The organism is Anabaena sp. UHCC 0399, from assembly GCF_034931465.1.
In the GTDB taxonomy this organism is placed as follows: domain Bacteria; phylum Cyanobacteriota; class Cyanobacteriia; order Cyanobacteriales; family Nostocaceae; genus Trichormus; species Trichormus minutissimus.
Genome location: NZ_JAYGGZ010000038.1, coordinates 1 through 57,671 on the forward strand (window position 1 = coordinate 1; position 57,671 = coordinate 57,671).

The 57,671-nt window shown below is 39.1% G+C and carries 49 protein-coding genes and 2 CRISPR repeat arrays (1 of these 51 running past the window's edge); of the genes, 31 read left to right on the plus strand and 18 right to left on the minus strand.

Annotated features, from left to right (window positions below):
• The first annotated feature begins 75 nt into the window (after positions 1–75).
• The 4 genes from VB693_RS19370 to VB693_RS19385 all read left to right on the plus strand — a co-directional run bounded on the left by VB693_RS19370 (position 76) and on the right by VB693_RS19385 (position 2,653).
• On the plus strand, positions 76–678 hold the full coding sequence (locus VB693_RS19370) for a hypothetical protein (RefSeq protein ID WP_323267665.1): 603 nt from the start codon (positions 76–78) through the stop codon (positions 676–678).
• Between the two features lie 7 nt (positions 679–685).
• Complete coding sequence (locus tag VB693_RS19375) at positions 686–1,036, plus strand: EVE domain-containing protein (RefSeq protein ID WP_323267666.1); 351 nt, start codon at positions 686–688, stop codon at positions 1,034–1,036.
• Positions 1,037–1,083: 47 nt separating this feature from the next.
• Positions 1,084–1,788, plus strand: a complete 705-nt coding sequence (locus VB693_RS19380; RefSeq protein ID WP_323267667.1) for a hypothetical protein — start codon at positions 1,084–1,086, stop codon at positions 1,786–1,788.
• A 91-nt stretch (positions 1,789–1,879) separates the two neighbouring features.
• A complete protein-coding gene (locus VB693_RS19385; protein WP_323267668.1) occupies positions 1,880–2,653 on the plus strand; it encodes a DUF559 domain-containing protein in 774 nt (257 codons plus the stop codon).
• 91 nt (positions 2,654–2,744) lie between these two features.
• Here the strand turns inward: VB693_RS19385 and VB693_RS19390 are convergent, their stop codons facing one another.
• The 3 genes from VB693_RS19390 to VB693_RS19400 form a co-directional block, all read right to left on the minus strand.
• Positions 2,745–3,107: a VOC family protein gene (locus VB693_RS19390; RefSeq protein WP_323267669.1), complete on the minus strand. Its 363-nt coding sequence runs from the start codon at positions 3,105–3,107 to the stop codon at positions 2,745–2,747.
• A 566-nt stretch (positions 3,108–3,673) separates the two neighbouring features.
• Positions 3,674–3,961 carry a hypothetical protein gene (locus tag VB693_RS19395; protein ID WP_323267670.1) on the minus strand — a complete coding sequence of 96 codons (288 nt, stop codon included), beginning with the start codon at positions 3,959–3,961 and terminating at the stop codon, positions 3,674–3,676.
• A gap of 107 nt (positions 3,962–4,068) precedes the next feature.
• Entirely contained in the window at positions 4,069–4,224 is a 156-nt protein-coding gene (locus VB693_RS19400) for a hypothetical protein (protein WP_323267671.1), read from the minus strand.
• Positions 4,225–4,276: 52 nt separating this feature from the next.
• Between VB693_RS19400 and VB693_RS19405 the strand changes: the two genes are divergently transcribed.
• Together VB693_RS19405 and VB693_RS19410 are read left to right on the plus strand one after the other, a co-directional pair.
• Positions 4,277–4,786 (plus strand): NUDIX hydrolase, encoded by a 510-nt coding sequence (locus VB693_RS19405; protein ID WP_323267672.1) that lies wholly within the window; start codon positions 4,277–4,279, stop codon positions 4,784–4,786.
• Between the two features lie 29 nt (positions 4,787–4,815).
• Entirely contained in the window at positions 4,816–5,112 is a 297-nt protein-coding gene (locus VB693_RS19410; RefSeq protein WP_323267673.1) for a hypothetical protein, read from the plus strand.
• 153 nt (positions 5,113–5,265) lie between these two features.
• On the opposite strand, the gene VB693_RS19415 is transcribed toward VB693_RS19410, so the two are convergent.
• Together VB693_RS19415 and VB693_RS19420 are read right to left on the minus strand one after the other, a co-directional pair.
• Positions 5,266–5,661 (minus strand): hypothetical protein, encoded by a 396-nt coding sequence (locus VB693_RS19415; protein WP_323267674.1) that lies wholly within the window; start codon positions 5,659–5,661, stop codon positions 5,266–5,268.
• A gap of 5 nt (positions 5,662–5,666) precedes the next feature.
• The gene (locus VB693_RS19420) at positions 5,667–6,275 is read right to left on the minus strand and encodes a hypothetical protein (RefSeq protein WP_323267675.1); all 609 of its coding nucleotides are present in this window, start codon (positions 6,273–6,275) and stop codon (positions 5,667–5,669) included.
• Positions 6,276–6,467: 192 nt separating this feature from the next.
• Here VB693_RS19420 and VB693_RS19425 point away from each other — a divergent pair, with 192 nt between their 5' ends.
• Both VB693_RS19425 and VB693_RS19430 read left to right on the plus strand, forming a co-directional pair.
• The gene (locus VB693_RS19425) at positions 6,468–7,070 is read left to right on the plus strand and encodes a hypothetical protein (RefSeq protein ID WP_323267676.1); all 603 of its coding nucleotides are present in this window, start codon (positions 6,468–6,470) and stop codon (positions 7,068–7,070) included.
• A gap of 33 nt (positions 7,071–7,103) precedes the next feature.
• Complete coding sequence (locus VB693_RS19430) at positions 7,104–7,316, plus strand: hypothetical protein (protein WP_323267677.1); 213 nt, start codon at positions 7,104–7,106, stop codon at positions 7,314–7,316.
• Between the two features lie 60 nt (positions 7,317–7,376).
• Here the strand turns inward: VB693_RS19430 and VB693_RS19435 are convergent, their stop codons facing one another.
• Positions 7,377–7,580 carry a hypothetical protein gene (locus VB693_RS19435; protein ID WP_323267678.1) on the minus strand — a complete coding sequence of 68 codons (204 nt, stop codon included), beginning with the start codon at positions 7,578–7,580 and terminating at the stop codon, positions 7,377–7,379.
• Between the two features lie 20 nt (positions 7,581–7,600).
• Positions 7,601–8,089 carry a GIY-YIG nuclease family protein gene (locus tag VB693_RS19440; RefSeq protein WP_323267721.1) on the minus strand — a complete coding sequence of 163 codons (489 nt, stop codon included), beginning with the start codon at positions 8,087–8,089 and terminating at the stop codon, positions 7,601–7,603.
• Between the two features lie 344 nt (positions 8,090–8,433).
• Here VB693_RS19440 and VB693_RS19445 point away from each other — a divergent pair, with 344 nt between their 5' ends.
• From VB693_RS19445 to VB693_RS19455, 3 genes are all read left to right on the plus strand, one after another.
• Positions 8,434–8,685: a hypothetical protein gene (locus VB693_RS19445; protein WP_416233405.1), complete on the plus strand. Its 252-nt coding sequence runs from the start codon at positions 8,434–8,436 to the stop codon at positions 8,683–8,685.
• A 227-nt stretch (positions 8,686–8,912) separates the two neighbouring features.
• Positions 8,913–9,146 carry a hypothetical protein gene (locus VB693_RS19450; protein ID WP_323267680.1) on the plus strand — a complete coding sequence of 78 codons (234 nt, stop codon included), beginning with the start codon at positions 8,913–8,915 and terminating at the stop codon, positions 9,144–9,146.
• A gap of 87 nt (positions 9,147–9,233) precedes the next feature.
• The gene (locus tag VB693_RS19455) at positions 9,234–10,028 is read left to right on the plus strand and encodes a peroxiredoxin-like family protein (protein WP_323267681.1); all 795 of its coding nucleotides are present in this window, start codon (positions 9,234–9,236) and stop codon (positions 10,026–10,028) included.
• An 85-nt stretch (positions 10,029–10,113) separates the two neighbouring features.
• Here VB693_RS19455 and VB693_RS19460 read toward each other — a convergent pair whose 3' ends face one another.
• The 7 genes from VB693_RS19460 to VB693_RS19490 form a co-directional block, all read right to left on the minus strand.
• Positions 10,114–10,494 carry a hypothetical protein gene (locus tag VB693_RS19460; protein ID WP_323267682.1) on the minus strand — a complete coding sequence of 127 codons (381 nt, stop codon included), beginning with the start codon at positions 10,492–10,494 and terminating at the stop codon, positions 10,114–10,116.
• A gap of 160 nt (positions 10,495–10,654) precedes the next feature.
• Positions 10,655–11,137, minus strand: a complete 483-nt coding sequence (locus VB693_RS19465; RefSeq protein ID WP_323267683.1) for a thermonuclease family protein — start codon at positions 11,135–11,137, stop codon at positions 10,655–10,657.
• Between the two features lie 43 nt (positions 11,138–11,180).
• Positions 11,181–11,372 (minus strand): hypothetical protein, encoded by a 192-nt coding sequence (locus VB693_RS19470; protein ID WP_323267684.1) that lies wholly within the window; start codon positions 11,370–11,372, stop codon positions 11,181–11,183.
• 194 nt (positions 11,373–11,566) lie between these two features.
• Complete coding sequence (locus VB693_RS19475) at positions 11,567–11,803, minus strand: hypothetical protein (RefSeq protein ID WP_323267685.1); 237 nt, start codon at positions 11,801–11,803, stop codon at positions 11,567–11,569.
• Positions 11,804–12,131: 328 nt separating this feature from the next.
• The gene (locus VB693_RS19480; protein WP_323267686.1) at positions 12,132–13,928 is read right to left on the minus strand and encodes an ankyrin repeat domain-containing protein; all 1,797 of its coding nucleotides are present in this window, start codon (positions 13,926–13,928) and stop codon (positions 12,132–12,134) included.
• 261 nt (positions 13,929–14,189) lie between these two features.
• Positions 14,190–14,372, minus strand: coding sequence for a hypothetical protein (locus tag VB693_RS19485; protein WP_323267687.1), 183 nt, complete (start codon positions 14,370–14,372; stop codon positions 14,190–14,192).
• A 202-nt stretch (positions 14,373–14,574) separates the two neighbouring features.
• On the minus strand, positions 14,575–15,459 hold the full coding sequence (locus tag VB693_RS19490) for a hypothetical protein (protein WP_323267688.1): 885 nt from the start codon (positions 15,457–15,459) through the stop codon (positions 14,575–14,577).
• 442 nt (positions 15,460–15,901) lie between these two features.
• Here VB693_RS19490 and VB693_RS19495 point away from each other — a divergent pair, with 442 nt between their 5' ends.
• From VB693_RS19495 to VB693_RS19515, 5 genes are all read left to right on the plus strand, one after another.
• Positions 15,902–16,165 (plus strand): hypothetical protein, encoded by a 264-nt coding sequence (locus VB693_RS19495; RefSeq protein WP_323267689.1) that lies wholly within the window; start codon positions 15,902–15,904, stop codon positions 16,163–16,165.
• An 80-nt stretch (positions 16,166–16,245) separates the two neighbouring features.
• On the plus strand, positions 16,246–16,503 hold the full coding sequence (locus tag VB693_RS19500) for a hypothetical protein (protein ID WP_323267690.1): 258 nt from the start codon (positions 16,246–16,248) through the stop codon (positions 16,501–16,503).
• 553 nt (positions 16,504–17,056) lie between these two features.
• On the plus strand, positions 17,057–17,518 hold the full coding sequence (locus tag VB693_RS19505) for a GNAT family N-acetyltransferase (RefSeq protein ID WP_323267691.1): 462 nt from the start codon (positions 17,057–17,059) through the stop codon (positions 17,516–17,518).
• 28 nt (positions 17,519–17,546) lie between these two features.
• A complete protein-coding gene (locus VB693_RS19510) occupies positions 17,547–19,991 on the plus strand; it encodes a filamentous hemagglutinin N-terminal domain-containing protein (protein WP_323267692.1) in 2,445 nt (814 codons plus the stop codon).
• Positions 19,991–22,438 (plus strand): CHAT domain-containing protein, encoded by a 2,448-nt coding sequence (locus VB693_RS19515; protein WP_323267693.1) that lies wholly within the window; start codon positions 19,991–19,993, stop codon positions 22,436–22,438. The genes VB693_RS19510 and VB693_RS19515 overlap by 1 nt, the downstream gene beginning before the upstream one ends.
• On the opposite strand, the gene VB693_RS19520 is transcribed toward VB693_RS19515, so the two are convergent.
• Together VB693_RS19520 and VB693_RS19525 are read right to left on the minus strand one after the other, a co-directional pair.
• On the minus strand, positions 22,399–23,394 hold the full coding sequence (locus tag VB693_RS19520; protein WP_323267694.1) for a hypothetical protein: 996 nt from the start codon (positions 23,392–23,394) through the stop codon (positions 22,399–22,401). The genes VB693_RS19515 and VB693_RS19520 overlap by 40 nt on opposite strands.
• Positions 23,395–23,430: 36 nt before the next feature.
• Positions 23,431–25,278 carry a protein kinase domain-containing protein gene (locus tag VB693_RS19525; protein WP_323267695.1) on the minus strand — a complete coding sequence of 616 codons (1,848 nt, stop codon included), beginning with the start codon at positions 25,276–25,278 and terminating at the stop codon, positions 23,431–23,433.
• Between the two features lie 162 nt (positions 25,279–25,440).
• Between VB693_RS19525 and VB693_RS19530 the strand changes: the two genes are divergently transcribed.
• Positions 25,441–26,868 (plus strand): NB-ARC domain-containing protein, encoded by a 1,428-nt coding sequence (locus VB693_RS19530; RefSeq protein WP_323267696.1) that lies wholly within the window; start codon positions 25,441–25,443, stop codon positions 26,866–26,868.
• A gap of 633 nt (positions 26,869–27,501) precedes the next feature.
• Positions 27,502–31,065, plus strand: coding sequence for a plasmid replication protein, CyRepA1 family (locus VB693_RS19535; protein ID WP_323267697.1), 3,564 nt, complete (start codon positions 27,502–27,504; stop codon positions 31,063–31,065).
• A gap of 81 nt (positions 31,066–31,146) precedes the next feature.
• Here VB693_RS19535 and VB693_RS19540 read toward each other — a convergent pair whose 3' ends face one another.
• Entirely contained in the window at positions 31,147–31,794 is a 648-nt protein-coding gene (locus VB693_RS19540) for a site-specific integrase (RefSeq protein ID WP_323267698.1), read from the minus strand.
• Between the two features lie 106 nt (positions 31,795–31,900).
• Here VB693_RS19540 and VB693_RS19545 point away from each other — a divergent pair, with 106 nt between their 5' ends.
• The 13 genes from VB693_RS19545 (at position 31,901) to VB693_RS19605 (ending at position 54,331) form a co-directional block, all read left to right on the plus strand.
• Positions 31,901–32,476, plus strand: coding sequence for a hypothetical protein (locus tag VB693_RS19545; RefSeq protein ID WP_323267699.1), 576 nt, complete (start codon positions 31,901–31,903; stop codon positions 32,474–32,476).
• Positions 32,477–32,550: 74 nt separating this feature from the next.
• Positions 32,551–33,738: an RNA-guided endonuclease TnpB family protein gene (locus VB693_RS19550; protein ID WP_323267700.1), complete on the plus strand. Its 1,188-nt coding sequence runs from the start codon at positions 32,551–32,553 to the stop codon at positions 33,736–33,738.
• Between the two features lie 228 nt (positions 33,739–33,966).
• The gene (cas10, locus tag VB693_RS19555) at positions 33,967–37,191 is read left to right on the plus strand and encodes a type III-B CRISPR-associated protein Cas10/Cmr2 (RefSeq protein WP_323267701.1); all 3,225 of its coding nucleotides are present in this window, start codon (positions 33,967–33,969) and stop codon (positions 37,189–37,191) included.
• A complete protein-coding gene (locus VB693_RS19560) occupies positions 37,169–38,362 on the plus strand; it encodes a type III-B CRISPR module-associated Cmr3 family protein (protein ID WP_323267702.1) in 1,194 nt (397 codons plus the stop codon). The genes cas10 and VB693_RS19560 overlap by 23 nt, the downstream gene beginning before the upstream one ends.
• Positions 38,363–38,364: 2 nt before the next feature.
• Positions 38,365–39,270, plus strand: a complete 906-nt coding sequence (cmr4, locus tag VB693_RS19565) for a type III-B CRISPR module RAMP protein Cmr4 (RefSeq protein ID WP_323267703.1) — start codon at positions 38,365–38,367, stop codon at positions 39,268–39,270.
• 278 nt (positions 39,271–39,548) lie between these two features.
• Complete coding sequence (locus VB693_RS19570; protein WP_323267704.1) at positions 39,549–39,998, plus strand: hypothetical protein; 450 nt, start codon at positions 39,549–39,551, stop codon at positions 39,996–39,998.
• A gap of 327 nt (positions 39,999–40,325) precedes the next feature.
• Positions 40,326–42,194 carry an RAMP superfamily CRISPR-associated protein gene (locus tag VB693_RS19575; protein ID WP_323267705.1) on the plus strand — a complete coding sequence of 623 codons (1,869 nt, stop codon included), beginning with the start codon at positions 40,326–40,328 and terminating at the stop codon, positions 42,192–42,194.
• Between the two features lie 123 nt (positions 42,195–42,317).
• A complete protein-coding gene (locus tag VB693_RS19580; RefSeq protein WP_323267706.1) occupies positions 42,318–43,994 on the plus strand; it encodes a hypothetical protein in 1,677 nt (558 codons plus the stop codon).
• A gap of 270 nt (positions 43,995–44,264) precedes the next feature.
• Positions 44,265–45,765: a CRISPR direct-repeat array (repeat unit 37 nt; unit sequence GTCTCTACTAACAATGTGGAGATGATTTAATGGAAAC).
• A 213-nt stretch (positions 45,766–45,978) separates the two neighbouring features.
• Positions 45,979–48,117, plus strand: a complete 2,139-nt coding sequence (locus VB693_RS19585) for an AAA family ATPase (protein ID WP_323267707.1) — start codon at positions 45,979–45,981, stop codon at positions 48,115–48,117.
• 289 nt (positions 48,118–48,406) lie between these two features.
• A CRISPR array of direct repeats spans positions 48,407–50,457; the repeat unit is 35 nt; unit sequence CTTTAAACTTCTTCGGAAGTTGAATTAATGGAAAC.
• A gap of 242 nt (positions 50,458–50,699) precedes the next feature.
• Positions 50,700–51,089 (plus strand): hypothetical protein, encoded by a 390-nt coding sequence (locus VB693_RS19590; protein ID WP_237996821.1) that lies wholly within the window; start codon positions 50,700–50,702, stop codon positions 51,087–51,089.
• Between the two features lie 344 nt (positions 51,090–51,433).
• Entirely contained in the window at positions 51,434–51,817 is a 384-nt protein-coding gene (locus tag VB693_RS19595; protein WP_323267708.1) for a hypothetical protein, read from the plus strand.
• 210 nt (positions 51,818–52,027) lie between these two features.
• Positions 52,028–53,854 carry a hypothetical protein gene (locus VB693_RS19600; protein ID WP_323267709.1) on the plus strand — a complete coding sequence of 609 codons (1,827 nt, stop codon included), beginning with the start codon at positions 52,028–52,030 and terminating at the stop codon, positions 53,852–53,854.
• A gap of 27 nt (positions 53,855–53,881) precedes the next feature.
• The gene (locus tag VB693_RS19605; RefSeq protein WP_323267710.1) at positions 53,882–54,331 is read left to right on the plus strand and encodes a SitI3 family protein; all 450 of its coding nucleotides are present in this window, start codon (positions 53,882–53,884) and stop codon (positions 54,329–54,331) included.
• 119 nt (positions 54,332–54,450) lie between these two features.
• Here the strand turns inward: VB693_RS19605 and VB693_RS19610 are convergent, their stop codons facing one another.
• A protein-coding gene (locus tag VB693_RS19610) for a CHAT domain-containing tetratricopeptide repeat protein (protein ID WP_323267711.1) crosses the window boundary here: on the minus strand, positions 54,451–57,671 show its 3' portion. It continues 532 nt past the right edge of the window; only the last 3,221 of its 3,753 coding nucleotides appear in the window; its start codon lies off the right edge, out of view; the stop codon is at positions 54,451–54,453.

Genomic DNA, 57,671 nt, shown 5'->3' on the forward strand with positions numbered 1-57,671 from the left:
CTATTCACATACGTTATCAAATGCCATCACCAGAGGGCGGAACGCCATTGCCCCTCTCAATCAAACTAGGAAATTATGAACATAAAACAATTATTCTTAACCGCAGTGATAACAACTGCTTGCATTGTCAGCACAAACATACAAGCCAAAGCTGATACCTACCGTGCTGGGAAATTCACAGTTAACATATTCGACACTGAAAACACCAAAGTCTATGTTGGTTGTGACGATAAAGGTCAGTGCATCAGATTAGAAGATGGTACACAATGGCGTGAGAATGGTCATCGGGGTATCACTTGGGCAAATGGTGATTACTATTACTCGGTTTCTTGGAAGGAAGATTCTAATGAAGGAATGTACCTAAATATTGTCCATAAAAATAAACGAATACTCAGAGAAAAACTGGTAGCAGTTGAGGAAAACTTACCTGTAGTTTCTCTTAAATCGGCTACTTGGTGTGATGTAGTCAATATTCAATCTGGACAGTTAGCACTACGTTTTAGTCCCAATGGTAAATCTAGAGCCGGTTTAAACAATGGTAATCATTTACTACTACATAAACAGCAGGGTATTTGGGCTTATGTCACTGTGATTAGTGGAGCAAACAAAAGAGTTGAGGGTTTGAAGGGTTGGGTTAATTCCAATTATCTTTCTTGCACCAAAGAACCCATTGATTAACAAAAAAATGCCGTGGCTGACAACGCGCTATGCCAAAGACATGGCTCTTGGTGATGGGGTGCTGATTTGGAAATCTGGGGATAAGGCGGGGATATATGCCATAGCAGAGATTATCGAGTCACCCAAGATTATCACTAACCCCCCTGACATTGGCTACTGGATAGATACCAGTCGCATTGGTGTTAAACCTTGTGCCAAAATTCGCTTTACCAGCAAGCTGATAGAAAAGCCACTGCTACGCGAAGACCTCAAGCTTGACCCTGTGTTGAAAACTCTGATGGTGGTTCGTCAGCCAAACGCTACAAACTACAAAATTACACAACAGGAATGGCAACGTGTACATGAATTGAAAGGTTAGCGATCGCTCCCCAGAGAATTAAGTAAACCTTGCAACAAAATAGATATATGAGTGAACCTATTTTAGCAACAGTTTTCGCAGTTTCTAAAGTATCTGTTGAGATTTCCATAAGACTAGCTAAAGCTTTAAAACTAATAGAATCTATTGAAAGTAAACTTGACCTCTTGATGCAGGTAGAGTTTAATGCTGCTTTAAAAACACTTCATCAGGCATTAAATTCTAGTGCTTTGGATGAACAAAAGTTTGCTCTTCTTAACGATGCCAGGAATGGTTTTAATAACGCTACTTGTATTGAAAAGGGTGAGCGACTTTTTTATGCTCACTTAGGACTAGCAATTTGTCATTATTTTCTTAATGATATGAATAATGTTAAAACAGCTTTACTAGAGGCTACTAAAGTTAGTATATATAAGGATATTTATCTACAAGAAAGAAATTCATCTCTTGGTTTTAATAAATATGTTTTTGATTCCTTTATAAATAATTATAATCCTGAGAATATCTTAAACCTCGTAAAAAGTATACTTTCATATCGATTAATCTTAGAACAAAAAAAAGAAATTAATAAATACAATAAATCCAAAAGTAATTTGATAAATGATATTTACAAAAAAATCAATGCCGAAGAAAAAATGATTATTTGGGAAACAGAAGCTAATCAGCCGAGTGATGTATTTAAAACTTTAGAATCAAAATCATTGGAGTTCATAAATTTACAAAAAGAATGTCTAGAAATAATAGATAATATTTAATTTTAGTTAGCAATCACTTCATTCATCATAGACATATCTTCCTTGCATTTTTAAGGTAACAGTACAAAAACAATAGATGATAGCAAACAATATGAATGTTGCAACACAAGACATAAAAACAAAATTTAACCCGTCAGGCGAAGAACACAAGCTTGATGAAACTGCTATTGCACTAAGAAAGTCTCAACTAAAGTATTTTATAGAATTAAGAACATCTTCTTTAATCGCTTATATTCTAAATATTTATTCACATCTTGGCGTTAAATACACAAGAGACAGTATCAATGAGTGGCTGTATAAAAGAACTCAAACTGGATTTTATAAAGAATTATCTCCTAATTTACATTTAGCATACGCCGACCAGCGTGATGGACATGGAACACAACACTGGTGGACATTATATTTTGATGATACTTATAAACAAGATATTTTAAATAATATCAAATTTGAAATTGGTTATGTTAAAAGTAAAGATTTACCAAATGATAGTAATTCAGATTACGAATGGGGAGGTTTAAATTTTAGGTCAAAGGCAGAAGTCAGAATAGCACACGCCTTACATAACCAAAAAATTTTATTTTTTGCTAACAGCCGGGCTTATATGGATTTAGCTAATTTACCTATTTCTAATCTTGAAAATGGATTAAAAGAAAGAGTAGAAATAGACTTTTTAGTTTTTTATAAACAAAAGTGTATGATTTTGGAAGTTGATGGAGAACATCATCAGCAAGCACCACAAAAAACTAGAGACTACAGGAGGGATAGAGTCTTATTACGTGATGGTATTCAGACTGTTAGATTTAATGCAAGTGAGTGTTATCACCATCCTTTAGAAGTTGTTACCGAATTTTTGAATCTTTTTTAAGAGAGCTAATTTTGACACTTACACTTGCGATCGCTCCTCCCAATTCACCCGCCGTCTTGAGAAAGCTTTGTGTAGGGTAAGTTGATTTTCATTAATCACGGGTCAACAGTTCCAAGTTATGGCCATTGGGGTCGTAGAAATAAAAACCACGCCCTCCTTTTCTATGGTTAATTTCTCCTTTGTTCTGGTGCATGGGGTCACTACTATATTCCAGACCAGCTTGTTTGATTCTGACAAAGATAGTATCAAATTCTTCATCGCTGACCTGAAAAGCATAATGATGAGACTCAAATGTTTCTCTATTGTCAAAATCAAGTGTCAGAGTGTCATTAACTCGCACAGCAGCAAAATGACCAGCAACTTCGACTTTTAAACCAAAAATATGAGCAAAAAACTGTGCTGATGCTTGTTTATCATGAGCAGGAACTATAGTGTGATTCAAAGAGATTGTCATAATCTTTTGCCTTCAAAATAGTTTCTAGGTTTAACTCTAGAATGCCTTGTCAAATTTTGTTTTGCCCTCCTCATTTTGATAGTGTTTGTGCATTCTGATTTGAGTGGCAATCGCCTGGGCTGAGAGCGTAGTGTCTCGCTCCTGTTGAATTTACCCGCCGTTTGGAGGCAGTATTACTAATAATTCTTAGAGGAAAAGAGCGATCGCTACAAAGCAGGTGAATACGCAATCGCAGATTTACTATGTATTTTCTAGTATATTACTAGCCAGTTGTAGAGAAGCGATGACCGAGGCTGTAAGTTGCCTGAGAAGTTATTCTACAGCGTTGGGTCAACAACTGGCGATTTGTGACTGTTGCGTTCTGTATCTCATTTAAACGGCAATTCAGAGAGTTGTAATGCCAAATTGCCAAAACCTTTGAACATGGCACTGTAACTTCAACTTTTTCTTAGAGGAAACCCAAGCGATCGCCTAAATCAAGGGAGGAAAAGTTAAAGATGCTATACCTCACTGTGGCAACGAGAAAAAATTCACCACCAATCGTGAAAATTACTCTTGCCAATACCCTATTTCAATTTTTTTCCGAAAGCCCAATGTTCTACATGAGGACGATAAACATACCACGATTCCTGACCGTGGAGTGGTTTTTCAAACTGCACACGCCAATAATCTTTTTTTTCTTCAGATGTCGCTGGATTTTTTTCGTTATTATCGTCAAAATAATCAATGTTTATAACAGAAAATAGATCACCTTTTTTAGCACCTAACTTTTTTTCGTTTACCAAACTACTTCCTTGCACGCTCCAGTCTTGCTTAAATGTAGTTTCATTAATAACTTTTAAAATGCTTGACATTGATGTATCTCCTTTTTTCAATTTATTTCAAATTCAAGCGATCAGCTATGCCATCGCCTGGTCAAGTGGTAAAGCTGTTGGGTAGTCTTACTTACTTACTTACTTACTCACTCTAGCAATTTTTGAGCGATGGGATAACAGCCGTTTAGCGATCGCCTATGACGGGCAGTTACGCCATCGCCTAAATCAAGCGTTCCCTTCGGGATGCTACGCAAACGCGTAGCGTCCGCACCAGAGGAAAAGAGCGAACAAAGAAGGAACACCCCCAGTCCTCTACAACCTGTATATTATTTAATAAGTGTTAATTCTATCTGTATGATGCAAGATTTAGAGATACTTGACATTGTAGATGAAAGTGATTGCGTTATCGGACAAAAGAAACGCTCAGAAATATATAGTCAAGGGCTGTGCAATTTTAGAGTTGTCAATGCTTTTGTCGTTAATTCACTAGGACAACTTTGGATACCTCGCCGTTCTGCACAAAAACGAATTTTTCCCCTTTGTCTTGATGTCAGTATGGGTGGTCATGTTGAAAGCGGAGAAAGTTATGAAGATGCTCTACAACGTGAACTTAAGGAGGAATTGAATTTAAAATTAGACAATGTTGACTTTAGATTATTAGGATATTTAAGGCCACATCAGCATCAGGTTTCTGCTTTTATGAAAGTTTATGAAATTAAATTAGATGATAATCCTAATTACAATCAGAATGATTTTATTGAAAGTTTTTGGTTATCCCCTTCTGAATTAATAGAATGGTTGAATAAAGGTGAACCTGCAAAAAGTGACTTGATTAAACTTGTGCAGATGTTTTATGTAAATTAATCTCGACTATAATTAATAAAATTTTTTGTATGAAGATTCTGAACTTCCTCAAACCTAAACCAGCCCAGCCAACTATCGACAGTTACGGGCAACAAGGCTGCGGCGTTGAGCAACAGCAGATTCAATCACTGATGGAATGGTTGTTTGAAAGTCTCCTGAATGCTAGTTACTTGGGAAAGTCACATATTATTTGGTATGACAGCGACAGCCTAGACCCCAGCTTAGAACAGGTAGTTAAAAAGCTACACACCGAGGTGAGCCAGTTTTTCTGTACCGTTGTGGTGCTAGGGTTTCACCTCTGCCTACTGGGTATTACTGGCGGATGATGAATGAACACCCATCAATGCGGATTTATCAGTTAGAAGTTAAGCAGTAATTACCAAGGCGATCGCCCTATCCCATTCTTAGAGGAAAGATTTTGAGCGATCGCCCATTATTCAAGCGAGGAAAATAGCTCAAGACGTGACCAAAGACTTAGACTATTTAAGACTTATTTCAAATGTAGTACCTTTAAGTTTTGGGTTGGGATATGTTTCAACATAAGATTTAATGATTTGTTGAAAAGCATCTGCATAGGTGAATGCTACTGCTAACTGCTCCCAACTGGGAGTGCGAGAAAATTTAATTCCTCGTTCTTTAGCTGCTTTACGACAAGCACGATAAGAACCATACTGTTTGAGCAACTCGGTTTTATCAATTATTTCTAGTGTAGAAGGTAAAGCTGCAATAGGCGGTTCAGTTATCTGTAAGCTTTGCTGTTGCAGTTCATTAACAGCCACCTGTGCAACTGTGTAGATGGCGGCGGAATTATGCAACTCATGAAGCTGATTTTCCTTTAGCCCCTCTAGTAGTTGAGTAATTCGTTTTTTCCCCATGAGTTTTATTTATCTAAAAGAGAGCGACCTTGCGAAGCTTGATCAGAGTGCATTTGTGGTTTTTCTATGCGCTCTTCATCAGTGGCAACTGTACCAGGAAGGTATGTTTGAGAAATATTTGTAACTGTTAGAGATTTTGAGTCTTCCTCTTGATCATCACGCCACCACATCACAATTGCTTTGATTGCGTTTAAAAACTTCAAAAATCTGCCAGGAAAAGATAACACACCCCAGTAGGCTTTGTCTGGATTATCTACATCTGCGACAGAATCAAATGCGGCTGAAAGTTGATCCAAATATCCAGCCATTGAGCCAATTTCATGCTCTAAGTCTGTCATAATCTGCCGATTACCAGAAGCAAGCTGTTCTTTTTCTAATTTAAGTTGGTTTATTAAAACTTGTAGACGTTCTACATCTGTTTTTATCCGCAAGGCAGACTGTTTATGCTCTTCATTTCTGCGGAGTAGTTGCGAACGGCTACGATTTGTAAAAATTAGACAGTCTCGCATTTCTTTATACAATTTATCTGCATCAGCATTACTTATGCTTTCAATTGTCTTGGGAAACTCTGTAGCGGAGCGAAAACGCGCAGACGATTGATTTTGACCAGTCATAATGTTATTAAACTAATTATGATGTTATTTCACGGCAAAACGTACTTTTAAGCACTGTAGGCTAAAAGTATTGATGAGATGTAAAAGTTGCAATCTTAAAGAACAGCAGTAAATATACGTAAATATATCATTTTTACACCATAAAAGTGTTTACTAGACGGTGGCACTGCAAGACTGTGAATAAAAAACGGCGTGGCTGATTATTGTACTGTAGCAAATTTAACCTTAAAATGTAAGTTATTCGGTAAAAGGCGATCGCCCCTTCACACCCCAAACTCTGCTAAAATCCCTTTATTCAATACAGCAACTACCATGTTTGGCAAAGGATTTGGGCAACCCCAACCCACTAAAATCGATAAGCTAGTTGAATCTGCGGTGAGCTATTGCCAAAAGCGACACCCAGAAGCATTAGACCAAATTTTTGATAATCTGCCTGTAAAGCTCAACAAACAGGTATTAGATGGTACAGTTGCCGCTTTAGAAACAGACATTGATGCCTTAAGTTGGCTGTGTGGTTACTTTGCATCCGAAATTAACCGCAGTGAGGACAACCAGAAGCCTCGCCATTCTATTGCAAAACTTAGTAAATTGCTCATTACATCGGGGATGAAACCTTTCTGTGATTTTGCCCCTTACCCTGGTTGTCGCATTGTCATACTCGATACTGATAAGTTTGAATCGCTACCAGAGGAAGTTCAAACCATAGTGCAGCAAGCTTTTAATGTAACGGAACAGTCTGGTGAAGAAGCACAACGGATAAATGATGCCTTGCTGCAAGAACTAACCGTGACCTAAGAATAGTGAATAGATGCGATCACTTCCCCAACCATGACCAACATCCACAACCTGGGCATAACTGATACTGAATACGCCCAGTTACTAGCCCAAGGCTACGACCCCAACCTAGAATACCAGTTGATAGAGCTTGGCGAAAGCTCAGAGCAAGCCAGGAAACTAGCGCGAGTAGTGGGATTGACACAAGACAAACCACCAGAGACTGACGAGGAATGGGAAGAATTTATGACAGTTTGGGAGGATTAGTTTTGAGGTAAACGATGGTCTACGACCGACCGTAGGTCATCGCACTATTGAATTAACAGATTAATCATCTGGAAACTGCCAAGATGAAATAATTTCTACATCTTTGCTACCACACTTAATACAAGTAGCATCAAATTCTGAATCCATCCATTCATAGCCGCAAGCACGGCAGTGACAGAAAATATTATTGCGGTTGGCATCTTTTATACCTTCATGCCATTGCTGTAGTTGGTCAGGATTTTGAAAAGGTAAATTATCAGACATTGTAATTACCACAAAACATTTTACTTAAACGGTTGTCCCCACCGCTCCCAATTTTCTTTGTTAAAAGGCGATCGCCACTTTTGAATCAGGCTCAACTCCAACTCTTGCCGTGCGCGTCGGGCTGTGGGTGCATCCCACCAAAACGCCGCGTTGACTGCTGTCTTCATCTCATAGCGATGATGCAGGTCTTGGTAACTAGCAATGTAATCCTTGCAGGCGTGAATCCCTTTCCATCGCTTGTTACTTTTGCAAGTTTCCCCCACGTACAAAATCAAGTCAGCCGCCGAGTCAAGGATGAAATACAAACACGCTTCCCCTGGGCTATCAGTGGGCATTCTCCAGAACGAAAGCGATCGCACCTGTAACTGCAATGGATCAATCCTGTCTGGGTCGCAGTGCTTAGGGGCTAAGTCAAACAGTGTTGCTTGCTGTACTGGCTTGGTTTCCCTCACCCGTTGCTGATGTTCTAAAATCTCCGCTTTCCACTTCAGCAGTGCATCAGCACTCATCACCAGTGTTTCTGCTCTAGGTGCTGGTGTCGGTTTAATATCTGAAAATAGGTTTAGCTGATTTACTTCCAAGGTATTACGGCTAGCTTATCAACTTGTAGATTATCCCCTAGAACTGACTTTTTGCGATAGCGCAAGCGATGACTTGTCAGTTCACTATCACCTGTGACCTGGACATCAACGACGAGGAAGGTGAAAGCTAACCCGTAGCCTTTAATAGCCCTCAACTAGCCCTTGGGTGCTTCTGCTTTCTCTTTTAATTCTTAGTTTTAGTTTAGCCTATGTCTAAAATCGTTTTTCCATTTCACTACCTAATTTACAGAAGATCGGGTGTTGACTGGTTTGTGAAAGAAAACGGGAGAGTTTTTTACAACCCCACTGACGAGCCTACGCAGTTAACCAATAGAGCCGAACAATTTGGCACAACGGATCAAAATGTAGCCATCGAATTATTCCGCATTAATGGCGGTAAGCCTGGGTATTATTTAGCAAACCTGCGAGATAAAAAATACTACTACTGCGGTCAAAAATGGGAAGATGTCAAAGCCAAGCTAAGAGAATTAGGTATTGGTAGAGATGAACCAAGTTCCTCTTGACGCAAAGAATTTTTGCTTTGAGCGTAGTTTACCGCCGTAGACATCGCTCTACACCGTCGCTAAGAAATTTACTCGTATTAATTTACTCGTATTAATTTACACAATTTCCATTTATGTTCTAAGATGACGAGGAAACGAGGAAAGCACTGGTTTATCCCCGGCTTGGGAACTCAAGAAGCGTTGACGTAACCGCCCACCATAGGTAATCGCTTGCTCTTAAACTACTTATGAAACATCACATTTGCGACTTGGAAGCGACAAGAGAATGGCTCACCCTTGAATCGATTGATTACATTGTCGAATGTTTGGAAGCTTGCAAATCACTAGAAATGGTGGCTGATTTACGGGCAATCTTCCCCAGGGCTGCGCTACGCTCGGCAAGCATTAAGGTAAGTGAGGCACAACGTCAAATGATTTGCGGCTGGTTACAGGTGTTGAATCAAGAGGAGAAAGCTGCATAGTTTTTTTCTTAGAGGAAAAGCGATCGCTTACAGATTTTTGGTTCATATTTAAGTTATTCAAATCTGAAGACTGTTGCCATCATCTACATGAATACTCAAATAAGCTCTAATTCTCTAGATATTTACTCGGTTTTAAGTCAGACTCAACGCTTGCGAGTTAGTGATGGAGAGATTAAACCCATTTTAGATGGCTGCACCAATACTTCACAGTTGCTCGTACTTATTTGGTCGCAGTTGGGAGATTTTGATAATTTAGAATATGCTTGGTGGCTGCAAAAAGAAAAAGAGAAAATTGAAGCCAGAGGCATCACAATTCGAGCTATTGGCATTGGAAACCGTAATTCAGGAATCAAGTTTTGTGAATATACCGGATTTCCTCAAGAATGGTTGTTTTTGGATGCAAAAGCAGAAATAAACGCTTTGTTAGGTCTTTATCGCGGATTATCTATACAATTTCCCATGCTATCAACTTCACAAACAGCTTGGCTGAATTTAATGCTCATGTGTGCTGGGATTGGTAGCCCAGGAACTTTGAAGGAAGTTTTTCGGGGTTATAAGGGCGACAAGAAAGCACCGCAGTTAATTGCTGATGAGGAAGTTGTGAAAGGTACGCCTTTACCACCAATCAAAGGTTCATTTTTCAAAGCGGCTGGAGGAAAAGGCTTTCAGCGTCCTTTTGAACTAGCAACCCTGCGCTTGCGAAACATGACCGAAGTTTTGAGCAACTGGAATACTTATGTACCAGATTCATCTTATTTGACACAACGGGGAGGAACTTTTCTATTTGATTCTCAAGGTAAATTAATTTACGAACATCGCGATCGCGGTATTCTGGGTTTTGCTGAAAATATGAGCAATCCCTTATCTTTTTTGTATAAATAATTCATTTACCACTGCTGCTAATCTTGCCGCGATCACCTGTGCTTTTTCAAGCGAGGAAATTTGTAGTATGCGATCGCCGATTCTTCTAATTTCCAGCCAAGAACACTTGAAATAGTTCTGATGTTTTCGCCTTGAGTGCTGAAATCGCCTCTTCTAAAGTTTCACAAGGATCTGTATTGACTAGATGAGCGTCCCCCACATCAGCACTTGACCACAGATAGCTGTGTAGTCCTACAGTTAAACATCCTTGCCATTTATCCTCATAATTAGTATCCAGTGTGATAAAAAACCGCCGTGGTATTATTAGTTCTTCGGTCTTAATTTCAAACTTTCCCCACACCGAAAAGCCAAAATACTCACCGTTTTTTTCATTGTTGTATTCCCAGTTGGTGAAGTTGGGAAAAGCAACTTTAACCCGCTCTAAAACTTGTTGGATTTCCAGTTCTTTTAATAACATTGCATTCATCCTAACTCATCCCTGTTTTAGCTCGTAGTGCAATTTTGGACGATTTGCTACTCGAATTACACCTACAAAGGCAGCACTACAGAGCCTTGAAGCTATTTTTCTACAGTTAATTAGAAATAATTCTTGAGGTGCGATCACACGGTAGCAAATTTTCATAAATTCATTTCCATACCCCTGCTTTTGTTGCTATGCCTATCTTCTGTGCTTCTTCAAAAGACAACTGGTTTGGGCATCCTACCCTTGATTTCCGCGTTTTCGCCAATCCACTTTTGAGCAATTCTTCCTGAAAGCTGATATCAGCCTCTCCCGTACCGTAAGCCATCACTTCAGCAACAGTGTATTCATCACTATCTTTTTCCACTGGGATGATCATCACCTGATTTTCAGCCGCCGCTACTAGCGATATAAGTTTTTCTTTGGCTTGGTTGTCTAATGCTGCAACAATACCGCAAAGACAAACATTCATTTGTTGACCATCTGTCTGCCGAACAGTAATAGTTTCTCCATCTAACACTTGTGTAACTATCCAACCCTCGGTCAATGCAACAGATTGCCTGTTAGCTTTGTAGACAATCAAAATAGCAATGATAACGACTCCAGCGATCGCACCCAAGATAATTCCTGTTCTTCCTGGTGAACTCATTAGTGGCAAATTATACAACGAGCTACAATTCTAACCGCATTTCCTACAATTCATCCTTGAGCCACTCCAACCCCGTCCGCAATGCCGCCGCCGGACTGTAGTACAGCTTCTGTTCTCCAAATATGCCCCCTGTGCGGCTGATGATGCGGAACTGCCAACATTGTCCGGGGGTGTAGAAGACAATTAGGACACTTCCATTGATGCAGAGAACTTCAGCAACTCTGATATTGGGCATGGGTTAGCCAGAGGTTGTTGCATCTGCAATTGTCTCTGATTTTTTCCTTACATACTACAAATTCTCAACATTCGTTTGAAACGCCTTGTAAATAACAGCTGCGTATGAACGCAAACACAGGGAAACAAGCCTGCGATGTGCGGACTGTTTGTATGCGATCTCTACATCAACTAACTCAATGCAAAAGTATTCGCTCACTCAATCAAGCCCAAATGTCGGTGAAATGCTTCTACAGCATTTGCCACACCATCTTCATTCCGAATCTTCTCCCCTAACTCTTGTGCTTTCAAGCGCATCAACTCATCACCCAGCACGACCTTAATCGCTGCGGCTAAAGTCTCTTCTGATACTTTCTTATACGGTATTGGTGCAGGACTTATCCCCAGCCTCATAGGTGTCTGCAAGGTCAATAAACCAGTATCCTGTCGCATACATCCAGCTAGGCCAGTCCTTTGGTCTAGGAATTATGTAGACTCGTTGAACCAAGAATCCCCTGCCTTTTCAAGCAAGTGAGCGAAAGCGTTCACGCAGAGTACTGTAGGCAAACTTGGTGATTGCTGGGGAGTCTCAAATGAGAACTAAACCCATACATTGCTTAATTACTTAATGTCAAATTATACAATCTAGCTGCACAACAGCTTATCCCGGCTGTACCCCACTAACGTACATTCATCTAACACCCCCAAGAGACTCCCGCCACATCCGCAAGGGTTAGCGGCGGGAGGATGTCAAGTTCAATTGCTACTTGAACGCGGAAGATTATTTTTTCGGCACAGAAATATTCAATGCCATTTTAACCCGTGCAAAAAGTTGAGGCAGATATTTATAGAATCGCCCATCTCGCAGAAACATTGCATCGATGGTACAGCTACCACAGTGTTCTCCAGGGGGAGAAACTGCAAGCGATAGTACAGATGCGTCTGATACACCAGCCCAGGGTAAGTGTCCGACAGGAGCTTGCAGTGAATAATTGAGTTCGGATTCATTCAGCCAGTCGCTGCTGATAAAATCGTTTTCGGTTCGAGGAAATTTGAGTTTCCAACCGACGCGATCGCGAAAGGTATTGGCGGCAGTTTCGGAATTGTTCGGATGAGATGCTATTACCTTTTGCCAAATCTTTGCTTGGACACTGAGTCCAAACCTTCCATCACTAGCTACTAACCAAGCTCGATCAATCTCTTGAATTAAATCTAGAGGTATGGTGGCAGCGTTAGGTCCAAAGAGGTCTTTTTGAGGTGATAAGAGACGGCGGGTTTCTTGATCGGCAGCACTCCAGTTTTTAGAATTGAGGAACTGCTGGAGTTTTGCTGTTGCTTTGGTTGTGGTTGTTCCACTACCAGCAGAATTTTTAGTTGTGATATGTCGCTCTAACAAATTAATGATTTGGGTTTTATTAAGTTGTCGAGCTAAGTCTAGAGCAGTCTTACCTTGCTTATCTTTGAGGTCAAACCTAGCATTTTTACTGAGAAATAGTGTTACCAATTCCGGACCAAAGAAACTTTGTTCCTCCAATACTGCTTGGTGCAGAGGTGTTCTTCCTAAATTATCTTGAACATTTAAATCTGCATTAGCCGCAACCAGTTGTCGAGCCACTTCCAGGTTGACATCATACAGAGGGGTTTTACCTTCAGCATCTTGCAAATTAACTTTTGCTTTTCGATCCAGCAGCAGTTTAATCAAAGAAGGTTGGAAACGATGCACATGGAGAGGAGTTTGTCCCTGAGCATTGCGGAGATTAACATCAACTCCCCGATCGAGTAGGAGTTGTAGTACTGTGGGGTTAATATCCTGAGAGTGAATTACAGCCCCTTGACGATTTTGGATAGTTAGATCCGCGCCTGCTTCGATTAGTTTCTTGGCGATTTCTAGATGAGATGCTCCGTAGTGCAGTGGTGTCCAGTTTTGATTGCTACGGGCATTTATATCCGCACCACTGCGAATCAATAGCTCGGTAATATCTGCTTTTCCTGAATTGGGAACAAGATGTAGCGGTGTCATTTGCTCCTGATTTCTAGCATTAACCTTAGCACCCCCATCTATCAAAAGTTTGATTACAGCAGCCGTTTTTTCACCAAAAACATTATGGAGTGGGGTAGTACCACTTTGGTTGCGGACATTGACCTTTGCTCCTCTACTCAGAAGTAATCGCGCATTTTTCTCAGATTTTCCTAAATAATGTAGGGGAGTATCTCCTTTCCCATCCTTGGCATTTACATTTACCCCAGTTTGGATTAAACGCTCAGCCAGTGATTCGTCTGTGGATAGTAAAAAGTTGAGCGGTAGCAACTTTTCACCAAAGATATCGCAGGGTTGATTCAGATTACCTCCTTCGGCGATCGCCTTACCTAAAGCTACTGATAAATCGGGAGCAGCACCGAAGGGACTAAATTTTTCCGATAATACTTTGCAAAAAGGAGAGATGGAATTAGAGGTTTTCTTTGGTATCTTAGATTCAACAGCAAATGGTATCATTACCATTGTTCCCAAAGCAGTAAGGGAAATCAGAAAAATTGTCTTGAAGAGATAACGAGATGATTTGTAGTTAATTTTCGTCATTATGATGTGATTTCCTTATTTCCTATAAAAGATTTATAAATTATTAATGCAGCTATTCCCCAAATATTCCCCAAACTCCGATTGTGAGAAAAACAGAGAACGCAAATCGGACATTATCAAAAGATTCGATGCAACTTTCTGTAATCTCTCCATTTTGATAATATCGAAGTAAATATCAACATTGCGATAGAAATTACTTTTATATTTTTACTCATACAAAGTATTAATAGAGCAAAGCGAATTACATAATGGATAAGACTCTTAGTTTAATAATTTAGTTGCTGACTTATAAATATTCGTGTCTGCCATGTGATAAGCCCAGTTTGTTAGCGGGGTGTAGATGATTACATCAGTTCCTTGGCAAGCTTCCCAGCCCGACTCTAATTGTTGATTAAATAGCTCTTCGCTCACCAAAGGAATTAGAGTTTTTAACTGGTATAGCAAAAATCACTCATGTTCAGTCGATGGCAAAAATTTTACCCAAGTCCAAAATTTAGAAATTCCTGAAACTAGTTTAATTGTGTATCTGAAAAAGTTTGGGCAAGTGAAAGTATTTCGGAGAAGTTTCAAAAACGAAGCCTCAAGATATTACATCATGTATATACCTGACAAAGATGCACTACTTTTAATTTGTGGCATTGCTGCATTACTTCTGCGTCCTCCACTCAATCTTGTACTCTCGTTCCACCGCCCCCAGCAGTTTCGCCTGCAACGATGACAGATAAGGCTTCGCTTGCTTCCCCAACCCTTGCAACAGCCAATCTACTGCGGGGTCACGTCCGCCCACTTCATACAACCGCCGCAGCCGCATACATAACTGCTCCATGAATTTGCAATCTTCTTCCAGTAATTCCAGGGACTTCAGATGTTCTACTTTTGCTGTGTAATCACCATCCCCACACTGTATAGTACAACTGTATTCTCCAACGTGAGTCACCACACCCCAACAGCCGCTTTTCCCCCGCAACTCTGGATTATCTTTGGGCTGAAGTATGCAGATTTCTCCCACTCGGTAGGGATTGGGGACTTTAGTTTTCTCTCGGATTCTGTCTACAACATCCTTGACTACCCGACCTGAAGGAACTTTCCCGCCAGCTTGGTCTACTGCCTGCTCCCAAACGCTGGCTTGCTTATTCGGTTCTAACTCGGCTTTAGCTAACGGGCGTAATTGACGTTCATTGGTCGGCATTGGAATTTGCCGACCAATGGTCGGCAAAAATTTCTGAATATTTTCATATACCTCAGTAGCCGAAATCTTCAAGTACGCCGCATCACGACTATATCCAAATCTGTCTTTGCAATATTCCTCAAATGTTCGGTGTGTGGAACGGTACAATCTGCGATCGCGTAACTCCATCAACGCCTTCCCCGCCTCATAGAATGCCCTTTCGACTTTTCGCTCCAAGTGCAGGCGATCGCTTTCTTCTTCGGTGGTCAACTCTGGTACTTCGACCGCCGCCACATCAATAGTGACTGATTGCAGATTATCCTTTGTCGGTTTTGGCTGCTTACGAGATGGAGGTTTGTTCATTGTTCCACCTCTTGCGTAAAGGTGGTTGAACCAGTATTTAGTTGTATGATCATGGCAAGTAATCTTATTTTACCTACTCCCCATCCTTTTACTGAGGTTGGGGTTTTTATTCTGTTTCTATCTTTGCATTTATGAGTGTTTGCAGATTTACTCGACCGAACAAATTATCTTGTTTTCACCACTTGTTAAATTCGCTCCAATCCAACACTATAAATGGGTCATTAAACCAATTCGCAATGGACTAACGTCCCGCTACGCTAACGCAATGGGCTAACGCCCCGCTCCGCTAACGCAATTACGTTTTGTGACGGGGATTTAACTGAGGCATGAAAACGCCCCGCCTATAGAGGCAGAGGGGACTTAAACCCCCAAAGGTCATTAACTTAATTGCAATCCAACGTTTCATTTGCCATTTGTAAAAATTATTAAAATCTCTTTCAATATGAAACCCACCAAAAAACCTGAACTTCTCACTCTCAAAAAAGCCATCCCCCCACAGCCACCACAAGAACTAATTGAGGATATCAATCCTTCACAACCAATCGTTGATCTAGAGCAATCTGTAGATACAGAAGGCCCAGCCACAGAATATCTGCAAAACTATACTCCAGTGCAAGACTACCCCACACTCCCATCTGCGGGTAACTCCGGCTGGCAAGCTTCCGATATTTGGCGCGAGCTTCGTGTTGATAGCTTCTGCGATTAATTGCTTCAAGTTGGATAGTTTTCGATAACCGCAAATCAATGGATGGTTTTTTTTGCAGTGCAATACTTCTGTGGGGAGCAATGTCTGCTGTGCAAGCCCGACTGTTGAGGTATCGCCTGGGTCTTGCTTGGGGCTGGTGGACTGTTGCTAATATGTTGGCTTTTACTGTCGGTTTCTTCTTCGCTGCTTTGGTAACTTTCTCTGTCCTGTTGTCCTTCAGTTGGGATCTTCTCAAAACCAAAGATATCGCTATTCTACTCGGTCTTTTCACCATCATCTTAGCTGGTTTCGCTGTTCTCACTCAATGGTTGTTACTCAAAAGACAAGGTATTAATTGATTGATTAAATAATTCGCTATTTGCTACTTTTCGCAATTGTCTATCAAAAGATTTATCTTCAGCACCTACTTACATCATAAAATTGTCAATCACGCAACTATCTTTTTGTTGATTTTCCTGAATTTTGGGCTGCACCAAATATTTTTGGGCAAAAAGTTTTAACTATCTTTCTGAATCGCTTTCTGATAATATGTCTCACTAGTTTTAGCAAATAGAATTCAGAATTTAGGAGTCAGAATAAATTGCCGAAATATCTTCTTTACATCCAGATGCTTTTCCATAGGCAATATTATCACCGCTAATAGCTCGATAAATCATGTAGCTTTAGTTTATAAAATTCTTTTTGTTTATGTCTTCTGTGCCTATAGGAATCATATTGAATTTCTGAAAAACTAAATTGGCTAAAAGCTCACCATGCAAAGGTTTGTTATTCAGTATCTTTAGTAAAATTCAAGTATGATTCCTATATGTTATTATTCTTATGTAATAAGTTATATGTTAGCTAGAATATTTTTTTTACCAATTGATTAATTATTATTAAATTTTCATCTCTATGACACAGACTAATTTATTATTATCACCTGGGTATACTTTTAGAAAAGCCAAGCCCCGTGATATTTGGTTGATTGTATTTTTAATTTTTAAAGCTCGACTCGACCCAACACAGATGAACTGGCAGCAATTTTTAGTAATTGAATATCATGGTCATTTAGTAGCATTTGGACAACTACGGAATTATCCCCTTGCACAAGAGTTAGGCAGTTTATATGTAGCACCATATTTTAGAAATCAAGGACTAGGAACTTTTTTAATCAAAAAATTAATAACTCAAGCTAATCGACCTCTTTATCTAAAATGCTTAACAAAAGAACTAATGATTTTTTATCTAAAAAGATGTTTTACAATAGTTGATTATGATGATTTACCAGATTCACTTAAATCCAAGTTTTTTTTATCCCAATTAAGGCAAAAAATTTTTAAGAACTTTGTAGTTTTTATGAAATATAAAATTTAACTACACTACACTAAATACAATAACTTCGATGATGAAGTACAGATATTATCGCTTGTTGAAAATTACTGCTATTGTTTTAGCCTACAATATATCTACTATTTTTCCATCTCAATCTCAAATTATTCCAGACACCACATTACCTAATAATACCCAGATAAAATTAGATAATAATTCTATTTTTATAGAAAATGGAACTAAAAGTGGAGGGAATTTATTTCATAGTTTTAAAGAGTTTTCTGTCTCTAATGGGATATCTGCTTATTTTAACAATTCATCAGATGTTCAAAATATTATAAGCCGAGTCACTGGTAATTCCGTTTCTAGTATTGATGGACTGATTCATGCTAACGGTTCAGCAAATCTATTTTTAATCAATCCTAATGGAGTTGTTTTTGGTCAAAATGCCCAGCTAAATATTGGTGGTTCATTCATTGGCAGTACTGCAAACAGCATCAAATTTGCGGATGGCTTTGAGTTCATAGTTAGTAAACCCCAAGTTCCACCGATACTTACTATCAGCACACCTATCGGACTACAATTTAGGAGCAACCCTCAAGCAATCCGTGTCGAAGGAATAGGACACAACTTGATTGGTTCACCATTCTCTCCCGCAATCGGACGGAGTAACTTAATAGGTTTGCGAGTCCTGCCAACCAGGACAATAGCATTGGTTGGGGGGAATATAATTTCAAACGGCGGCATGATAGTAGCTGAAGGTGGACGGGTTGAACTAGGCAGCGTGGGAAATAATAGTTTTGTCAACCTAGTACAAACTTCCTCCGGCTGGAATTTATCTTATGACAATACAACTTCTTTTCAGGACATTCAACTATCAAAACGCTCTCTAGTTGATGCTAGTGGCCTTGATAGCGGTTCCGTACAAGTACAAGGGCGAAATATCAGACTTAATGATGGTTCTGTAATTTTAATTCAAAACCAAGGATTAACAACAGGAGGCAAAATAGGCATAAATGCCTCTAACTCTTTAGACATAAGTGGTACTGATCCAATTGCTAGGATTGCTGGTAGCTTACGGAATGAAACTTTAGGATTTGGTAAAGCTGGAGACATAATAATATCAACTCAAAGGCTAACCCTTCAAGATGGAGGGCAGATAAATTCTTTGACTTTTAGCCCTGCCAAAAGCGGCGACGTAATCGTGAATGCTTCTGATTCCGTGAATGTAGTCGGGTTTTCACCTCGCAATCCTGCTATTTCTAGCCTGATTAGTGCTGGAACATTTAGCTCAGGTGATTCTGGCAGCATTCTGATTTCAACGCCACAACTGATTGCTACAAATGGTGGTTCAATAGGAGTTCCAACATTAGGCTTTGGTAGAGGAGGAAATTTGACAATCAATGCAACTGACTTCGTAATGATAGAAGGGTATGCACCATATACATTTCAGTCAAGCGTTCTATCTGCTACATCCACTAATACAGGTAATGCAGGTGATTTAACAATTAATACATCAAAATTGATAGTACGAGATGGTGCTAAAATTGACTCTTCTACTATTGCAAGCGGTCATGGTGGAAGTATTACTATCAATGCTTCCAATTCCGTAGACATAGAAGGCACAACACCTAATTCTCCAAACTCTACCTCAGTAACTTCTTCTGCTAATATTGAGTCTCAAGTTGTACAAAATTTTTTAAACCTGGCCCCCATTCCTTCAGGAAACTCAGGAGACATTGCTATTAGTACTCCTGTTTTAAACATTACGGGTAATGCTCTAGTCTCCGTCCGAAACCAAGGCACGGGAAACGCTGGAACTATCAACATCACTGCAAACAGAATTAACGTTGCTAATGATGGAAGTATCACCGCAGCCACCAAATCAGGTGAAGGGGGGAATCTTTTTGTTAACACCCAAAATCTACTATTAGATAACAGCACCATCACTACAACCGCCAGTGGCAACGGCAACGGCGGCAACATCAATATCAACGCCAGTGTGATCGCTGCCTCCAACAACAGCAGTATTACAGCTAATGCCTTTGAAGGACGTGGCGGCAATATTCAAATCAACACCAAAGGACTTTTTCTATCCCCTGACAGCCAAATTACAGCCAGTTCAGAGAGAGGAATTAATGGCACAGTGCAAATCAATGCAGATACTTCTTTAAATGACGTTACAGCCAAACCAGAAATAGTCTTACAAACACCTGAGATTACCTCAATTTGTCAGGGAAGGTCGAGTGGAAACAGTGAATTCGTTATCACTGGCACTGGTGGTTTAGCACCCAATCCAGAAAATTTACCAGATACTCAATCAACATGGCAGAGAAACTCTCACGATAAAAGTTCACAATTCACAACATCACCTGATACTACAGAAATTGTAGAAGCCCAAGGATGGGTCAAAAACCCTGATGGCTCAGTCACTCTCACCGCCCAAGCCAATATAGTTAACCCTGATGCAACTCAATCTGCTAACTCTTGTGACTCTGACACAAACAACACAGGCTAATGATTAAAAATCGATATCTACGGAAATATCTGCTCATAGGCATTACTAGTTTTTTGATAGTTATCAGTCAGCCATTCGTCTTACTAGCCCAAGCTAATAATAACCAACTACAACAAGCAGAACTATTAATTCAAAGAGGACAAGAACAATTAAATCAAGGACAAGCATCTGAAGCATTGCAAAGTTGGCAACAAGCGACACAAATTTATCGTCAACTAAAAGATGATGAAGGAATTACAGGCAGTCTCATTAATCAAAGTGTTGCATTACAATCTTTAGGTTTATCTCCTCGTGCCTGCAATATTCTGGTAGAAGCTTTAAAATTAAACTCTGCAATCTGTGATACATCCTCAAGACAAGCTACTGAAGAACCACAACTGCTAGCCATTTTTGAAAAACAAACACCTTCATCTGTAAATCTGTTAGGATTGCAGAATTTAGGGAATATTTTACGTAGATTAGGAAAACTTTCGGAATCAGAAAAAGTTCTACAAACCACTCTACTGCTATCTAAACAAACATCTAACTTTGACAACAGTTCAGTTTTATTAAGTTTAGGTAATACAAAATCTGCTTTTTATAAACAATTGAAAGATAAGTATGTTCAAATAGAAGAACCAGCTTTTCAAAAAACTATATTTAATGTAATTGAACAAAAAGCCTTAGAAGCAACTGACATATATCAGCAAATTATTCATACTGAACATACATCTACTAGCGTAAAATTACAATCTCTACTTCAAAACTTAAATTTACTTTTAGACTTTAGTAAACGGTCAAACAATAATCAATATGAAAATCAAATTAAAGCCATTGTAAGTATTTTATCAAACAACCCTTCATTTTTTGATAAAATATCAGCTAGTGAATCTATTTATGCTCGTCTAAATTTTGCTAATAGCCTGAATAAAATTCCCGACAAGAATTTACATTTATTAGCTATTAAATATGCGTCAAATGCTTTGAAAACAGCTAATTATCTCAAAAATAAGAGATTAATTTCATATAGTTTAGGAACACTAGGCAAATTAAAACCAGAACAAGCCGAGACTTACTTCCTACAAGCACTAAGTTTAGCCCAATCTATTCAAGATGGGAATATTGCTTACCAATGGCAACAACAACTAGGTAATCTATACAAGCAACAAGGAGATTACAGTAAAGCCATTAAATACTACGGTGCAGCAGTCGAAAATTGGAGCAATATTCGAGATAATCTTTTATTAAGTAATGTAGACTTGCAGTTTTCTTTTTATGAAAATATAGAACCTGTGTATCGAGATTATCTTTGGTTGCTCTTGGCTAGTCCTAATCCTAACTTGAAAACGGTAGTTCAAACCTATGAAAAACTGCAATTAGCCGAACTAGAGAACTATCTTGGCTGTGGTAAACTTGACTTTATTTCTGTAAGTAATCTGAAAAACTTACCCAATAAGCCAGCAATCATTAATATTATCGATTTAGGTGATCACATAGAAGTAATTATGCAATCATCTGACGATTCTCTACATCGTCACTCTGTAGATAGCAAAACCATCAGAAATGATGTTCAAAGTTTTTTAGAGAGTTTGCAAGCTCAGAACTTGGCTGCTACAAAAGAGCCTGCTATTCTCTCTTATTCCCAAACTCTCTATCAGCAACTTATTGCACCTATCAAGAAATATCTTCCATCTTCTGGAACACTGCTTTTTACCCTTGATAAATCCTTTCAAAGTATTCCTATGGGTTTGCTGCATGATGGCAAAGATTATTTAATCCAGCATTACAGTATTGCGACAACACCTGGTTCTCAAATCCGTCCCCCTCGACCCTTAACTCAAGAACAATTCAAAGCCTTAATTGCTGGACTATCTAAAACTAGCCCCAGTTTTAATGCGCCTAATGCACCACAAGATTTAAAACCTTTACCTGAAGTTGTCAAAGAAGCATTCGATGTCAAACAACAAACCAGGGAATCCACCAACTTACTCAATGAGGATTTTACAAGTTTTAGATTTCGACAAGAGTTAAAAGCTGCTAAATTTCCCATTGTTCATGTTACTACCCACGGTCAATTTAGTTCTGACCCTGAACGCACGGTACTCTTAGCTTGGGATAGACCTATTAATATTCGAGAATTTGATGGTTGGCTGAAGGTACAAAATAATCAAGACCCTATTGAATTGTTGGTTTTAAGTGCTTGCCAAACTGCTAAAGGTAACAAACGCTCTACCTTGGGTATTGCTGGAGTTGCTGCACAAGCTGGCGCACGTACTACCGTTGCTAGCTTATGGTTAGTTGATGCAGAATCTACATCTATGCTTGTCGAAGAATTCTACAAAGGTCTCAACAACAACCTTACTAAAGCAGAAGCTCTCCGACAAGCACAATTGAGCTTACTATCAAATCCTCAGTACCAACATCCTTATTACTGGGCAGGATTTATTCTTGTTGGTAGTTGGCTTTGAGATAGCGCAAGCAAACGTTCCTGAGCCAGTGTTACTTCTTCCAAGTTCTTTTGAAATCTAGCTAGTTGAAGTGCTTTTATATATGCACTCTTTGCCTTTTCGGGCAACCATGCTTCTATATAGCGATCTCCTAATATTCTATACACACTAGGATTAAAACTACCTGCTGCCACTCGTTCCTCCAACATCTCAATTGTTTTGTTGAGGATGTCTTCAGACATATAAACTGCATCTAAATCAAGATAGGCTGCTTCGTCAGCCGACAATCCTAATTTCTTAATTTGTTCAACTGCCTGATTTATTTGTGTTACTTTTTCTTCACGTAATAAATGCACGACTAAACTATCATAACTGATCGGCTCTTTGCCTTTGTTTGCCATCACCACAATTCTAATCGCCGTACCATATAATAATTCTGGTTGATCTTCAGGGTAGGCTAATGTTAATGTTGTGCCTTCTAACTCTTTCTCCCAACGCATATCTCCATTCTTCACTTGCACTGAGTAGCTAGTCGCTCCTGCCACAGCCGACCACGATATTAAAGGCCTATTCTCTATCAATATATTGCCATAAGGTTGAATGATACTTGGTACGTTATCATCTTCTCCTGGCCCCTTGCGATTTGGGCAGTCTTGTCGGTTTATTGGTGTACATCTTCGCCTCGTGCTAGTTTCTGGCAAAGTACAAATTGATGCTGCTTTGTACAATCCCGACTGAAGGTTGATAAATTTTTGGTTAGAGTAACATATTACTAGTGCATTATCATTAACTTCAATTTCATCTGCTTCGCAAATTTGTCTACTTTTAAGAGATTTGATTACCCGCCCTATTGGTTTGATACAACTACCACTTGCTATTAGTGATTGAGCTTCTAACCCCCATACAATGCTTTCACATAGAAACGGTACTAACAACCCTACTAACATTATTGGGAGACTTACAAGCTTTTTTATCATTGGTACTTAATTTTCAATATTTATAACAAAATCCTATCATTTTCGGGACTTTTGCAGTTTAATTCTTTCTAATACTTCCGTTCTCCACTTAAATACTTCTGGCAGTTCTGATTTGGTCAATAAACAAACCTCCCATCTAACCCAAGCCTGATCAAACTCGCCTAAAGCTTCTTGTGTCTTAGCAAGTAAACAATAAGTATCAGTTCTTTGAAAGTCTAGTTTTTGTGCTTTCTCTAAATATTCTTTGGCTTTCTTATATTTCTTCTGCTCAAACTTAGCCCATCCTATACTCTTATATAAAGCTCCCTTTAACTCAGGCTCTTTGGCTTTTGTCAATCCAAGCCTTGCCGTTTCTATAGCCGCATCATATTCCCCTTGTATATTTTTGATTCTCGCTAAATTGCTGACAGCATCTAGAGCTAATTCACTATTTTGTATAGCTAATCTATATTGCTTTTCTGCTAAATCGTATTTACCTAAATCATCATAAAAGTTTCCTAAGCCATAATGAGCCTCCCAGCTATTAGGTTTTAATTTGAATACTGCTGCATAACTCTTATCAACACACTGGAAGTCTCGTAATCCTTGACATACTAATCCTAAATTATTGTATGCAACATCATTTTGGGGATTATATTTAATAGCTAGTTCATAATATTTTTTGGCATTTTCAAGAGAAATATTCCGTCGATCTGCCTGTTCAAAGTAAAAATCAGATACTAATTTTGCTACATCAGGTTTGATACTAACTGCTTGACGAAATTTCTTTTGGGCATCATCAAATCGATTTTCTTGTTGAGCTTTCTTGCCTTCATTCAGTAGATAATCTATTCTGACGGGAATTAACGCATTATATATACCTAAAATAGTTAAGCAAAATACAGCCGCCGCACTAATTTTAAATAACTGCGAGTTAATTATTCGATTGATTTTAGAACGCAAAGGCAAAGTTTCTAGTCTTTGCAAAATAATTTGAGTAGTTGCTGGACGATTCCCTGGGAAGGAAGCCATCAATTCATCGAGAAAATCAGCAAAGGGTTTGTCAATCTGCGGTGCTGCTTTTCTCCAAATTAAGTGTCCTTTTTTATCGATAGGTAATTGAATTAAAGGTTTCCCTGTAATCAAATATACAAATGTTCTTCCTAAAGCATAAAAATCTGATTGTGGTAATGCCTTGCCATTGATTTGCTCTAATGGAGTATAACCAGGTGAAACAACAGCCGTAATTTCATAATTTTCTATGCTAGTGCTAGTTTCACCACTGACACCCAATTTGGCTAAATAAGTATCAGTAATTCTTCGTGCCGCTCCAAAATCAACCAATGCCATTCGTCCATCTGGTTGAACAATAATATTAGCTGGTTTGATATCTCTATGGAAAAACTCTTTTTGGTGTACTACATCAAGAATTTCCACTAACTGTTTCAGCCACTTAATTGCTAAAGATTGAGAAATACGCCCATTTGACTGTATCCATTTTTGCAAGTTTTCTCCCTCAATTTTATCCATCACCAAGCATCGCAATTTTAGTGGGCTATTATTGGGAATAAAAGTAAAAAAATCATCTATTGTACTTTTTGGGATACACGGGTGATTTATAAGCCTCAAAGTTTGGGACTCTCTCTCGAACAATTCCACATTCTTAGCATTTCCCCATTTAAGAACCTTCATAATTCTTCTTCTGCTCACTGTATCCCACCTAGTCCCAGCATCGTGTACTTCAAAAACTTCAATGCGTACATAGGGATTTTCTGTCAGTTCTCTCAACGGCTGAATTAACCGAATTCGTCCATTGATCAGCAAAGGAGTACCACAAGCCAGACAATTTTCTACATCATCTAGATTTTCTCTAGCTTCACACAGTGGGTTGATACAGTATTTCACATCCAATCTCAAGTTTTTTTGTATAAATAAATACTATTTTATGAATTCGGTTACGATAGCAAAATATTTTCAGTGACTTTACTGTTGTAGTAGCTAAAAGGTCACACATGATGTATTATTATGAGGTCTGAGATACACTCTAGCATCACTAACTGGCAATTTATGGCTTATAGTGCTTCTTTACAATCGGATTCATCTTTTGCTAAAGCACGGTCAGATATCCATGCAGAGAGTAAAAATTTACAAAAAGTAACTTTAGAGGAAGCTTTAGATGTTTTGAATGACTTAGTTTACAAAGCACGAACGAAGTTCCTGTCTGAGCCAGAAATTGTTGTGATTAGAGGGGCTTGGCATGACCTGACTTATGAAGAAATGTCTGAAAACTCAGCCTATAAACAAAATTATTTGCACCGTAGAGTAGCAATCACATTATTTGAATTACTAACAGAAATTATTGGTAATGGCGAACAAGTATGCAAACGAAATTTGCGAACTTGTATACAAACTTTTATGACTCAGGATTTAATCAAGGGGAGTAAAGTACCTGATGTTTCTCGGTTTTATGGTCGAACAAAAGAAATCACCCACTTAAAACAAATAATTGCAACACAGCAATACAACTGTATATCACTGGTAGGAGTTGCAGGCATTGGTAAAAGCTCATTAGCAGCAAAATTAATCACGGATATTAGTACAGACAAGAATTTTAATTTTGATTATTTAATCTGGAAATCAGTGGCTCATGCACCAATAGTTGACGATTTGATAGCCGAATTATTGGAAGTTCTTGACCCTCATTTTACGCAGCCACATTACACTCAAGCAAAAATTACTTTATTGCTCAAGTTTCTCAAAGAAAAACGCTGTCTAATAGTTTTAGATGAATTTGAAATCTTACCTCATAATCCACAACTCAAATTAGAATCTTTAATTTTTATCAGACGTTTAGTAGAAGAAAATCACCAAAGCTGTATTATATTAACTAACCGAGTTTTATTCGATGAATTTGCGGAATTAGTCAACACTGAACGACCTTTTACATTTATAAAACTCAAAGGTTTAGATACAGATGCAGCCATGAAGTTTTTAGCTCAAAAAGGAATCACCGATCCCAGAAGATGTAATCAATTAATTCAAACTTATCGTGGTAATCCTGCTGAGTTAAATGATGTGGCTAATCGTATTCATAATATGTTTGGTAGTACAGAAATATTTTTTGAAGCTCCAACTACCCTTGTCAGCCAAAAGCTTGAAAGTATACTTAACGAAATAGTGGGAACTACGTTAGATGATATCCATAAGCAGATTATGGTTTACTTGGCAGAAAAAACAGTTGAAGGAACAGGAAAAATTACGATTAGTAAAATATTAAAAGATTTTGAAATTATACATAAAACATCTATTTCTACTTTAGACATAGTAAAAACATTAGAATTTTTGGAAAGAATGTCATTAATTGAAAGTGACAAAAACCTAATTTCTAAAGAGATTTGCTTTACACTTCAACCTGTTATCAAAAAATATGTTCTTACAGACAAGTTAGGTCTGCTGCATAATCTCAACTCTTCAAATTTAAAATTTGCATCGTAACAGAGGTAATTATGATTATAGGTAACCCAGACTTTCAACGGATAGCAGCAATCACACTGAACATGGGTTCGTCTTAGGTAAACCCAACATACAAGTTTTCGAGCGCAACCCCAGGGCAGAAACGACAACTAAGCCCCTGTCAGCTTGAGAAAGAACAACTATATGGAGGTAACGAAAGTACATAATCAGAATTTTGCTAGATGCGAAAAGACGCGAATTTTTGTAAGATAAGGCTGACCAATACACAAAAATGTAGGCAAAACGCACTAAGGAGGAACGCTTTGCCCAAAGTTGAAACAATTGAATAAGATCAGAGCGGGGTTAATCTACCAATGACGAAGATAGCGGCTGATAGTTTGGCGACTGGAAACCACTAACTTGTCTAAGATACCCACACTACTTCTCCTATTATACGAGAAGCCTCACGAATGTACAAATTTTGTGTGGCAGTTTTAGCTGTCAAAATTTTAAAGATTTTGTCAAGTTAAGTTTGATGAAGAAAAAACCCTGAATTTTGTAGCAAAAAACAGTAGTAGTGTAAATAACCCCCTCTGAAGCTGGAAAACCAAGTTATCAGAGGAATCTACTGTGTTAAATAACCAATGCCCTAAACAAAGGGGCTTTGGGGATCAAGTGTTTTCAAAAGACATTCCTGAATACCCCAACAATCTGACGGCAGCAGAGTATCATGAGCTAGCCGTAGGAAGTGCGATTCATCCCTCGCTCATCGAACGTAACTTCTTGCATATTGAAGGTGAGTCAGTTTACGAGTATCTATTCATCTCTCCAGCCATCCCCCGAAAAAATGCCGGTCGAGTCACAGACGGGTTTTTGAGAGCATACCAATATCTCACCACCGGGGGGATGTGGATATCGGGACTAGACCCCATAAACAACTGGCGACCAATGGAGTGGGGAAGACTCAAACCCACCAATCCCCGGCTCGATTGGGAAAAAGGTAAGCCCGTTAAGTACGAGTCCCCACCCAAAACTCCAAACCGAGTCACGTACTTTGATATCTCCGACTATGTTTGGGACAAGGTAGCCAAACGCTATAACATTAAGCGATATCATTCATCCCTCTCCCAGCGATTACAAGATAAACTCCACGCACTGATATTCTGGGAATGGGTAATAAGACACCCCGAAATCCCGATTATACTTTGCGAAGGTGAGAAGAAAGCGGCCTGTTTACTGAGTTTGGGATTTGTAGCTCTAGCGCTACCTGGAATTTGGAACGGGCGAGTGGGGAAACAGGATTTTGATGAGAGACTACATCCAGACTTAATACCGCTAGCGCAACCGGGGCGGAAATTCCAAATTCTCTTTGACTACGAGACAAAACTAAAAACTCGCTGGTCAGTTTTTCAAGCTACAGTTCGCACAGGCAAAGCGATTGAACAAGAAGATTGCATCTGTGAGGTAGCATTACTGCCGGGAACAGAGAAAGGCGTGGATGATTTCGTCGTCGCACGAGGAGATCAGGCCAACGAATTACTAACAGCGATCGCCAACGATGCCTTATCACTGAAAGACTACCAACAATCCTTCCTCATCAAGCACCGGGGGCTAAGAAAGTATAAACCAGATATCATAGTCGATGTTCAATATTTGACTCAAGCACTGAAAGTCAAAGAAGAAGAAATTAAGGAGGCAGGGGAGCAGGGGAGAGGACTTATACAAGAATTGCCCCTGAGTAGCCCCTCTGCCCCTCTGCTCCTAAATAGCTCCCTACCTGATCCCCTAGTGGAATGGTGTCAACTCCTTACTGAGCAATCTGAAACCAAACAATCTGAGAAAAGATACAGGCGTAAAAAGCCCCATAATCAAGAACCCAAATATTTCGTATTTCCCCGTACTGGTTTAATTGTACTAATCAGCGACATGGGAACTGGTAAGACCGAACTCATGCGCTGGTGGCGTGACGCTCATCCTGACCAAAGATTTCTCAACAACGGACATCGTGTTAACTTGCTCAAGAATTTAGCCGAACGTCTCAAAACCGAGATGTATTCTGATTTGGGTTACACAGGGATGGCCAAAGCGATCGCATTAAGTATCACCATCGATAGTTTACATAAGCTCAACACCCAGGCATTAACTTACGGCTGCATATTTATAGATGAGGCTTGCCAATATCTCACGCACCTATTACTCAGTAACACCTGCAAAGAACATCGTGCCGCCATTTTGGAAGTATTACAATATATTGTCTACAATGCCCCAATGGTCGTGATTGCCGATGCTCACATGGATGATGTCACCATCGACTTCTTCCGCGCCATGCGTCCCGAAGGTGAACAACCGGTGATTATCAAGAACGAGTGGAAGAACGGAGATCGCACTATTTACTGGTATGAAGGTCAGGATTCATCAGCATTGGTTGCTCAGATTTCAGCTGCATTGATGATGGGGCAGAAAATCATGGTTGTCTCCGACTCCAAAAGATTTATTAAGAAACTTGAAAAGATGTTTAGTGTCCGCGTTGAAGAAGCTGCGCCGGGAAACCCACAATCTCAAACGCCTACACCCCTACGAATTTGGTCAATTCATTCCGATAATTCTGGTAGTGAAGAAAACGTAGCGTTTATCAAAGACATTACCAACGCCGTTAAGAATATAGATGCTTTGTTCACCTCTCCTTCCTTGGGAACTGGCGTAGACATTCCCGAATACCATTTCGATTTAGTGTTTGGTGTATTTCACGGAGTTTCACAAACAGCTACCGAATGCGCTCAACAGCTGTGGCGTTATCGTCCGAAAGTACCCATTCATGTTTGGGTGGCCTCAAAACCACCCTTTGGATACCTTGATACCAACCCCACTAAAATCAAAGAAAGATTACTCCAAACCAACGAAATCACCGCTTTTTTACTGCGGATTGACAGGGAGACTGGAAAGCGGGGTGCTGAAAAAGAATGGGCAATGGATGCTTACTGTCAAATTAAAGCGGCACGTCACCAATCCCTGAATAATCTCCGGGCTGACCTGAGATCGCTGTTGTCAGAAATGGGCAATCATATTGTACCAGTGGGTGACGAGAATGATACTTTGGCTTGGGACGCATTGAAACAAGCGGCAGATGCTCTAGACACTGCTCATCATTATGCCGTCGCCAAAGCTAACAATATCTCCAAAAGTGAATATCGCGCAAGGCAAAGCAAAGATTACCTTTCACCCGAAGAAATTGTGGAGTGTGAAAAATTCCGTATTCATGATGCTTACGGTATGGAAGTTACCCCAGAACTGGTTGAGAAAGATGACGGTGGGAGGTTAATTGCAGCGATCGCATCACTCGAAGCCATCTTAGGAGAACCATCTGAAACAATTGTGGACTCCAATACTGGTAAACAGTACCCCGTTCCCCCAGCATTTGTCACCAGCAAAGACCGCGCGGAAAGAGACAAACTACCGTTTTGTATGGACTGGGGGAATTATTCTGCCAAGTGGCTAGCTCGTTTTAACCTGGGGCTGCATCACATCTTACAAAGATTAGTCGCCGGGGAGGACATTACAGCTTCTGACCCGCATCTATATAATATGACGGCGATCGCAGTTGATTGCGCTGCCCACATCAAAGCAATTCTTGGGTTTACTATCCCACCCGATTGTCAACCCATTTGGTTACTGGCTACCCTGCTCGAACAATTGGGACTGAAGCTAACTTATCGTAAGCAAGGCAAGCGTGGAATGCAGGTGAAAATTTTCTCGCTCTCAAAGGCAGAATTGGAATTTGCCCGAAAAGTCATCGCCCACCGTCAACAACAACGTAACTCTTACGCCCAAATGCAGTCCCACTCTAGCGTTGATGCTGTTTCACCCCCCGTATTCACCCCCCCCCATAATGGGATAGGGAACTCCCATTGTGAGGGGGTGGATACTACGCCTCTTGAAGAGGACAAGGAGCAGGGTGCAGGGGGCAAGGGAGAAATTTCTTCTCCTCTTCTCCCTGCCCCCTGCCCCTCTGCCTCCCCTACGCCTGATTTGGTGGCTAATTGCGTGAAAATGCTTCGTTCTGGGATTGCCAAAGGAGTCTCAGCAATCAAAGATATCCTCAAGCGATGGTCTACTGATTTGCGGTGGCAGACTGTTTTGGAATTGGAAGCGATCGCACTGGATGAATTGCGTACACTTGAGCAATCTGTGCCTGATTTTTATCAATGGCTATCTGAGGACGTGCTGCCGATGGAGGGGTAAGTGCAAAATCGCTGGTCATCCTTAGAGTCTTTAATGGTTAATCTTTCTATCTAGATCAGGAAAGGTATATTTCCTGATCTATCACTCCGCCCTAGACTTCGTATTATTACGCTCTAGGGAGGACAATTCGCTACTGACAGTTTTCGCTGGGGTCAGCATCGACAATGCGGCGATTGCACCCCTCACCTGGGACGTTTCCACCTCCAGGTAGTTTTGCAGTTGCTCCAAATTTCGGTGTCCGCTAATTTCTTGGATGACACGCAAGGGAATGCCGGCATTACTCATCAGTGTTAATGCAGTCCGGCGGCAACTGTGTGTTGATGCTCCTTCTATGTCTACTCTTTTGCAGGCTTCTCGAAAAATCAGGCTGGCATATTCCGAATGCAAGTGACCACGCCCCCATCTTCCGGGGAACAAAAAACTGTCACGGGATTTTTCCGGCTTATACTGTTCTAAAAAAGGTCTTAAGTCTTCTAAAACTGGTATCGTGCGGGTCGCTAGTTTTCCCTTAGTATTGCCCTTGCGGAAAATTAACTCAGGTCTGACCCTTCCTCTGCTGTCGTAAACATCTTTGATTTTTAGGGTGACTGCTTCATTGACACGGCAAGCTGTGTACAACATCACGGCAATTAGGGTTCTATCTCGCACTGTTGTCAACCCGGATGTGAACAAACTTTCGATTTCTTCTGGGGTCAAGACTTTCGCCTTGCCGTGTCCGTCAATTTTCACCCGATACCACTAACCGCGATGGTTAATCATCCTATCAGTTATCTGCTTCCACTTTTCTACCATAAACCCTAAAATTTATATACTTTGGTATATTTTGGGTGTAGATATGGGTAACACAGAACGCGAATCAATCAACTTTAAACTCCCCAAAACCCTTACCGATGCACTTCGCACTGCTGCACGAGAACGTAACACTACTGCAACAGATTTGGTGATCCAAGGACTGTATCATGTCCTCGGACAAGTAAGTGGTACAGAAGTTAGTGTAGAAGTTCGTCTACACAATCTGGAAATCCAATGGGAGCAAATGACCAAGCGTATAGAATCTGGTGTAGAATCGGGGGTAGAATCCAGCTCACAACAGAGACTATCAATGCTTGAGCAGAAAACTGAAGCGATGTCCCAAAAGTTAGCAAAAATAGAAGGAGCAATTTCTGTACTCTCTCAACGCTCATCTACGGGTTCGCGGCGACATTCTTATAACTACCACCCACCCCAGCTAGAACTGCAAGCATATCAGGGAGAAAATCTCGCTAAAAGATTGGGTGTCGATTTGCCTACTTTGGAGCGAGAGCAGAGTACCCAGACTCCCAAGGATTTTGAAAGGTGGTCTAGGTCGAAAGATCCAGGTTCTGTGGCGTGGCAAAGGCGCGATGATGGACTGTACCACCCCATTAGATGATGGTCATCAGAAAAATGGGTAGAAACCCCGTCCTATAAGGACGGCTTTACATGGAACATGGTAAAATGTGAAGCATGGAAAAAGCCTACCGCTACCGTTTTTACCCAACTACCGAGCAAGAACAAATATTGCGCCGGACAATTGGTTGTGTGCGGTTGGTTTTTAACCGAGCATTGGCAGCGAGAACCGAGGCTTGGTATGAGAGACAAGAGCGAGTAGATTACGCTCAAACCTCCACCATGTTGACGCAGTGGAAAAAACTTGAAGACCTGGAATTTTTGAATGAGGTTAGCTGTGTTCCACTGCAACAAGGTTTGAGACATCTGCAAACTGCTTTCACTAATTTCTTTGCGGGTAGGGCAAGATACCCCAACTTTAAAAAGAAGCGTAGCGGTGGCAGTGCAGAGTTTACCAAGTCTGCTTTCCGCTGGAAGGATGGACAAGTCTACCTGGCAAAGTGTTCTGAACCACTGCCAATTAAGTGGTCTAGACAACTGCCAAAGGGGTGTGAACCTAGCACCATCACAGTTAGGCTTGAACCTTCTGGGCGTTGGTTTGTCAGTTTGCGGATTAATGATCCGTCTGATGAAACTTTGCATCCCGTTGATAGTGCTGTCGGATTGGATGTTGGGGTTAGTAGCCTTGTTACCCTGAGTACAGGTGAAAAGATTGCTAACCCAAAGGCGTTTGACAGGCATTATCAAAAGTTGAGGAAAGCGCAGAAGTCTCTGAGTCGCAAGCAGAAAGCCTCTCACAACCGAGATAAAGCTAGACTCAAAGTTGCTCGGATTCAAGCTAAAATTTCTGATTCCAGAAAAGACCATAGCCACAAACTGACAACTCGACTGATTCGTGAAAACCAAACGATAGTAGTTGAGGATTTGGCAGTTAAAAACATGGTCAAGAATCCCAAACTTGCCCGTGCTATCAGTGATGCAGCATGGGGAGAATTGGTGAGGCAACTGGAATATAAAGCTCTTTGGTACGGTCGAAACTTGGTAAAAATTGACCGATGGTTTCCTAGCTCTAAACGCTGTGGGAATTGCGGTCACGTTGTTGAAAAATTGCCGTTGAATATTAGAGAGTGGGATTGCCCCAACTGCGGGACGCACCACGACCGGGATATCAACGCAGCTAAGAATATTTTGGCGGTGGGACACACCGTTACAGTCTGTGGAGCGAACATAAGACCTAATAACCATAGTGTTAAAGGGCAGTTGCGAAAAACCCGTAAGGGACAGAAGCAGAAACCCGAATCGTGAGTTTTGGGAATCACCGCCCTAAAAGTGCGGTGAGGATGTCAACGCCTAAAAGTTTCCATGTTCCGAATAAGGTCGGGAATGTTTAATATACTCAGCAAACTTGAAGATTAAGAACTGAAATTACAATCAATGTCAAAACTTATACTTTTGTTTGTCATTCGCATGAAAAAAGTTATGACTTGGCAGTCAGTGATATAACTTACATTTAGTCACTGGTAATCGACGGGCATGAATGTTTATCATCGAAAACTCTATGCGTTCCTACGAGCAATAGAAAAAATTGATTGGCTGAAGGTAGACTTGAATTATATTTACAATAATTTAGCTTGTTTGCAACCGTATTTAGCAGATTTACAGAAATGGTGGGAAAGCCAAAATGGTGAACAAGCAGTACGTATCAGCAGTTCTTCGGATCGTGTTAGCCTAAATTACGTACCAAAGCAAGGTAATGAAAAAGACATTTTTGTTTGTCATGCCATTAGTGGAGAACGACAAGAAATTACAGTTTCAGCCTTTGCTAATCCCTTAGATATTAGTAGAATTGCTCAAGAAGAAGACGCAGAGAAAGTATTCTGGTGGTTTTGGCGATACTTCCCCGAACTGTTGTCTCGTCAAGATGCAAGAAATGCTCTTTTGATTCCCACACACCGGATTTTACCTGATTGTCCATTGCACAGTTATCAAAGCACAGTCTCCGCGTTAACTGGAGCAATATTCTCTGATGAAAAGGAATCAAATTCCGAGAATAAATCTCCCTATTTACTCTTATTTACCTTTTCTCCTATCCAAGAATTTATTAAGTCATCACGTAAATTTCTTGATTTTTGGGCGGGGTCATTTTTACTTCATTACTTCAGTGCATTACTTTGCTTTGAAGCAGCCAAAAAATACGGGCCAGATGCAGTCATTACTCCTTCATTGTGGAGTCAGGAAATTATTGATGCCTTGATAATTGAAAATTTTAGTGAATTGCCAGAGATTCAAGAAATATTTAAAAATCCCTGTAAAGACATACAAATTGACCCAGCAAGTAATTTTAACACTCCTCAATCTCAAAGTTTAAGTACAGCAGGTTTTCCCAATGTAATTACTATTCTCGTGCCTAATCAACAAAAAGCGGTAGATTTGGGAAAACATTTAGAAAAAATTCTAAAAGATACTTGGCTAAAAATGAGTCGTGATGTCAGGAGTTCTGTCAAAGAAAGAGTGAGAGATTTAGTTAAAAATCAGCAAGAGTTACAAAAAACTTGGAAAATAATTGCTAGAGAGTTTATCCAAGTTATCGATGAACAAGAATTATCAAAAATTTGGAATTTAATTACTGACGAATTTGTGCAAGGTAAGAATGAAGCAGAATTAGAACAAGTTTGGCTAGAAATGGGGATAAGTCCAGATAAACTTACCAAGATTAAAAAAAGTCGAGATATTAAAAAAACTCTCCAAGATTGGTATCAAGGAGGTAATTGGGAGTGGAATCAACTTTGGGATGTGCAGATTAATAACACATGGGAAACTTATTTTGTGGCTGTTCCGTTAGGTTCTCCTGAACAACCCCTAGAAATTGAGCAAGGAAATGATCAATTACAAGCATGGATAAATTCACAAAACCAGATAGCACAACCAATTCTTGATTTACCATCTCCTGCGGAAGAACCTGCATACGAAAAATTTAATGTAGGTTCGTGGTGGGGAAGTCTACAAGCACGTCTTGGTAATGCGATTCAGGCAATTAAAAATACCCGTGCTTGGCAAATACCCGTTGCGCCTGGCGAACGTTCTACACTTTCTGGTCAATATAGTGCTTTATATCCGCGCTTTCATTATCAAAAATTCCAAAATGGGTTCGGTGTACCTTCGGAATCACTACGCTTATTTTGGCGAGTTATGGCACTTGCTTATCTAAATTTATTCAATGGTTCTGAAAAATTAAACGCCATTGAATTAACTAAGCGTATGGCTTGGAAATATGGGGGTGTAGCACAATCTTTAGGAATTTCTGGGAATGATGATGATGATTATGAGAATTTAATTCGTTTCCCAAATCTTTGCTCTATCGCCGCCGCACATTTTGCAAGTCATAATGCTCCTAAAGTCGAAAGATATTGGCAAGATTTAGAACAGGAATTTAGACAACATCCGCAATTCCAAAATCAAGAAAGTAAGTACCGAGAATTTAGAAAACTTACCCGTCGTCCTTTTCAAGTCAAACGAGCAGATGAGGCTTTAAGAAGGGATACCGATTATCAAAAAGGTTACAACGGTGTAATGTTTTCTAGCAAGTGGCTTGCAGATGACATGGGATTAGAAAATTCAGGAACATCTGCGTTACGTAGCATTGTTGATACAGTTCAAAAAAGACACTTTGGTGATAGCAGCCCGGCTGACTGGTGGGTGTTGGTACTAGGTGATGGTGATGGGATGGGCGGTTATGTTAATGGACGTAAGCTCAAAAAATACGAAGATTATATTATCGATAGCTTAGTTGATGAAAATCATATCAGAAATGAAGAGGCATGGGAGGAATTATTAAAAAATACACGCAAAAGAATGGGGCCTGCTACTCACGTTGGACTCAACCGAGCATTGCTGGATTTTTCTAACCGCTTAGTTCCTTATATCACTGAACAGCGTTGTTGTGGACGGGTAATTTATAGTGGTGGAGATGATGTAATGGCAGCGTTACCATTAGCTGATTTACCCAAGTTTTTGCGTTCATTACGTGCTGCTTGGTGCGGTAGTAAAGACCCTGAAGATGAATTTAGGAGTATGGGTGGTTATTGGCAATGGAATGAAGACAGCCCAAAACCAGCCGATATTCCATCTCGTCCGTTATTTACTATGGGTCAAGAAGCAACGATGAGTTTAGGGGTAGTCATTGCTCACAAGAGTGTTCCTTTACCAACAGTTTTAGAAAAGTTGTGGTCGGCAGAAAAAGATAAGGCGAAAAAGCTATTAGGTGGAAGTATTGGAAATAAAACAATACCTAATAAAGATGGTTTGTGCTTTCAAATAATTTACGGTTCTGGCAATACACTAGAAGCCTTAATGAAAGGACATTTACTCGAAAGTTGGTGGGAATTTATCCAAGTTAGTCAGAATCATGAACAAGTAGATTTTAGTCCAATTTTGTATCGGTTAGCAGAGGAATTACCGCGTCATGCTGATGTTACAGAGAATGATAAATTATTCCGACAAGTTGCTGAGGTAGTTTTGCATAGTCGTAATCAAGAAGTTCCTGAAGATGCCAAAAATGCTTTATTAACTTGGTTAGATGAATGGGAAGAGTGGGCTTTTTGTATAGGGAGAAGCACAGAAAATCAAGATAATACTTTAGGTAATGCTCCAGAAGATATGTCTATGCTGTTAAAATTTACGGCGTTTTTGATGTCGCGTCGGCAAGTAGAAAGTAACTGGATTCAAAAAACTCAAAATGAAAAAATGGTATGCAATTGAAGCGTTAGATGTCTTATTATTCCGAGAGGCGAAACCATTTTCGCCGGGAGAAGGTGCATGGGCTAAGGGAATGTTTCCACCGATGCCGACGGCTGTTTTTCAAGCCTTACGTTCTGTCACCAAAACAGATAAGACTACAGAAAAGTTAGAATTTATGGGGCCGTTTTTGCTGCGGGAGACTTCTACATCTCAAGAACTGTGGCTACCTACACCAAAGGATTTACTTTGTGTGAGGGAACGCAGTGATAACCCAGATGAAAATCCAGAATACGAAAAAATAGAGAAATTAGATGAATGGTCGCGTCTAGTTTGTTTACAACCGTTAAACTTTGAGAGTCCAGTATGGAAAGATGTCTGTTGTGGTTCGGCTTCCCTGGAGGAAAATCATCTACTCCCCATGATTCCGCCACCAATTGCTGACAATGCAGATATCTGTGATAGTCCATCGGTGAGAGGTAAGAATGAATGGATTTGTGGTCGTCCAAAACCTTGGATGAAAGCTGGTGCATTGATTCGATACCTGAAGGGAGAAAGTCTACATAATCCTCAAGACTTTCATGATGATCCTTGGAGTGTGCAGGTTTTACCTCATATTCAAATGCAAACAGACCAGCGTCAAGTCCGAGATGAAGATGGTTATTTTACGGAAGTTGCAGTGCGGCTACACACTGGCTGGAAGTTAGTTGCAGCTATTAACGCAACTTTGGAATCATTTGTCGTGCGTTTGGGAGGTGAGGGACATCGGGCTTTGGTTTCTCCCCTGGAGAGTTTACCTGATTGGGATGCTATTGAGGAGTTTATGCAGCCATCCTCAGACCTCAATAAAGCTTACTTGTTAACTCCTGGACTAGCAGCAAGTGATCCTGAAAAGTTCGTTTATGGGATTTGTCCTGGGGTGTGGCGAGAAAGTCTACTCAGTTGTGCCAGCGATCGCCCGATTTTATGGGGAGGTAAATCTAAGCATACTGCGACTCCCATGCTACCGCAACGTGCATTCGTACCCCCAGGGACAGTGTACTTATTCAAGCAAGGTATGAATGCGGTTAGCAGACTTTTACCGGAAAAATCTCTCGTCCCTGAATCCAAACAATCTACAGAACGTGAGTTTGACCATAAATGGTTAGAAACTTTGATTAGTCTCAATTATGGTGTTTTACTTTGGAGTAAGTAGTTATGAAAACCAATTTATCGTATCTTTATTTACTGTCACCTCTACATACAGGAGGTGCAACACAAGAGGGAAATATTGTTGGGATTGCCCGTGAAGTTCATACAGATTTACCTTATATGCCAGGCGCAGGTCTGCGTGGTAGAGTTAGGGCTAGTACCCCAAAAGAACAGCAGAAATTCTTATGGGGGAATACGCTGGAAGATGTGCAGCAAAATGGAGATGATAACCTCACTCAAGGTACTATTTGGATTGGTGATGCGGCAATTCTTTGGTTTCCAATTCCTTCTTTAAGTCATGGCATTGTTTGGATTACATCGCAATTTTTACTGCGTCGGTGGTTGCGATTACATAATCAATCTCTGAGTCTACCATCTCCAAATAGTTTTAGTGGTGGTAATAGAGAGCAGCTTTATTTAAAAGATGCCATATTTGAAGCAAGAGAACTTAATTCATGGTCAGATTGGCAGCAATATATTCCTCAAGATAATGAAATTACGAAAACTATTAATAAAGCCTTACTTCTTTCTGATCAAGATTGTAAGGTTTTGATTCAAACCAGTCTGTGGCAACAAGTTAGAGTCAATTTAAGTGAAGGTAAAACCCTGGCTGACAATGCAGGTTTTCGTTATGAAGAAGCAATTCCTCCTGAGACTTTGATGTATTTTCCTTGGGGAACTACCACAACTGCGAATGGTAATGGTGATAAGGCTGGTAATCAGTTAAGACAAATATTTAGTCAGCAAGATATTTGGCAGTTTGGTGGACAAGAAAGTTTAGGAAGGGGTTTAGTGGAACTCTGGACACCTGAATTAACTTCAACAACGACAGAAAATCCCAAAATTGAAAATACTCAAGTCGAAATATCTCCAACTCCACCATTACAAAAACCTCAACGACCGAATCGTTAAGTCAATTCGCAATTCGCAATTCGCAATTACGTTTTGTGACGGTGATTTAACCCCCCAAAGTTGGTTAAAAAATTGTGCGAAATGTTTCATTGCTTCAGGGATTTCCAGATATTAAATTATCCTAAATTCATGTTTTGGTAAGGTGCGTCAGTATGAATAGATTCTTGGTGTAGCTAGGTTTTTATGCACTGACGCACCCTACAATGTTCCATATTTTTTACCTGGAAGTCTCTAAACTGAAAATTAATTCCATCATTTTGTACATAGGAAAAAAATAAATGGCTAATTACGATCCTCGCAAAAATTCCATTAAGGTTTATCAAAATCTCAAAGCAGTAAAGGACAGTACGCAAGAACCCAAACATCATGATGAACAAAGAAGTCAAGCGGTTGAACTCTATACTTATATTGCTACTTGGGGATTAATGCGATTAAAAGGGGAAGACCCTGCTTTAGTTAATCAGATACAAAAACAGAAGATTGTGAGATGCTTTTTTCAAACATTAGGAGAATTAGTTTACCCAAATACGCAACTTAATCCACTTGTAGGTATGGAAGGAATGAGAAAAATTATTGGTTTGTCTGCGTCAGAATATTTGGGATTGACAGGAGTTGCACTGCAAGTAGCACGGGAATTTTCGTTTTGGGCTGAAGCATTATACGCTAAACCAAAGCCTAATAATGGTGTAAACCAAACTACTAATCAAGCAACTACAGTTGGTAGTTAGTATGGTGCGTCAGTACGAATCATGTCTCGGTTCAATGTTTATTCGGCTGACACACTCTACATATCAAATATTTTTAGTAGTTACTTATAAAGTAAATATTAAGTAGGGTGTGTTACGGCTATGAAAGGATTTGAGACAAGCAGACAATTATAATTAGCCGTAACGCACCATATTACATGGCGGTGCGTTAGGCACTAAGATAGTTTTTTGTGACAAATTATCTCGAAAATATGCGCCTAACACACCCTACAGTAATTTTATTTTTACTTTATAGATAATCTCTAATCAAACAAGTACAGCACAATTAAAAAGCTAGGAACTGTTAATATGACCAATGCTGGAGAACGACAACAACCTATTCCTACTAATCCTTGGCTAAATCACCCTTTAAATCGCAATCCAAATCCTGTAGAAGAAGCTAGTTTTGTCGAATATCTGCGATGGATGCGGATTTTAAGAGAAAAACCAAATGACACTTCTGAACGGGGGAAAAAATTAGCCACACAAATTGATTTAGTCAACAACGGTGAAGTTATACAACTGCTGGATAAATTACAAGAAATAAGTAACTATGATTCTCGACTGAAAACATTAACAGACCGTACTCGGAGGTTAGCTACAGTATCATTTGAGGCTACTGCATCTTGGCGGGTGCGTGTGGGAGGGATGCGAGGGCCAGCATCTATGTTACTACCTGCGTTTGATGCTTTGGGTATGCCTTATATCCCTAGCTCTACATTAAAGGGTGTGGCGCGAGAAATGGCAAGACGTGATCGCAATGTCACTGACGATGAGATTCGAGAAATATTTGGCGATATTGAACCAACTGCTTGTATGGGGAAAGTGATTTTTCTTGATGCTTACCCCTTACCATTCCCAGAAATAGATGAAGATTCCCCAGATGAAGTATCTGGATTAGTACCGGATATGGCAAACTCTATCTGGACATGGGATGGTAATAACCCTCTGTATAAGACTAATCCTAATGTATTTTTATCCCTGCGAAAAGTGACTTTTGTAATTGGTTTACGAATAAAAGACAGCCAAAATCTAGAAATCCTTAACCGCGTTCAACAATGGTTAATTAAAGGTCTTAATCAAGGTGTTGGTTCTAGGGTAAATAGTGGTTATGGAGTGTTAGATGTTAAAACTCAAGCAGAACAAGAAAAACCGAAAAAACGGAAATCAATTCTGAGTGTTAAATTTAAATTGCAGGGACAATTAGTCCACGGGAGACAGGGATTTAAAAACTGGGCAAAAAATAGTGAAGGGACAGGATGGAAACCACCAGGAGAGGCAAAATCTGAAGTCCGTCCTCCAGCTTTTCGTTCTATGTTGCGTTATTGGTTTCGGACATTAGCTTTGGGAGTATTAGAGGCAGATATAGTTAAAGAATGGGAATTAAATGTTTTTGGAGGTATTGACCCTCAAGCTACACTGGGAATGTTTCAATTAGAACTTCCTGATGGTAAAATCATCCGCAATAATGCTCAAGATGATGAAGAAGAATTTGGATTAGCTACAGGAAGTTTAATTTTATATCAGTCACAAGTTGTTCGAGAGATGCAGCCTGAAGAGCAAACAGCTTTGACAAACTTGTTAGCAAGTTTAACATGGCTAACTTTTCATCTTGGTGGTGTTGGTCAAGGAGCAAGAAGACCATGTTATTCTCGCCAAGAAAGGCGCAATTCTAGACCCCCTTTTTGGCGTGGTTCAACTGTCAAACTCATGAGCGAAAGTCCAGAAAATAAATATTGGAATTGCCCTAGACAGTTAGATCAGTTTCAAAGTCTTTTTCGTAGTCGGTTAAATTCTTTTTATACGAATCTATCAAGACTGACTCAGTTATCTTTCGATTATACACAGCCAAAAACCGCAACCAGAAGTGGTGATTGGGCAGAGGCGGTTGATAGCAACTGTCGGATTATCTGCGTTCAGGGTGACTTTAGTTATGATAAACCTCCTGCTTTAGCTTTATTACATCAAAAAGCCAGGATAGGTAATGGTTATGACTCCGAGTTATGTGGTTCGATACGGATGCGATCGCCGATTTGGATTGCGCGTGTTGGCGATCGCTTTGATGTCATAACTATTTTCGGGGTTGATAACCCAATTCGTAAAGCATATTTCGATTCGTTAATGCAACGAGAGTATCCTATCAAGGAATATCAAGAAATTTGGCAGGGGAGATTATAAACCAATTATCAGTTATCAGTTAAATCTCTGGGTTGAAGTCTATGCTGATATGCCTGATAACTGTTCACTGTTCACTGTTCACTGTTAAATTGCCCAAAAATTACGCTTAGTGAGAACCAAAATATGTCTATCCTTATTGCTAATATCGGCACTTCTGACTTAGCAGTTAAAATCGAAGATTACTATTTTCCCATAAAATTTGACCGGAATGAACCAAATATTAAGTTACCACCTGCAAATTCTAATGAAGCAGCACTTTGGTCGCAACGTGAATCATTCATTCAAGAATTTTTATGTGATGAACTAAAGCTGAATAATAATGCTTCCTTTCGAGATTTAACTCACAAAATATTAGAAAATTATCAACAAAATCCTGACCAATGGCATTCTAGATTACGTCCTGGCAGAATATGGGGAATCATCAAAACTGCACAGGAAAAGTTTTATGTCAAACACGTTTACTATTTTGTTACAGATCAACCACCGACTGAAGTTTATGGCTATCCTACAGATACTATTAATCTTGCTAAAATTCTCAATATTTGGTTGAAACGAGAAATTTTGGATTTGCAAATCACACCAATTATAATTCCCCAAAACATTAAACCTGTTGAGCAAGATGCTCTGTTTAATTACTATTATGAGCAATTGCATAAAATTAGTCAGGGACAGGATAAAATTTTAATTAGTCTCAAGGGTGGCACACCGCAAATGCAAATCGCTTTGCGAATCCAAGTTATGGCTTTGAGTGTAGATTTCCAAGCTTATCTAGAGCCAGAATTAGATATTGTTAAAGTTTTAGCAGGGAAAGCTTCCCCATGCAAGTTAAATGCTTATTGGCTATACATTCGAGGACAAAAATATCAGGCAATTAATCAAATTTTACAACGCTGGGATTTTGATGGTTCTATTCAATTAATGAGGAGCTATCAGGAATATTTGCAATCCTTAATACAAGAAAATGTGATTGATGTAAGTACAGTTAATGATGATTTAATTGAACAGGTTATTATAGCCTTAAATGTAGCGGTAGACTGTTTTAATTTAGATAATTTTAAAGCCAGTCAAGACTTGAAAAAGGCTGAGAATAAATATTTGCGTCAATCTAGTAATTTACATAAGTTAATTTGCGATGATAATTATGATCGGCTTTTGAATATTTATACTCAATGCCGTATTTTTTGGCAATTGAACCAAATTGCTCATTTCTTATCTAGGTTAGCTTCTTTTGGTGAAGAAGTTTTACATGATATTATCAAAGAATTAGGAGGGTTGAAATATTTTGATAAAATTAACTATCCTGATGATTGGTATGTCAATAAAAATCAAGTAGAATCTCAATTATGGCAAATATTTGAAAAAAAAGAAGGTAAAAAAGGTAATGAAAAATCTTTGTATCGGTTACCAGGCAGGTTTAGTAAATGGAATTTTGTGGATGCTCTCATTAACTATAGAAATGATATAGTAGAAAAAACTGCTTGGCAAAAGATTACTGAATCTTTAGATAGGCTAGATTATTGGATTGATAAAAGAAACCAAATCATTCATAGTTCTCAGGGTGTTTCTTTAGAAAGTATGGTAAAAATCCTAGAAAAAGATAGAAAGTACAAGATTAAATATGCTAATCAAGCTTGTTCCCCGACAGAAATTTTGACAGAAATGACGACTATCAGTCAGCAAACAGCACGAATTTTTAATAACCCTGTAAGTCACTATGTAGGCTTGAATAGTCCTTACTATATCTACTCTGATGTTCGTGACTGGGTTCTAACTCAGTTAACTCAAGATGGATTGCATTGATGAGTTTGAGGAGAGGATAATCGCGCGAACCTATAGCTGTTTTGATCTAACAGTTGTTATATAACCCTCAAACCCTTGTCTATTCTGCTTTTGAGCAATTTCCAGGGAAATCGGGGTTCGCGCAAACTCTCAAATGCTTCCTGTGAATAGATTTGAGGTTTTTTTCAAAAAGGAGATATTGACAGGCGATCGCTGAAATTGTATTTTTGAATAACGTCCGCGCAAATAAGTCCTGTGAGTCTTGTTTTTCAAAGCTTCCAGGCTTCAGCTGTCTCTACTAACAATGTGGAGATGATTTAATGGAAATTTAATATTTGCTCTATTCCTTCTTTTTGATAACAAGTCTCTACTAACAATGTGGAGATGATTTAATGGAAATCATCTAGTATTAGAAGGTTGATTAATTCTGGTAGAGTCTCTACTAACAATGTGGAGATGATTTAATGGAAATACTTTCAACATATGCGAAATTTAATCGGCATAATTAGTCTCTACTAACAATGTGGAGATGATTTAATGGAAATTGCTGATCCATAGCTTCTATTTCGCTGAGTCTTTTGTCTCTACTAACAATGTGGAGATGATTTAATGGAAATTTGACTTTTCGCGTCGCGTATTGGTAGTATTATTGCAGGTCTCTACTAACAATGTGGAGATGATTTAATGGAAATATCTAGCACAGTAATTAACCCTGGTGATTCTCCCCTTGGTCTCTACTAACAATGTGGAGATGATTTAATGGAAATACAGCAAATTGCAAGAATTGTAGCCATACTCAATCGTCTCTACTAACAATGTGGAGATGATTTAATGGAAATCTATCTTTTGCTAAAGACATTGCGCGGGATGAAGTCTCTACTAACAATGTGGAGATGATTTAATGGAAATCTTCGTTTGAGTAGTTATCCATGAACTCTATGGAGTCTCTACTAACAATGTGGAGATGATTTAATGGAAAACTAAAAGTTTGTTTGGCTAACATGGACGACACGGAGTCTCTACTAACAATGTGGAGATGATTTAATGGAAAAGGCAAATAGCCAAATCTATCCGCCATATAAACTTGGTCTCTACTAACAATGTGGAGATGATTTAATGGAAACGCTTTATTAGAAACCGGGGCTAACTCTAAGGCGATGTCTCTACTAACAATGTGGAGATGATTTAATGGAAACGCTAAACCACGCTGATTAGAAATGATGTGAATATCAAGATGGTCTCTACTAACAATGTGGAGATGATTTAATGGAAACTTCTGTTTGTAGATGCTGAAGATATCCTATAGGGGTCTCTACTAACAATGTGGAGATGATTTAATGGAAACTAGTAGACTTAAAAACTAAAAATAAGTTTCCTAGAATGGAGTCTCTACTAACAATGTGGAGATGATTTAATGGAAACAGAGTATCTAAATATCTTAATCCATTAGATGCACATATAACGTCTCTACTAACAATGTGGAGATGATTTAATGGAAACGAGAGTAAAATGTGTTCTAATGATTGGGATACTATAAAGTCTCTACTAACAATGTGGAGATGATTTAATGGAAACGTATCGATTGAATACTTGGCCGCCCCAAACCGTGAGTCTCTACTAACAATGTGGAGATGATTTAATGGAAACACAACAATATAGGACTAGCTCAAACATCTGGTTGGAGGTCTCTACTAACAATGTGGAGATGATTTAATGGAAACGCATCCCAGTTAGTGTAATCACCGTTCATCAAGTGTCTCTACTAACAATGTGGAGATGATTTAATGGAAACAAGACCCAGTATGGGAGATACCCGATTTATCTAAAAAATTGGGTATTTTGTTTTTTATGGATAATTGAAGATGGTTATAGCTTTATGGAATTTGACAGAAGATTCTAGAATTTCCCTATAAAAAATCGTCATTCGCACCAGCACTAGACTAGAAAAGACGATCGCAGTTTAATATCAGATATAACAAGCCCCGCGAAACAAATATTACCTGATATGCCAACTGCTATAATCAAGAATCAAGTATCAACCAAAACCGACTCAAAAGCGATACCTACGGCGGTCTATGCTCATTTTCTCATTGGGACACCAGGAAGTGGTAAATCTACTTTGGCGAAACTCATATCTAGCTTGGGAAATTGCGAAATCATCTCGACTGACGACATCCGCGAAGAGTTATATGGTGATGCGACAATTCAAGGGGAATGGCACAAAATTGAAGACATTGCCATTCACCGTATTTGTACTGCATTGAGCTTAGGTAAGAGTGTAGTCTATGATGCTACTAATTTCAAGCGTTCCTTTCGCATGGACTTTCTAGTCAAAATCAACACCGAAGTTGCAGAATGGGAATTAACCAAACCCAACTGGATTGCTTGGTACTTACAAACTCCATTAGAAATTTGCATTGAATGGAATCAACAACGCCAACGCCAAGTTCCCTCAAATATTATTGAGAGTATGTATAAGCTGCTGCAAGATTTTCCGCCAATTACTGGGGAAGGATTCGCCGCAGTCAATAAAATTAATGTGACTACACCCAAATTTTCGCCACACCAAATTGCTGAACTAATTGCAGATGTTCCCCGTAAAATTGTCAATTTCCAAAATCGTCATGCAAATATCACACCCCATCGTTATAGTCATCTGCTAGATTTTGAGCGTTTGATGTATTTGATATTCTTAATCATTAACTATCCTGGGATTGGTGAATTCCATCTAACTAAACCTAAATTATTAGAAAATATTCTCGGTTATGTTCCTAATTTTACTAATTCCCTGGAAGAGATTACTAGCATAATGGCTAAATTGCGTGGTGCAATGTACGCCAAGGAAGATGCTATAGCGGCTGATTTGGAATGGCTGGAAACTCAAGGAATTATCAATGCGACTTTCCCTGTTACCAATAAAAATGCTCAAGAATTTGATAGTGATGAATTGATATCTTTAAGTGCAGTACACTCTTATTCAGACAAACAGGTTTTTGAGCGGTTAATCGGTACAATCCGTTTTATTCTCCACTATCCTTTTTTAGCTAACGTGGGTGGTGGTAGCTTGGAAACTCTGACTAAATCACTTGCACAAGCTGGGGTAATTTACAACCCTAATAGCGAAAAAGCCACAATTCGTAAAGATATTGAAAAAGTTTTAAAACCTTATAAAATCTTACCTGAATTTCCTATGCGTAGTGGTTATTTTGCTGGTACAAGTATCCTTTCTAAACCAGAATTAATTAAGGTATTTGATATTATCCAATCCCATGCCAATAGTTTAAATGACCCCCAGGCTTTAGCAATCTACGAAACCTTTAAGCAGCGTTTGTTACAAACACATATTATTGAAAATACTGAAAATGTTTATCCAGTACGGGCGATCGCTAATAGTTCCATCATAGACACCAAACATCTCCATAGTAGCGCGTTAAGTAATAATCTTTCCCAATTAGAGACGGCAATTGTAGAAGGACGAATTTTGGAGCTAAAACGGTTGGTGGGTGTGGGTAGATACCCAGGGGATGAACAAGATTTTTTCTTAGCGTATCCATTGCAAATAGTTTTCTCGAATTTGGCTTGGTACTTGGGTTATGAGTGCGTCAGTGGTGAAACTTCTGGTTTATTGCGGTTTGAACGTCTGGATAGACTATTTTTAGGTAGACAACAAACGAAGCAACGTAGTCAGGAAGAACAAGAAAAGACGTTACAAAAGTTACAAAAATTATTTAAAGCTGGTGCAGGTATGCACTTGGGAAACAGCACCACTGACCAAAAACTGTTTCTCAGTGCTGATTTGAATAAGCGAATGCAAGTCTGCGTGACTGTGGAACTCTGGTTTAGCGATCGGATTTATCCTTTTATTACCGAGGGGACAAAACGGTTTGCACAGATGAAAATGTCGCCACCAATTCACAAGATTACAACTAATTTACCAGAGTCATTGTTTTGTTTGCAGAAAACAGGCGATCGCAATTTCCCCCATCGTTTTCAAGCCACTTTTCCCAAGTGGACTTTAGACGATTTTGACTTGTGGCGATGGATTGTTGGTTTTGGTTCAGGGGTGAAGGTGGTAACTCCAGAAGAGTTGGTGCAGAGGGTGAAGACAATAGGTGAAGGAATTTTAGGTAATTACGACAGTTAAGCGATAATATTATCGTAATGGGAGTATATTGCTTGCTTGATGGGTGAAGTGAAAGTGTATTGACCGATAATTTGAGAAATGTAACGAAATGTAAATTTGCGGGGGGTAGGCAATGGCTGAAATACTGATTCTATCGTTACCCCCCGCAAATCGCTTTCTGGGTAAGGGTTTGAGTGCTGTCCTCTAGGGTATTGTTCTCAATAAACTAGGCTTATTGACAGCTAGTCTTGACCCCCCGCAAATTTGGCTGTATATAATTAAGTCAGGGTAAGGTTTTCAGAAGCCAAGCCTTTAAACTTCTTCGGAAGTTGAATTAATGGAAACCAGTTATTGAACTGTAAAGAAAGAAAACAAAAACGATCTTTAAACTTCTTCGGAAGTTGAATTAATGGAAACATCCTCAATCACTACGGCATCAAAAGGAATTTCAAGCTTTAAACTTCTTCGGAAGTTGAATTAATGGAAACGATACCCTCATCACCGATGTGACCACCATTAACAGTTCCAAGGTCTTTAAACTTCTTCGGAAGTTGAATTAATGGAAACTGTCACCGGCGGGAACGGTCTCTTCTAGATAGCGACGCATCTTTAAACTTCTTCGGAAGTTGAATTAATGGAAACTTGCCAGTTTCGCCCTTCGCAATTTTGCGAATAGCGCCTTTAAACTTCTTCGGAAGTTGAATTAATGGAAACCATTAGAGGTAGAGGTGGAGTTGCTGCCCGCCTCCACTTTAAACTTCTTCGGAAGTTGAATTAATGGAAACAAGGTTCCTAGAATTGCCATTAAAGTAGCGCCAGAAACGCTTTAAACTTCTTCGGAAGTTGAATTAATGGAAACAGTGAATCAGCTTTCATTGCTTCACCTAGTATGCTTTAAACTTCTTCGGAAGTTGAATTAATGGAAACTACTGGTTTTGGAGGTTCAAAAAAGAAGTAGAAGTACTTTAAACTTCTTCGGAAGTTGAATTAATGGAAACTGAAATATCCCATTCGCACTTGTGGAAAAAGCAAACGGCTTTAAACTTCTTCGGAAGTTGAATTAATGGAAACTATTTCCTATATCTTCTAATTCTTGAGATTTTTCACTTTAAACTTCTTCGGAAGTTGAATTAATGGAAACTGCGCTAGTGCACCTAGGAAAAAAAACAGGGGAAATGCTTTAAACTTCTTCGGAAGTTGAATTAATGGAAACAACCACAAGCCAGAGCTTGTTGTTTGTTTGAGGACTTTAAACTTCTTCGGAAGTTGAATTAATGGAAACCCTGCGCTCCCGCCGAAGTTATCTTAATCACGACAGGCTTTAAACTTCTTCGGAAGTTGAATTAATGGAAACTATAATCATCCCTAAGTTAGGAATGACAAATACAACAACTTTAAACTTCTTCGGAAGTTGAATTAATGGAAACTTCGCGACAGCAGCACTAACCACAACCAAAACAGCACTTTCTTTAAACTTCTTCGGAAGTTGAATTAATGGAAACTGTACTAAGCTGAAAATTCCTGAAAATTTTCAAGCTCTTTAAACTTCTTCGGAAGTTGAATTAATGGAAACTCTCCGATGATGATATATTCGCCAGCGGTTTAGGCTTTAAACTTCTTCGGAAGTTGAATTAATGGAAACGCAGCAGCGCAATGAGCAGTGCTGACAATAAGAGCATTACTTTAAACTTCTTCGGAAGTTGAATTAATGGAAACCTCGCTCCTCGGGATTTCCCGAGGTGTTAACTGACACTTTAAACTTCTTCGGAAGTTGAATTAATGGAAACATAAATTCCTCATATGCTGGAATCGTATAATCAATACTTTAAACTTCTTCGGAAGTTGAATTAATGGAAACAGGAGATAATTTCTCACGGCTGTTTTTATTACAGCAGTGCTTTAAACTTCTTCGGAAGTTGAATTAATGGAAACTTTGAGTGTAATCTCTCCATTGTGTGCCTTCAACTCTTTAAACTTCTTCGGAAGTTGAATTAATGGAAACCCTCCTGCTTCGTACTAAGACTGCATGCTTTGTACTTTAAACTTCTTCGGAAGTTGAATTAATGGAAACTCACCCTGATCGTTTTGTACTAGCCGAATGTGGCCTTTTCTTTAAACTTCTTCGGAAGTTGAATTAATGGAAACAACATTTGACCCTGCTTTACCAGTTTCGACGTTTAAACTTTAAACTTCTTCGGAAGTTGAATTAATGGAAACCTTTTGTATCAGCGTCCATTCTATAGCTTCTATCGACTTTAAACTTCTTCGGAAGTTGAATTAATGGAAACTCTTCCAATTTCCACTCGTCAAGGGGATCAGAAATTGTCTTTAAACTTCTTCGGAAGTTGAATTTCAGAAAGAAAACATAAATTTGATTAATAAAAGTTAAACCCCTATTTGGAATGAATAGGGGTTTTTCATTGGCTTCCTCATTCGCATCAAGAAAGATATCTTTATTTTTGTCACCTGTAATCTATATATATCGCCACTAATCAACTGTGAATGAGGAAATCAACACATAAATGTGCAATGACTCATTCTCAAAATAGAAATTATCAAGCATATTTTCAGCAAAGTTTATTTAACTTTAGGAGATTTGTACAATGTTGACTCAACTTCGCAACACTTTAATAGGTGCTACCTTAGCATTTTCAACCCTATCAGTCGCTAGCCAACAATCTTTAGCAAACGACATTCGTGATTTCTCTGTTTATAACAGAAATAGACTAGCAATTGTTGGTTTTTATGTTTCTTCGCAATATTCTGACTCTTGGGGGTCAAATATTCTCAACTCTATCGTATCGAGTGGTGAAACAACAAAGGTCACATTTCATGATGATAACTACCAATGTGTTTATGATATTAAAGCTGTCTACAGCAATGGGACTTACGATAGGGGTCGATATAATCTCTGTACAACTTACGTAGTACGCTTTTATGGATATGGAGGAAATTACAGATCAAGAAGACGAGTCAATTCACAATCAATTTAGAATGTAGGGTGCGTCAGTATAAATAATTTCTTGGTTTAACGTGAGTTCAATGACCTCTCCCCAAACCCCTCTCCGACGCGGAGAGGGGCTTAAATATCTTGAAAGCTCAAGGAAAAATGAAGGTTTTGAAGCCTCTCTCCTTGCAGGGGAGAGGTTTGGAGAGGGGTCTTTTAAATTCGTCGAACCCATGTTGTTTTAGTTAGGTTTTTTGACACTGACGCACCCTACTAAACTAAACTTATAAGTCAATTATTCCATTTTTGTCATTCGTATAAGATACCTGCTCAATCCACTTTTCTTACTGGTAATTTAATGAGTAACCATAATCCTAGTAGGTTATCATCATGGCAAATTTTCGAGAACGCATCAAAACAGCAGCGCAACGCTGGAAAGATAGCGCAAAAAGTGACACGGAGCTATTTTCTAAAGATTATGACCGTATGCTCGTCTTTCTATGGTGTCACAGTCGCGGAGGAAAAACGGAGGGATATAGTGATGACATAGCCGAGTTTGCACAAGCAAATAAAGCCGCAATTGGTGATGATAATTACAATAAAATGCTTCGCACTAGAGAATATTGTGATGGCTGTGGTGAAAGATATAAGCTAGAAAACCTATCAATTTGTGTCGAGTGCTGTAACCTTTACTGCTATCGATGTGTAGGTCAACGCGGTATATCTTCTAACGGAAACTATCGCTGTTCCTGTAGTGGAGATTTAGTTGGTTAGTGTATTGAGACTTCAGGTTTTGATAGAGAATAGTTTATAGCAAATCCTCTTATTTTGATCTCAATAAAGAGGATTTTATTTTTTAACAATTTATTCAATATTTTCGTCATTCGCATTAAATAGCCCCACTAATTTTTTATCATTTGTAATCTATAAATATCATTAAAGCTTCAATTGAGAGCAATTTGATATTAATCAATGGGGTTTGTCATGAATTCTAATAATAGAATAATTACCAATTTACTACTGAGCCTAATTTTAACCAATAATGTAGTCAATATTCAACAACAGGCAATAGCTGCTGAGGTTATTACTCATCAACCAGAACTTCGTAAGGGTTTATTCGATGATATAAATCGTGTAATTGGTGGTAAAAAAATCTGTGTTGCTGGATTTTGTATTGATAGTGGACAATTGACGGAATCACTATTAGCCAAACAACTCAGAGAAATATCAGAAAAAAATGCCCCAGTCACAGTGAGCAGTGACAAACTTTTTCCGAGAACTTCTTCCCTTCCAGGAAATGAATTTACCCCTGTAGTGCTTGATTTACAGAATGCTAATCCACAAGATGCTATACCTCCTGGGGATTATGCTATTTTTGTGAAAGTTTACTGTTTGCAAAAAGTAGCAGCAAGTCCCAATGGACATCGTTATCTTTTAGGACAATACGGAGGAAAGCGTAAGGAGGTATTAGCAGCTTTAAATTTAGCAACAGCTAATTCTGATATTGCTCATCAAGACCTACAAAATCTTTCCTGGGCTATCCAATCAGGTATATCCTATGAAAATATGCCCCAACCAATGCAGGAATTAGTAAATAAATTAATTCCTCAACATCGTGCTAAGTTAAAGCAGGGATGGTGGGAACAAGTAGAAAAAACTTGGAATGAAGGTTCACGCTTCTTAAATTTACCCTCCTTTGAGACATTTATTGCTCAAAATCTGGGAGATGTAGGACGGACTTTAGTAGCAACTAAACAGGTTCATCAACGGATAACATCTCGTGGTAATGATTGGCGCAATTTATCAGATATTTTCATTATTAATGATGGAACTCAAGGGACAGGAAATGTTTTAGCAACTCCTTGGAGTCAACTGGCTAACGGTGTTTACGCACGCTTTATAACTGAGGGGAATGCTAAAGATACTGGTTTGTTGCTATTGCGAATTAGAGATAAGCAAAGCAGTAAAGAATTAGGTAGTGATAAAAATAAGGCTTTACCATTACTGACTCTTATTGGTGCAGCTTTAACAGTTTATGATTTGTACGATTTAGTGACGACTCTAGTAGCAGTTCCAGAGGGTGATAGAAATATACAACCTTTAGCGATGTCGCCGGAATTAGGCGCAATTACACCGGATTGGAGAGACGCTGTAGATGTAGGGTTACAATTGTGCGATCGCAGAAGAATACCCCGTGGTAGAGTATCTGGTGCAATCAATATTTTATGCAATCTCGCTAACGGTAAACCAAGAGTTAAAAAACCAGGTGTAAATCAATCGGATGATATTGCTCGTGGAAGAAACAACACTGGTAACGATAGTGGTGGGAATAATAACAACAATCAACGTCCTGACAGAAATCCTCAAGATACTACTAAACCTAACAGGACAGCAGGTTCTAAACAACCAGGAAGTAAACCTCGTGGTACTAAGAGCGAAATTAATCCTCAATCTAACAAAGAGACTCAAAGAAGTATCAAACGAGAAAATGAATCAGCTGATATCCTCGCTGATAAAGGCTATGATGTCGAACAAAATCCAGCACCTTTACCTAATGGAAAAAAACCTGACTATCAAATAGAAGGTGAAACATTTGATGCTTACTCTCCTTCTAGTTCTAACACGGATACAATTCGTAAAAATATTAGCCAAAAAATCAAGGAAGGTCAAACGGAAAGAATTGTCCTCAATCTTGAAGATAGTAATGCCAAAGTCAATGAATTAGAAAGTCTTTTAAATAGAAAACCCATCGAAGGATTAAAGGAAATTATTGTGATCAAAGATGGTCAAGTTATTCCTTTATTCCCATAAATAACTTTAGCAAACAAGGAGTGAGTCATGGCTTTAAGCTATGGATTAGAACTGGAGACTGATTTATCACCAAAGCAAGTATTACACATACTAGCTCAAAAGCTTGATTTAAAATGGCAACAAGAAACTTTACATGGGTCAGGGGTGATGATAAATTCACATATAGAGGATGAAGACAATCAACTACTTTTTGCTGAAAAACTTGGTTATAACCCATCTGTATTTGTTGGTTTTCGTGTTAATCCCAATCAAGATTTTGAGGAAGGAATGCGTACAATGATTCGAGCCTGTATGAATTTGCTCACACAAATCAAGGGAAATGCTGTGCTGCTTTTCAATTATGAAACTATTGTTTTCCAACGCATCAATCATGAATTAATCTTTAATCAAGAAATGCGTGAACCTTGGATTGACGCAGAAATGACTAATCTGAACACCCCATATAAACTACAATCTTTAGTATCCCCATTGCTGTAAACAGCACTTTCAAATAATTACTAACATAAATTAAACGTAGTGGACTGACACGACTAAAATGATGGATTAGGTGTAGGTTGGGTTGACGTTAGGAAACCCAACCTACATTTTTTGCCCTTTTAACTTTTAACTTTTCCCGCCAGAGTATTGTTTTCCCCTTGACAAATCCATGCTCCCCAGTAAAAAGGATGCTTTAGAGGTGTATCATTTTCTTGGCAGTTAATTTTACTATCTGCAAATAATTCTTCTACATCTAACAACGTTTTTAATACTTCTAAACCTAAAGCAGACTGTCGTAATTCTCGAACTGTCATGTTACGTATATAATTTTGCGCCTCTTGTAAAGCTTCCACACAACCGATACTAGACTGCAAATTATCAAAGAAACGCTCCATAAGTAAAGCAGTCACTTTGTCAGGAACAGGCCATAAACTCATCACCAAAGTTTTTGTACCCGCTACTGCAAAAGCGCGACGTAATCCAAACACACCTTCACCAATTTGAATGTCGCCTCTAGCAGTATCACAAGCGGAAAGAACTGTCAGTTCATTACCCCATAAATCCAAACTGGCGATATCTTGAGCAAACACAAAACCTTTACCTGCATCTTTGGGGATATTTCCGCCAGATAGCCAAGTATTAGCACCCGCTAACGCTAATCCAGAACGCATCATGGGATTGTTTACCTTAGTTGTTCGCAGACGTTCCATACTCAATAGGTTAGGTTTATTAGCGACTGGTTTGGACTCAGAATTAGGTAAAAATAAACCGTGGGTAGCAATCAGCATGATAGTAGGACACAGGCTTTTTGTCAGGCGTGTTTCTAGCGCGTCTGCACCTATATATAATTGTGCATCTGGGAGTTTTTTCGCCACCCTTTCACCTAACAACCGCGTACCAGGAGCGCGAAGCAATTTTTTACCTGTGAGAGTGCTAAGTAATTCTGGTATTTGCTGTGTAGGTAAATCAGTTAAAGTCAGTTCCTCTTGAGAGACTGAATCTGCTTTTAAATCAAAATCAGGATCAGCAATAATTAGTGGTGCAGATATAGAGTTTCTTGATGACTGGATTTGAGGATGGAGAATTTCTCTACCCACACTAAGATAACTGATAGTATGCTCATCCATTAATAGAAGCGAACCAGTAACATCAACAGGTAATATCTGAAATGGGACTAAGTTTAAGTTACTGTCCGGTGCAATAATTAAATGTCTGCAATCTTTGACTAAATCCCGAATGGGTGCAAACAATGCTTGACTAAGTTGAATCGCTGCTTGGGGATTATAAGATTTAATTTGTAGTGCAGGAGCTTGACTATTTTTACTCCAGCCTAATGTCGCCTGGGTATAGTCGGACGCTTGTAAGTGGAATTCTTGAATCAGTTGGTCAATGGTTGCGGCTGCTCCCAAGTCTACCATCTCTACTGTATCTGGTTGTCCAGCTTTGAAGACAAAGACTAAGTATCGGGATGGATACCATTGTGTGTCGTCATTTGCTGGGATGGCTTGAAAATCAAACACATCAAAGCGGACGAATTCTAGTAAGATTGAGTCAGGTGGTAATGCTGTGGCTATTACCTGACGGTCAAAGTTTAGCTCAGATAACTGAATTTCCGGTACTTGCAGAGCCAGTTGTTTTTGTAAGTAGTTATATTGAGCTTGTAATTGTGCTAAATTTTCTCTGTAACTGGTCAACTCTTCAGAAAAAGTCAAGTGGATGATTTGTGAGTTTAAATTACTCAACTGACGTAGCTGTGCTTGTAGTTGGGGATAGCATCCACTATTAAGTGCAGCGTTTTGAGCCGCTAGAGCCGATGCAGTCAGGGCTTTACGCTGTAGTATGAAGTCAAATGCAACCAGTTTGGCATTCTCTGAGTGATATAGGTGGCTGTATACTAGGGAGAGGAATAAGTCAAAATCTTTTCTGATTTTTTGTAAAAAGGACAGGCGATCGCTTTCCGAACTAAACGCAAATATATTGCGAATCATCTTGTTATTAATTTTACTTGCCTGCACACGATATGCTAAAGCTGACTCTGGACAATGAGTAGCAGCCAAGAGCGTAGCCAAATTATTTAAGCTAAAGGCCACATCAGGATGTTCGTCTCCCAGTAAGCGTTTTCGCATTTCTAAAGTTTCTAAATATTTTTGTTCGGCTTCTTGGTAACGTCCCAAAGAAAAGTATAATTCTCCTAAATTATTCAGACTAGTAGCAATTTGAATATGTTCTTCACCTAATAATAACTTTCTTAACTTTAATGTTTCTAAATGTAATGTCTCTGCTGCTTGATAATGCCCTTGAAAATCATAAATCACAGCTAAGTTATTCATACTACTAGCTGCGTGTGGATGTTCATTACCAAACACATCTTTTACAATCTCTAAAGCTTTTACAAGTAACGACTCTGATTGCTCATATTGAGTTAAATCATCATATAACACTGCTAAGTTATTCAAACTAGCTGCAATTAATGGATGTCTTTCTTCTAATAGACGTTTCCTCATTCCTAAAGACTGTATACTCACTTGTTCTGATTCTGAATATCGTCCTTGTACCCGGTAAAGTGCTGCTATTTGATGTAGAGTATCAGCAATCACAGGATGCTCATTACCTAAACTGGTTTTTTGAATTTCTAAAGCTTGCAGATATTTTTGTTCAGCTTCCGAATAATTGCCTTGTTCCTCATAAAGTCCAGCCATATTAGTTAAAATATTGGCAATAGATAGATGTGCTGTTCCCCGGAACTTCTCTAGCATTGGTAAGGCTTGTAAATATTGTCGTTCGGCTTCTATATAGCGTCCTTGATATGTGTAAATCAATCCTAAATTACTTAAACTTTTAGCCATATCAGGGTGTTCAGCATTCAACAAACGCTTTCTTAGATCATAGGCTTCTAGATATTTATTCTCAGCCGCTAAATATTTGCCTTGAATGAGATAGAGTTCTGCTAAATTATCTAAGCTATGAGCTACATCGGGATGTTCATTTCCTAGTAAGCGTTGATTCATTGCCAACACTTCTAAAAATTTCTGCTCGGCTGCTATATAATTTCCCTTATCCTGATAAACACCACCTATATTACTTAAGATATTCGCAATATCAGGATGCTCATCACCAAAGATGTTTTGAGAAATTTCTAATGCTTCCCAAAATTTGCTTTCAGCTTCTAAATAACGTCCTTGAGCATCATATAATTTGCCTAAATTATTCAGGCTTGTAGCAATATCAGGATGTCCTGAGTCCAACAAGCGTGATTTCATCGCTAATGTATCTAATTGCATTTTTTCTGCATCAGCATAGCGTCCTATTAATATATAAATATTTGCTAAATTAGTTAAAG

Bases quoted from the DNA above. Each gene is read 5' to 3' on its own strand.
- VB693_RS19505 (WP_323267691.1), top strand. From the start codon at position 17,057: ATGACACAGACTAATTTATTATTATCACCTGGGTATACTTTTAGAAAA.
- VB693_RS19590 (WP_237996821.1), top strand. From the start codon at position 50,700: ATGTTGACTCAACTTCGCAACACTTTAATAGGTGCTACCTTAGCATTT.
- VB693_RS19600 (WP_323267709.1), top strand. From the start codon at position 52,028: ATGAATTCTAATAATAGAATAATTACCAATTTACTACTGAGCCTAATT.
- VB693_RS19575 (WP_323267705.1), top strand. From the start codon at position 40,326: ATGACCAATGCTGGAGAACGACAACAACCTATTCCTACTAATCCTTGG.
- VB693_RS19490 (WP_323267688.1), bottom strand. From the start codon at position 15,459: ATGAACAAACCTCCATCTCGTAAGCAGCCAAAACCGACAAAGGATAAT.
- VB693_RS19385 (WP_323267668.1), top strand. From the start codon at position 1,880: ATGAATGTTGCAACACAAGACATAAAAACAAAATTTAACCCGTCAGGC.
- VB693_RS19515 (WP_323267693.1), top strand. From the start codon at position 19,991: ATGATTAAAAATCGATATCTACGGAAATATCTGCTCATAGGCATTACT.
- VB693_RS19480 (WP_323267686.1), bottom strand. From the start codon at position 13,928: ATGACGAAAATTAACTACAAATCATCTCGTTATCTCTTCAAGACAATT.
- VB693_RS19450 (WP_323267680.1), top strand. From the start codon at position 8,913: ATGAAACATCACATTTGCGACTTGGAAGCGACAAGAGAATGGCTCACC.
- VB693_RS19510 (WP_323267692.1), top strand. From the start codon at position 17,547: ATGATGAAGTACAGATATTATCGCTTGTTGAAAATTACTGCTATTGTT.
- VB693_RS19370 (WP_323267665.1), top strand. From the start codon at position 76: ATGAACATAAAACAATTATTCTTAACCGCAGTGATAACAACTGCTTGC.
- VB693_RS19395 (WP_323267670.1), bottom strand. From the start codon at position 3,961: ATGTCAAGCATTTTAAAAGTTATTAATGAAACTACATTTAAGCAAGAC.
- cmr4 (WP_323267703.1), top strand. From the start codon at position 38,365: ATGAAAACCAATTTATCGTATCTTTATTTACTGTCACCTCTACATACA.
- VB693_RS19380 (WP_323267667.1), top strand. From the start codon at position 1,084: ATGAGTGAACCTATTTTAGCAACAGTTTTCGCAGTTTCTAAAGTATCT.
- VB693_RS19605 (WP_323267710.1), top strand. From the start codon at position 53,882: ATGGCTTTAAGCTATGGATTAGAACTGGAGACTGATTTATCACCAAAG.
- VB693_RS19570 (WP_323267704.1), top strand. From the start codon at position 39,549: ATGGCTAATTACGATCCTCGCAAAAATTCCATTAAGGTTTATCAAAAT.
- VB693_RS19475 (WP_323267685.1), bottom strand. From the start codon at position 11,803: ATGCGACAGGATACTGGTTTATTGACCTTGCAGACACCTATGAGGCTG.
- VB693_RS19460 (WP_323267682.1), bottom strand. From the start codon at position 10,494: ATGAATGCAATGTTATTAAAAGAACTGGAAATCCAACAAGTTTTAGAG.
- VB693_RS19495 (WP_323267689.1), top strand. From the start codon at position 15,902: ATGAAACCCACCAAAAAACCTGAACTTCTCACTCTCAAAAAAGCCATC.
- VB693_RS19435 (WP_323267678.1), bottom strand. From the start codon at position 7,580: ATGTCTGATAATTTACCTTTTCAAAATCCTGACCAACTACAGCAATGG.
- VB693_RS19580 (WP_323267706.1), top strand. From the start codon at position 42,318: ATGTCTATCCTTATTGCTAATATCGGCACTTCTGACTTAGCAGTTAAA.
- VB693_RS19595 (WP_323267708.1), top strand. From the start codon at position 51,434: ATGGCAAATTTTCGAGAACGCATCAAAACAGCAGCGCAACGCTGGAAA.
- VB693_RS19520 (WP_323267694.1), bottom strand. From the start codon at position 23,394: ATGATAAAAAAGCTTGTAAGTCTCCCAATAATGTTAGTAGGGTTGTTA.
- VB693_RS19430 (WP_323267677.1), top strand. From the start codon at position 7,104: ATGACCAACATCCACAACCTGGGCATAACTGATACTGAATACGCCCAG.
- VB693_RS19375 (WP_323267666.1), top strand. From the start codon at position 686: ATGCCGTGGCTGACAACGCGCTATGCCAAAGACATGGCTCTTGGTGAT.
- VB693_RS19545 (WP_323267699.1), top strand. From the start codon at position 31,901: ATGGGTAACACAGAACGCGAATCAATCAACTTTAAACTCCCCAAAACC.
- VB693_RS19420 (WP_323267675.1), bottom strand. From the start codon at position 6,275: ATGACTGGTCAAAATCAATCGTCTGCGCGTTTTCGCTCCGCTACAGAG.
- VB693_RS19500 (WP_323267690.1), top strand. From the start codon at position 16,246: ATGTCTGCTGTGCAAGCCCGACTGTTGAGGTATCGCCTGGGTCTTGCT.
- VB693_RS19465 (WP_323267683.1), bottom strand. From the start codon at position 11,137: ATGAGTTCACCAGGAAGAACAGGAATTATCTTGGGTGCGATCGCTGGA.
- VB693_RS19560 (WP_323267702.1), top strand. From the start codon at position 37,169: ATGAAAAAATGGTATGCAATTGAAGCGTTAGATGTCTTATTATTCCGA.
- VB693_RS19455 (WP_323267681.1), top strand. From the start codon at position 9,234: ATGAATACTCAAATAAGCTCTAATTCTCTAGATATTTACTCGGTTTTA.
- VB693_RS19440 (WP_323267721.1), bottom strand. From the start codon at position 8,089: ATGAGTGCTGATGCACTGCTGAAGTGGAAAGCGGAGATTTTAGAACAT.
- VB693_RS19470 (WP_323267684.1), bottom strand. From the start codon at position 11,372: ATGCCCAATATCAGAGTTGCTGAAGTTCTCTGCATCAATGGAAGTGTC.
- VB693_RS19530 (WP_323267696.1), top strand. From the start codon at position 25,441: ATGGCTTATAGTGCTTCTTTACAATCGGATTCATCTTTTGCTAAAGCA.
- VB693_RS19410 (WP_323267673.1), top strand. From the start codon at position 4,816: ATGAAGATTCTGAACTTCCTCAAACCTAAACCAGCCCAGCCAACTATC.
- VB693_RS19550 (WP_323267700.1), top strand. From the start codon at position 32,551: ATGGAAAAAGCCTACCGCTACCGTTTTTACCCAACTACCGAGCAAGAA.
- cas10 (WP_323267701.1), top strand. From the start codon at position 33,967: ATGAATGTTTATCATCGAAAACTCTATGCGTTCCTACGAGCAATAGAA.
- VB693_RS19585 (WP_323267707.1), top strand. From the start codon at position 45,979: ATGCCAACTGCTATAATCAAGAATCAAGTATCAACCAAAACCGACTCA.
- VB693_RS19390 (WP_323267669.1), bottom strand. From the start codon at position 3,107: ATGACAATCTCTTTGAATCACACTATAGTTCCTGCTCATGATAAACAA.
- VB693_RS19415 (WP_323267674.1), bottom strand. From the start codon at position 5,661: ATGGGGAAAAAACGAATTACTCAACTACTAGAGGGGCTAAAGGAAAAT.
- VB693_RS19405 (WP_323267672.1), top strand. From the start codon at position 4,277: ATGATGCAAGATTTAGAGATACTTGACATTGTAGATGAAAGTGATTGC.